This window comes from Paraglaciecola marina (genome assembly GCF_004360155.1).
Taxonomy (GTDB): domain Bacteria; phylum Pseudomonadota; class Gammaproteobacteria; order Enterobacterales; family Alteromonadaceae; genus Paraglaciecola; species Paraglaciecola marina.
Genome location: NZ_SAIS01000001.1, coordinates 692,058 through 745,054 on the forward strand (window position 1 = coordinate 692,058; position 52,997 = coordinate 745,054).

The following is a 52,997-nucleotide window of genomic DNA, read 5'->3' on the forward strand; positions in this document are numbered from 1 at the left end:
TAGATCTTATTCCCATCAATGTTGAAGGTTCGATTCAAGTGCTTGATTAAATGCGATATGAATATTACGTCATCGGGCCCCGGCTCATAGTCTACGTTCCACGTAATTGGCTCTCTGTCATTGCGAGTAAATAATGCCAAGGGAGATACCACTATAAATTGCTTTTGTTGACCTAATTTCTCGAACCTTGTTAAGACTTCTTGGTTATAGGGGTCACTATTGGTGCCGTGAAAATTAAGTACCAATGGGTAAGATGTTTGTGGATTATATTTTGAAGGTGTAAAAAGTCTGTAATAGCGTTCGTCAGCTTCAACCATAAGGCTATGTAGTGGTATTTGGGCCGACTTTGAAAGTGTACAGAAAAGGGTAAAAACAATAAAAAGCGAACTAGATAACTTAGTTATTCCCACTGATTTTTAAATCCATATAATCCTTAACAAACTAGATTATGTAGAATGCAGTGTCATTTTACTAGGTGATATTAAACTGTATTAAATCTTTAACAGCTAAATGTTTATTGGCACTTTCTAAAACTTACTGGGAGAGGCACCTTAAGCGCATTTTTAAGGTGCCTGTAACCCACTCATTAGGTGGTTTAGCCCCCCCAAATCTAATTGTGCTTACAATATACAGGTACTATTTAACTGATTTCAATTCAGAAATTTCTTGGTTTAGTTGATATTTTTTGTCGGTTACTATGGCTTCTAGTACTTCTAATCTACTTTTAACAGCCATTAATTCATTTTTCAAATTTTCTTTCTCAGAGTCATTTAAGCTGGCACTTAATTTAGCCATGTCTTTTTTATGGGTGCTCCAAGTCCCGTAAATAACTATGGGTAACACAAAAGCGAATAAAATAATTAATACAAAAATCATCCCAATATCCATACAACACTCCTAATAAGTATGTTATTTAAAAGTAGAACTAAGAGTACTGCATAGTCTGGGCCATACTTAATAGTTAACTAATAAACAATGGTTTATGAATTAATGCCGTTTTTTAAATATAAAATATATAGGAAAAATGACTAAATTTTAGCAACCTTGCACATAATAAACTTATCTTGCAGTCCAGCCGCCATCGATCACTAATGCTTGAGCTGTGATATTTTTAGCGGCATCTGTAAGTAAAAAAGCGGTTAATGCGCCGAGTTCTTCAATATCAATGAATGACTTTTTAGGCATTGGCGCTAACATAATTTTATCAACCACTTCTTGCTCACTTATGTCATTTTCAATCGCTTGTGCAGCTATTTGGTTTTCAACTAGAGGGGTTTTCACATAAGCTGGGCATAAAGTATTCACAGTGACATCACAATCACCAGTTTCTAAGGCTAAGGTTTTAGAAAAACCTAATAAGCCATGTTTTGCTGCAACATAAGCGGATTTAAAGGGGGAGGCGATAACAGAATGTACCGAGCCTATATTAATAATACGACCATAGTTTTGTTGTCGCATTGCTGGTAATAATGCTTGGCTCAATAATGCTGGTGCAACTAACATTATATCTATCAATTGCTGCCATTTTTGTGGTGGAAAGTCTTCCAATTTACTAACGTGTTGAATTCCAGCATTGTTAATCAATACATCTATTGTGATTGGCGCTAAGGTTTGAGGTAAAGAAGCAACGCTAATTGCATTAGTGACATCTAACTCAAGTGCAGTAGCTTTGATATTTAGCTTATGTAGTTGGGTTGAGGCTAATTCTGCCGCAGCTAAATTAATATCTGCAATAACAATATGATGACCTAAACGGCCTAAGTGCTCTGCTATGCCAAAACCTATACCACTGGCTCCGCCAGTAATCAGAATGTTTTTATTGTTCATCATTATTATTCACTATTTCTATATACTTACTAAGGGAGTTCACTATATTTTTCACTGCCATAATTTGAGAGCCTGCTTTTGTTGCATAGGCACTGCCTGTATATCCCCACCAATCCCAACAACCCTTTGGGTTCAAAGGCATAAACATGGAGTTCTTAGTCTGAGGATAAACAATGACTAGCTGATTCGAGTCAGCCCAATTGTTGAGACCGTTTTCGGTTATATACGTTAGCCCTATGGTTTCTTGATTTTGTTGACACCCATGAAAATTAATATGTACCTGACATATTTCACCTTGTTGGCAGGTTTTAGGAATATAAACATAACCTTCTTTTGCTAACGATTTAGCAGCGCTCCCCCCTAACTGTTGTTGATCAACAGAGATAAGCTCCCCAGTTGCTTGTGAAGTGCGAGGCAGAAGAGGACCATATAGAAAGTTCAGCATTTCCCCTGCAGCATCATAGTTACAATTACCAATAAAAGGTGAAGTTGACTCTTCACATTCTTTACCATTTTCAAGAGTAGGGAAGTTGTGTCCAAAAGGACGGTCATTGATGTACCTAAGCTGTTCTTGCCCTAACCAGTTTTGGTATTGAGTAAATAATGCGTCTGTAACTTCAGAGGCAATGGTTTTATCTTTTTTACCCCTTAATATCCATACTTTGCTGTTACTAACCTCTTCTAAAGGGTCTATCTCTGCATTTTTTGAATACAATTCGGCTTGTATTGTCAGGTTTTTGTCAATGTCAATGGAACGTTTAGTTACGCATTTTTCAAGGGCTTCTTTAATACTATTGTTAGCACAATAATAGGGGCCAGCAGCGATAATTCCTACTTTATCTACCCACTTAGAATGGGCTAGGTGAAATTGATTCGCCATGTATCCACCACTAGATAAACCAGACACTGCAATTTTCTGCGTGTCCAAGGTAAACTGTGCAGCATCTAAGTTTGTGATGACAGAAATTAAACTGCCAAGTATTAATAAGCTTGCTTTTTTCATAGTTAATCTCTCGTCAGGTGTCACTATTGCTCTATAAAGTTTTTTATTTTCTGAGCTTTTTCTGTAATAGCTGATACCCCATTTAAGTGCCCTAAATTACCAGTCAATGTTTCAAGTTCGCTTGCCTTACCTAGCTCTTTTAGGCTCTGGTGCGCATTTACACTAAGGTAAGGCATGAGCAATAAATCATTCGCTGAAGGTAAAAATAATATCTTAGCTTTAATTTCTGAAAGAGATTTATTCAAATCATTATTGTGCCCAGCTATAAATAACTGAGAGGCTCTCGCAAGATAGAGTAGGTGATTGGCGTCAAAGGTTTTTGCTCTTGTGGTGGCTCGGGTTCTTAACCATTGTACGACTCTATGAGAGTCTAAAATCGAAGCCAAAGATTTGGCCTCTAAGGGGCGATGGTTTACAGCTGATGAACCGCCAACCTTATTAATAAACTCTGGTGTCAGTGCATCCTGAGTGATAAACATGAGCGCCGCAATTAAGCCTTCTGTCGGCGGGGTTTGGGCGTAGTAGTTACCATTATTCCAATTTGGGTCGAGTTTTATTGGGATAGTCCATCGCTCAATAAGTGCTGTCGTCCAAGCATCAGTTTGTGCATTACCAATTACAGATATCACTCTGGGAACCCATTTAGGGTAAGTTGCAGCCCAGTCAATAGCCTGCATAGAGCCCATAGATGCACCTATTACAGCATGTAATTTTTCAACCCCTAAACTCTCAAGCACTAATTTTTGTATATTTACAAAGTCCCTGATAGTTACAACCGGAAAAGTAAGGCCGTAGGGTTTACCTGTGTCAGGATCCAGAGACGCGGGACCTGTGGTAATAACATGTTCATTGTAAACCCCTAAATTAGCTAAACTATCCACACTAATAACAAAATATTTGTTGGTATCAATCGCCTTGTTTGGCCCAATTAGGGGATCCCAATAACCAGCTTGGGGGTCGTCTTCTGCGTATTTTCCAGCAGCGTGAGAATTCCCTGAAAAGTAATGGGTTATTAATATAGCGTTATCTTTATTAGCATTTAACTTTCCATAACTCTCCCAACCAACTGCTACTTTTTTAATTTCTTGTTGGCTAAACGTTTTAAAATTTTCGGTCTCAAAACGTTGTTTAACTACAAGCGGCTTAGTTTCGGCAATAACAACAAAGCTAGTAAGGTAAATAAGCAATGAAAGCTTGATAATAAAAAATATGTATTGCATGAAAATTATGTTCCTAAAAACGTTAAACAAAACTGAAAATGGCAATCGCAAGGGTGACGCCGCACAGAGGAACAACAACGGTCAACGCCCCCAATGGCCAATAAGCCCTTTGGTGCGTTTCGTGGCAAATTGCCCTTATCGTTGTAACAACATAACCATTATGAGGCAATGAATCTAATGCTCCTGACGAAATGGCTACAATACGATGTAATTCTTCGGGGTCGACACCTTGGTCAACATAGTGAGGAGCTATGAGAGGTAGGGCAATAACTTGTCCGCCAGATGCAGAGCCTGTTAATCCAGCGATAACACTTATGGCTATAGCCGCTCCTATTAATTCGTTACCGGGAATATGGGTCATAACCTCTACTGCAGATTGAAATGCTGTGGTTGATTTAGCTATGCTGCCAAAGCCTACTACTGCGGCGGTATTCCCTATGGCGATAAGCGCACCTGTGGTGCCTGCCGTTATGGCATGTTGTAAATTATTAAAATAGTTGCGATTGATTAACATAAGGCATAACACACCGCCACCTAAAGCCACAATCAATGCCATTTGCTGCAAGTGTGTATGTAGAATAAATGATAAAACCAAGACCACCAGTAACGGTAATATACCTGTAAATGGGTGTGGGTAATCTCGCGTCTTGATTTTAGGATCATGGTCTCGTACTTCAAAGCATTCGCCATTGGCTACCGCTTTGTTAAGCATGCGCCGTATCCACCAAAAACCAAAGCTAGCCATAAATATAGCCACCACTAAACTTACTTCCCAGCCAGCAAAAGGTGAGGTGCCTAGGTATTTGATAGGGATCCAATTTTGAATTTCTGGTGAGCCAGCAGATGTCATAGTAAATGTGACTGAGCCAAAAGCCAGTGTTGCCGGTATAAATCGCCTAGGCAAATTAGCATCTTTAAATAAACTAACAGCCATAGGGTATACAGAGAAAGCCACCACAAAAACACTCACTCCACCGTAGGTTAAAACAGCACAGGCAAGCACAACTGCTAAAACTGCTTGTTTTCGCCCTAACTTATTAATGATCCAATGAGATAAAGCATCAGCTGCACCGGTATCTTCCATAAACTTCCCGAAGAGTGAACCGAGTAAAAACATGAAGAACCAAGCAGCGATAAAAGCAGAAAACCCCTGCATGTAAGTTTCAATAAAGTTATGTTCACCTATGAAGACAGGTAAACCGCTGGTTATCGTAACCAACAAAGCACAAAGTGGTGCCGCAATAAATAAATTCATTCCACGAATAGTTAAAACTATAAGTAGTAATAATCCACCTATTAGGCCAATTAAACTAAGCATATGTTATGTTTCCTTAAAATTAAGTCTGAGACCGCAGACCAACAGAAAGGATGAGTTGAAGTGTGTGTCAAAGGGTGAGAAAAGCCCATAGTACTATGGTACTAAGGACGAATTGGTTGTTCTGGATTAAGGTAATTAAGACCGCAGCATACAGAGCAATATAAAACTGATATCCGAGGGCACAATGAAAATTATAAATAACACATCCCGTATTACAGGCACTAAACAGCTATTCAATCAATCACTTTGCGCTATGGCTGTAAGCGCCATAATTAGTACAAATGTTTATGCTCAACAGGACAATGTTGGCCTAGAGCGCATCGAGGTAACTGCTAGAAAAACAACTGAAAGTCTACAAGAAGTGCCGATTGCAGTGACGTCGATTGGTGAAATGGAATTGAATGCTTTAGGGATCGCGGTGATTACTGAAATTCAACAATTTTCACCAAATACCACCCTACAAAATAGTCGAGGCACCAACTCTACCTTAACGGCTTTCATTCGTGGAGTGGGGCAGCAAGACCCGTTATGGGGATATGAACCAGGTGTGGGTATCTATGTGGATGATGTATACATTGCTCGCCCTCAGGGTGCCGTTTTAGATTTACTCGATGTTGAACGAGTTGAAGTGCTAAGAGGGCCGCAAGGTTCACTTTATGGCAAAAATACAATTGGCGGAGCCATAAAATACGTCACTAAAGAAATGTCTGGTGACACAGCTTTTAATATGTCGGGGACTATTGGGAGTTACGCTCAACGAGATATTAAGGTTACCGGTCAAATACCTGTTATTGAAGATAAGTTATATGTAGGCCTTGGCTATGCCAATCTAAATAGAGATGGCTTTGGTAAGTACTTGGAGTCAGACTTACCAAATCAAGACTTAGAAAATTACAATAAAGACCTTTGGGCCGCTAGGCTCAATATCGAGTTTCACGCGACTGATGATTTATTTTTCAGAGTAAGGTGGGATAAAACAGAAGATACATCAAATTCTAAAGGGGGTTATCGTTTGTTACCCAGCCGTTTAACTGACGCCCCTGTTCCTAATAGTGTGTTCGATTCTTACACCAGCTTACCAACATACAATAGTGTTGAGCTAGACGGCTATAGTTGGTTAGCCCAGTATGATGTATCAGAAGCACTACAAGTAAAATATATAGGCTCGCACAGAGAGAGCTATTCGGCTACAAACATAGATTTTGATAGTACTGCCTTGGATATTTTTGATGTTCCGGCTGAGTATGACGATAGTAATGATACACATGAAGTTAACCTCAGTTATGGCGTTGATGGGTTGTCTTTTGTCGCGGGTATGTACTTTTATGATGGTGAGTCATGTGGCAATTTTGATGCTATTTTAGGATTTTTAGGTAGGGCTGCATTTGCAACACCTGGTCTTACTAGAGAAGTCTCTGGATGTAATAATAGTGAAAGCCAAGCAATGTATGGGCAAAGTAGTTTTGATGTATCAGATAAACTATCTATGTCAGTTGGTCTTCGTTATACCAAAGAAGAAAAGTCAGCTTATGTAAATAATGGTCTCATTTTTGATAATGTTTACCCTTATTCTAACTGGATCCCAGGATATGTAAGACCTGAGGGTGACATAGTGCCACAAGTTTTAGGGACTGATAGTAACAATGATGGCGTGTTAGATGCCCCCGCAAAAGACGACTGGTCAAGGTTAACCCCCAGTGTTAGTGTTGAATACCAATATGCTAAAAATATTATGTTTTATGCCAGTTATGCGCAGGGTTTTAAATCGGGAACATTCAATCCTAGGGCAACCATAAATGAGCCGTCAGTGGACCCTGAAGTGGTTGATTCATTTGAAGTTGGGATGAAAAGTGACTGGAATGACAACCTAAGAGCTAATATCACTTTGTTTGCGTTAGACCACAAAGACCGTCAATATATTTCTGTACTGCCCGTCAGTTCTCCTGAAGACTTACAGCAAATTTTGGGTAATGTGGGTAGTTCAACAGGTCAAGGGGTAGAAGCTGAGTTTACTTATGCAGCGACTGCAGAGCTAACTTTTGATATTGCCCTAGGTTATATTGATGCTGAATTTAGTGAAGTGATACAAGAAACGGTAGATGGACCTATCGATATTTCTGACGCTTTTGCCATTGCTAACACACCAGAGTACACCGCAAATTTTGCGACAAATTATGTATGGTCTTCTGATATTGGCGATCTGGTATTCAGTGCTAATTACTATTACCGAGATGATTACACCATTACTGAGACCGCAAATAGCTTAATTACTCAAGATGGGTATGGTTTACTGAACATGAGTGTATCTTGGACCAGTGTTGAAGGTGATTGGTATGGAGGTATACATGCTAAAAACCTTACGGATGAAGAATATGTAGTAGGCGGTTATCAATTTGTAACTGAAAATTCAGACGACCCTACAGGTTATACCGCAGGTACCGGCGGCGATAACACCTTAATTGGTTATTATGGCGATCCATTAACGGTTAGCTTAACGTTAGGGTACAGGTTTTAATTTAAGTATTATTAACATGGGCAGCTTCGGCTGCCTTTTTTATTGCTTTTAAACCACTATCTATTTTACTCTTCAGGCTTTATTGCCAGTGCTTTTTAAGGACTCACTCATGCCAGCCCGAGCGATTGTTGCAGATGACCACCCAATATTTCGAAGTGCATTAAAGCATGCCGTATTTGAAAGCTTAGGTGATAATATCCTAGAGGCATCTAATTTTGGTGAAACCGAAGCTTTACTCTCGGTACATGCAGAAATTGAGTTGGTTTTTTTAGATCTTAATATGCCAGGCAATATGGGGTTAACTGGCTTAACTACCTTGCGTAATAACTATCCCGATGTTTTGGTCATTATTGTATCCGCTGATGAGCGCTCAGAAATTATCAAAAAGGCTATTGATTTCGGCTCTAGTGGCTATATCCCAAAGTCAACGCCTTTACCTCTCATTACGTCTGCGGTTACACAAATTTTAGATGGTCAAATTTGGGTACCCGAAGATATGATGAATGATGTTCAAGAGCATGATAATTCAGAATTTAAAGGCTTTGCCAATCGCTTAGCACTGCTCACTCCCCATCAATTTCGAGTATTACAAATGATGGCTGACGGCTTACTAAATAAGCAAATCGCCTACGAGTTGCAAGTCAGTGAATCCACCATAAAACAACATGTCTCTGCTGTTCTTAATAAACTAAACTTTAACAACCGAACCCAAGCCGGAGTAATGTTTAAAAGTGTAATGAATACAGTGGAGTGATAACTGGCCTCTTTTATTATTAACTAATGATTAGATAGTAGGTTTTAAAACTGTTAGTCAGACTGTAGAGCAAACTTTTAGTTGTCAATTAAGAGGGAACTTTATGGGGAAATTGGTTAAAAAACACTATGTGGGTAAAGCCTATTTAACCCATTAGCTAAAACGCACAGACGCAAATGAAGCGTTAACATCAAGAACCTGCATATATGAAATTGAGTCCAAAATGATTAAGCGATATTGGTCATCTATTTTAATTTTTATACATTCTTCTGATTGGTCGTTACGTGCGGTATCTATAGCAACTCCGTATATTTCTGCTCCTGACTTCAGATTTAATTTAAGTTTATAGTTATACATACATGCCACTTCAATGTAGTCATATTGCTCACAAGATATCATCAAGAACAACCTTTCTAATCATTATATTAGTGTTCAATCAAAGGTAGCATATTGGCTAGTTGAACCCATATTTTTGTTTTTAAAAAGTTAAAGAAAAAGACACCTTAATAGATTAAATCAATCAGTAGTGCCTAAAGGTAATACTGGCAATTGTCGTTGTTTTTTAGCTGCAATAATCTCTGTTTATTGTTGCTGTAATTAGTGCTTCAAAATCTATTATGTCACTTTTGGAAAAAGTAATTATCCATTTTGCAGGTTTTTTGATAGCTAATAAGTCTCTAAATTGTCTCGTTAATAATATGTTAACCGTTATAACAATCGAGATACAAAATGAAACACACAATCTTTAATCGTTTATTAGGGCTAAGTATTGCTAGCACTTTGTTAACTCAAAGTACTTATGCCGTTGAATTGCTGAATATAACTGATGGTGATGAGACAACTATCGTTTCCTTAGGTGGCTATGCAAAAATTGATGTTAGGCATGTTAACGGCGATGTAGGTTATCAAGATTATTGGGCTGCGAACTTGCCTGGTGGAGAGGCGATTGAAACGTCTCACACAGGCTTTAATATCAGAGAGTCTCGTATAAATTTTAAAATTACACATGGAGAAGTAACAGGATTTGTAGAATTTGATTTGTACGGTGCTGGGGGGAATGAGGTTATTAGCAACTCTTCCAATCCTAGAGTAAGACATTTTTTTATTAACTACAAAAATTGGATGCTAGGGCAAACCTGGAGTACATTCATGCCATTGCAGGCTCTTCCAGAAGCCTTGGACTTTGGTGGGCCTCACGTTGGTGAAGTGTTTGTTCGTCAAACTCAAGTTCGTTACACCAGTGGTAATTGGCAATTTGCTATCGAAAATCCTGAAACCAATGGCGATGGTGATATTGGTACTCCTTCAAGTGCAGTAGGTTTGTCTGGAACTGAAGCCGATCCTGATGAAGCTATCCCCGATTTTGTGGCTCGATATAATCACTCGGCTGATTGGGGGCAACTATCTTTTGGAGCTTTGGTTCGTAAGATAGATCAAGGTGGGTTAGATGAAACAGGCATTGCGTTAAATCTAGCAGGAAAAATCAATACTTATGGTAAAGATGATTTACGTTTTCAAGTAACTGTGGGTGAGCCTGGGCGATATGCTGCAGCGGCCATGACGTCTGACATAGTTACCAACCCGGACACGGCTGAAACAGAAGTTGAAGGTACTACTGCATTTACTGTAGCTTACCGTCATTTTTGGACAGAGACGTTACGCAGTACAGCGTTTTATGGAGCTGCAGAAACGGAGGTGTTAAAACTTAAACGCTCTCACTGGGGCGTCAACGTTATCGATAGTGTCACCAATAAACTTGATATAGGTGGTGAGTTAGGAAGCTTTGCTGTTGACGACGATGGAATTACAGCAATTGATTCTACTTATTTACAGTTTTCAGCAACATATAAGTTCTAGAAAAAATAAGGCCACCTATCTAAGTGGCTGGCCTGTTTATTTAATCAGTAATTAACCAAGATATTGCTAATGCTTCATTACTGATTAAAGTAGAACAACTGGCTTACATAATCGTTTTTTATGAATACAAAGCCGTTCGCTGCAAAAATATTCACTCAAAACTTACAACCTCTAACAAAAATATTCTTTCTTTGCCTGATAAGCTTCCTTTATGTGTTCAACTAATAGCCTAAGTTTTTTGTCCGGCATTCTAGAGCGGGGATAAACCGCATAAATTCCAAGGCTTTTACCAGCACTACCTTCTAAAAATGAGGTTAGTTTGCCTGCAACCAAGTCGTCATAAATTAGGGCTTTGGGTAAATATGCAATACCAAAATCACATAGAGCGGATTGTCGTAATGAGTCTAGATTATTGGTATGAAACCTGCCATGTACTTGTACAGACAATTCTTGTCCATCTTGATTGAATAACCAGTTGTCGGGGCCTGTTCCTTCATATTTGTAGATCAAACAATTGTGTTGTTGCAAAGCTTTGGGCGTACTTGGTTTGCCATTTAAACGCAAATAGTTTGGGCTGGCACAAATTATCCATTGAGAGTCAATTAAGCGGCGTGCAATAAGAGAGGAGTCTTCAAGACGTGCAGTTCGAATAGCTAAATCGTAGCCATCGCCAATTAAATCTACAAACCTGTTACTTGTTGATACTTCAACTTCAACTCTTGGATATTTTTTACAGAATTCAGCAATGGCTGCACTCAGTACCAGTTGAGCCGACACCGCTGGCATGGTGACTTTAATTTTCCCTCTTATTTCATCTCCATAACTTGTCACTGCATTTTCGGCATCTTGTAAGGCTAGTTGTGCTAAGCGTGCTTTACCGTATAGGGCTTGACCTGCATCGGTTAAGTTTAATTTACGGGTAGTGCGATAAAGTAGTTGTACGTTTAGGCCTTTTTCTAATCGACTAATGCGTTTACTGACAACAGAGTTGGTTAATTCAAGTCTTTCAGCGACTTTTGAAAATGAGCCCTCATCAACCACACGAACAAACAAAAAGATGTCATCAGCCTTAATCATTTTTACCCCGAATCAATAAAACTCTTACTATTATATCAAAAAAGGAAAATAACATTGTCTTTAATGAATATATATCAAAAGTCACCTCAATAGTACAGTTCGCTTACTATTTATTAACCCCTGCTTAACAATTGAAGGGGTATTCAAGGGGGTGTTATTTGCACTGCCCAATTAGGAGAAATTGATGAATGAACTAACCCTTGGGCTACTGGCAATGCTACCAATTATGCTGTCTGCTATTTTATTGCTAGGTCTTCAATGGCCTGCAAAAAAAGCCATGCCAGTGGTACTTGTCACAACCGCATTATTGTCTTTATTTGTTTGGGATATGACAGCCATACGTGTTTCTGCCTCAATACTACAGGGAATGATAGTGACTGTATCAGTGCTTTGGATTGTATTTGGTGCCATATTTTTACTAAATACACTTAAATATACAGGTGCGATTCAGGTTATTCGTCAAGGATTCACCCATGTTTCTCCCGACAGGCGTGTGCAGGCCATTATTATTGCGTGGTGTTTTGGTACTTTTATAGAAGGGGCATCAGGTTTTGGTACACCCGCTGCTATTGCTGCTCCTTTGTTGGTTGCCATTGGTTTTCCTGCATTAGCTGCTGTATTGATGGGGATGATGATTCAAAGTACACCTGTTTCCTTTGGGGCAGTAGGTACGCCGATAGTCATTGGAGTAAACAACGGGTTAGATAGCACGGGTATAAGCGCGCAGTTATTAACACAAGGCTGGGAGTGGGACCAATTTATACATCTAATAACCACACAAGTTGCCATTATTCATGGAATTGTTGGAACGCTTATGCCAGTGCTTATGGCTGTTATGCTAACGCGCTTTTTTGGGAAAAATAAAAGCTGGATTGAAGGTTTGCAAATATTACCTTTTGCGTTATTTGCAGGCTTAAGTTTTACCATTCCTTATGTATTAACTGGGATTTTTCTAGGCCCCGAGTTTCCATCTTTGCTGGGTGGTTTAGTTAGTATGGTGATTGTTGTGAGTGCAGCTAAAAAAGGTTTCTTGATGCCAAAGAAAGCTTGGGATTTTCCCGACAAATCAGAATGGTTAGACGGTTGGGTAGGGCAATTAGAAATTAAACAAGATGATGTGAAACTCACTAGAGACATGCCCGTGTTTATTGCTTGGATTCCTTACTTAGTGGTGGCTGCCTTGTTGGTTTGTTCAAGAGTATTTGTAGAGTTTAAAAATCTATTAGCAGATGCTAGTTATGGGTTCACAGATATCTTAGGTGAAGTTGGGATGAGTGCCGCGTTTAGTCCTCTGTATTTACCAGGCGGTTTGTTAATAATAGGGGCTTTGGTAGCCGTTATTTTACAAGGGGGTTCTGGTAAAAAAATCAAAGTGCTTTCAGACGCTTTTAAAGACTCTAGTAAAACCATAATTGGTGCAGGCTTTGTTTTAGTGTTTACTATCCCTATGGTTAGATTGTTTATTAACTCAGGTGTTAACTTGTCAGACTTACCCAGTATGCCAATGGCTGGGGCACAAATGTTTGCAGACTTATTTGGCGGCGCTTTTCCTATGATAAGCCCTTCTATTGGTGCATTAGGAGCTTTTATTGCTGGATCTAATACCGTATCAAATATGATGTTTAGTCAGTTCCAATTTGAAGCGGCCATGAGTTTAGGTTTGTCTCCTGCTTTAATTGTTGCGGGGCAGGCTGTAGGTGCCGCTGCTGGTAATATGATTGCCATCCATAACGTTGTAGCCGCATCTGCGACTGTTGGTCTTTTAGGTCAAGAAGGGGCGATACTCAGAAAAACAATACTACCCACTTTATATTACATTATAGTCGCAGGTGGACTCGTTATGTTGGCTGTATACGGGTTAAAAATTAGTGGGCCGTTAGGTTAATCGCATTTGCATTAATAGTATTTGGTTAGATTAAAGTTGTACCTAATACAGGAGATCTTTTATGTCACAACATCCAATTGTTGGTCAATTAGTATCCATTTTAACGATTGAAAATGTCGTAGTGGGTAATCGAAGTACCGAATACTATCGGAAAGGTTGGCGGTCAGGGGAAGGCTCGGCACTTGCAGTAGTTTTCCCGCAAACCTTAGTTGAATTTTGGAAGGTGTTACAAGCTTGCGTTAAAGCTGATTGTATTATTGTTATGCAAGCAGCTAAAACTGGCCTAACCGAGGGCTCGACCCCAAGTGGTCATGATTATGATCGTGAGGTGGTGGTAATAAATACTTTGGCCATGGATAAACTGATAATGCTTGGCGCAGGTGAGCAAGTTATTGGTCTGCCTGGCACTACTTTACATACCCTTGAAAAAACACTCAAACCATTAAATAGAGCGCCTCATTCTGTGATTGGCTCATCATCACTTGGGGCCACTATAGTGGGCGGTGTTGCTAATAACTCTGGTGGTGCCCTTGTCAAAAGAGGTCCTGCTTATACAGAGTTGTCATTATTTGCATGGGTAAACGCTAAAGGTGAATTACATTTGGTTAATCACCTCGGTATTGACTTAGGTAAAGAGCCAGAAGAGATTCTGGAGAACCTAGAATCTGGAAATTTTGATGCCAGTAATTTAACCTCCGACAAAAAGGCCTCAGCAACAGATTATGTTGAGCTAATCCGCGATGTAAATGCAGATACGCCTAGTCGCTTTAACGCTGATCCTAAAAGGCTTTTTGAGTCCAGTGGTTGTGCTGGAAAAGTTGCAGTTTTTGCTGTGAGGTTAGACACATTTAGAGTGGCTAAAAAAGAACAAACTTTTTATATTGGCACAAACGACCCGCATACACTTAGTACCATACGAAAAGATATGTTATCTAGCTTCAAAAACTTACCTGAGGTGGGCGAATACCTGCACAGAGATTGTTTCGATATCGCCAACCAATACGGTAAAGATACATTCTTAAGCATATTACACTTGGGAACAGACGCGTTACCTAAAATGTTTGCCATTAAAGGGCGTATTGACGCCGCACTCAACAAGGTGTCATTTTTACCTAAGTTCCTAACAGACAGAGTCATGCAGGGCGTGAGTTATTTATTTCCAGCTCACTTGCCAAAAAGGATGCTGGATTATAATGATAAATACGAACATCACCTTTTACTGAAGATGAGTGATGCAGGTATTACTGAGGCTCAACAATATTTGAGTAATTTTTTTACTAACAACCCGGATGCAGGTGATTATTTTATATGCGATGAAGATGAGTCTTCCAGAGCATTTTTACATCGTTTTGCCGCAGCAGGGGCGGCCATACGTTATCAAACTTTAAAATCTAAAGACGTGGGAGATATTTTGGCTTTAGATATTGCGCTGCGCCGCAACGATATGGATTGGGTTGAAGAGTTTCCTGAGAGTATTTCACAGCATATCGACAAGAGTCTTTATTATGGTCACTTTTTTTGTCATGTATTTCACCAAGATTATGTACTTAAAAAGGGTACAGATGCTAAACAGGTGAAAAAACAAATGTTGGCTTTACTTGATTCAAGAGGCGCTAAATATCCAGCAGAACATAACGTTGGGCACCTGTACGAAGCAGAGAGTGAATTACAGAAGTTTTATAGAAAAATAGACCCTACCAATACCTTTAATCCTGGGATCGGTAAAATGGAAAAAACTAAACGTAATTGTGCCTGCTGTGTTTAACGCTTAATTGAGCTCCCTTGATTTTGTAATCGCTCATAATCTGGTCAGATACCCGCTTGTATGATAAATCTTTTTAATGCTGCGGGTTTGATGGGCTTAGGTAAATATTGTAGTTGTCCCTCAATCGCTAGATTTCGGACAGCTTCAGTGCGATCTGCGCTGCTTAAGACCGCAGGTATTGTTTGTCGCCATTTTTTCCTAATTAACTCGGCGGCCTGGATACCCGTCTCATTGTTATTTAAGTGATAATCTAAAAACAATAAGTTTGGGCAGGTTGGACAGTGTTTTAGGGCTTCTGACGCATTGTTGAATGGAAATACTGAAGCACCCCAGCCAAGAAATAGATGGCGAATAGCCTCAATGGTATCCAAGTCATTTTCAATAATGACTACCACTTTACCACGCATCAACTCTGATGAACTCAATTGCGTGATTTTAGGTGTAGGTGTAATGGTCTGGGTCGCAGACGTTCTAGGTAGGGTGATGTGAAAACAACTCCCTTGCTCCAATTTTGATTCTACTGCTACAGAATAATGAAGCAGGGCACTAAACCTTTCTACTATGGTTAGTCCTAATCCTAACCCCTGATTGTTATTATGTTTGTCTAGTTGATTGAACTCTTCAAAAATTGCACCTTGTTGGCTTTCAGCTATTCCTTTACCTGTATCGTAAACTCTAATATTGAGTTTTTGTTGAAGACGTTTAGCCACTACTAAAATTTTTCCTGAGTCTGTATACCGAACCGCGTTAGAGATAAGGTTTTGTAAAATACGTCTAAGTAATTTTTTATCCGACGTCACCACGCAACTGCAGGGGACATATTTTAGAGTTAACCCTTTGTGAGTAGCTAAAACTGAGAACTCTTGTATTAATGGGTTTAGTACCTCACTGAGTGGAAATCTTTGTAGTTTAGGTACTAGTACCCCCGAGTCTAAGCGTGTCATATCTAATAGGGTTGATAGTAACTCCTCAGCATTGCTTAAAGATTGAACCAAGCTTTGGCTCATTTCTTTTAGATCTTGATTCGGAGCTTTTTCTTTAATTAAAGATGCGAATAAACTAGCAGCATTAAAGGGTTGCATTAGATCATGTCCAGCGGCAGCTAAAAATTTACTTTTACTTTCGTTAGCTTGTTCGGCCTCTTGTCTGGCTTCTTCTAGAGCAATATTGGCTGTTTCTAGTTCAGTGGTGCGCTGGGCGACTCGAGATTCTAGATGTTGTTTTGATTGTTGTAATTGTTGCTGAATACTAATGTAGTCGGTAATGTCGCTATAAGTTGTGACAAACCCACCGCCAGGAAGAGGGCTGCCGTTAACCTCAATCGTTTTACCGTTTTTTTGCTCTCTGACATATTTATAAAGGCTTCCGTCTCGCATAAACTGCATGCGTTTTTTAATTTCAGCATCGATTTGTTGTTTATTGCCAAATAAGCCTCTTTGAGCATTAAAAATTAACAAGTTCTCAATGGATATACCTACAGTGACTAACCTCGGGGGGTAATTAAACATTTGGATATAGCGTTGGTTCCATGCCAAAAGGTTTAAGTTTACGTCTACTACGCAGATCCCTTGCTGAATATGCTCTACCGAAGATTGTAATACTTCATGATTAAAGTGAAATGTTTGGCTGGCCTCTTCAACCAGTTCAACTAACTCGGCAAGAGCGACATCCTTTTTTTCAGCGATAGCAGACAGGAGAATTCTGGCACTAACATTACCTACTTGATTGGCTATTTCATTTTCAAAATTGGCGAGTAATTTTGGACTGGCATAGGCAGATGTTTGTTCTGAAGGTAAATTATTCAATAAATATTGGTGCCTTTCTTTGTCTAATACTTTCTCTGTGATCGCAAGTAATCTAGAAATTTTTGTGGCGTTGTTTAGAGTCGAAAAGCTATGCTTAGCTAAAGTCTTGGTTGGGTGCTTTTTAGTGCTAGGAAAAATAAAACTAAATACGACAAAGCAACATAAGTTAATTAATAAACTTTTTACAAAACCAAAGGCAAGCTGAAAATCGCTAGGTGGGGTATCAAAATAGTAACTTGCAGTGATGCTAGGCCATAGTAACCAGTAAGCCCAACATAATGCGCCCACCATTAAAGCGATCATAGCGGCGTTTTTGTTACGTTCGCGCCAATATAACCCACCAATAATAATAGGAAATGTTTGCGATAATAAGGCGATGGCAATTATGCCACTTTTTACTAGAGGGGCTGTTTTACTGATGTCGAGGTGATATAGATAGGCAATTCCCATTACTAATACCACGGTAATACGACGAGTAAATAACATAGCTTTAGGAGTCAAGTTATGTTGGTGCAATCTCTGTAATTGAATTTTTAGTCTAAGTGGCGTGACTAAATTGTTCGAAATCATAATACCCATAGCTAAGGTGGCAATGATGACCATACTGGTTGCAGCTGACAAGCCGCCAATAAACGCAATTAAGGCAAGGCTAGGATTTTGGTCATATAAGGGCAGGGCTAAAGCATAAGTATCGGTACTGACGGTTGTCTTATCAAAAATAATATGACCGGCGACACCTATGGGTAAAACAAAAATAGTCATTAAACATAGATATAGAGGAAAAAACCAACGGGCGGTTCTGAGTTCTTCAGTGCCATTGTTTTCAACAAAATTGATATGGAACTGCCTAGGTAAGCAAAACATTGAGCATACGCCAAGTAACATATGGCTTAAGTATACCCATATGGCCGAGTCCGCCTGTATGATACTTTGGCTTTTGGGGTGCAACTGAGCTTGTCCAAATAAGTCTAATACTCCATCAAACATGACGTAGCATATGTACCCGCCGACAATGCATAGTGCGCCTAATTTGACAATTGACTCAAAAGCAATGGTAACCATCAAACCAGGATGTTTATCGCTAGCGCTTAAGGACTTAAGGCCAAAAAGAATAGTAAATAGTGCCATAAAGATGGCGACATATGCACCTATGTTGGTACCCCAAGTCACATCATTACCGACTAGTAATGAAACGCTTTGACTAACAGAGTCTAGTTGCAGTGCAATGTATGGAATAACGCCAACTAAACATAGCAAAGTGACAATTGCGGCTAATAAATAAGACTTTTCGAATCGTAGGCTAATAAAGTCAGCAAGAGAGTTAACTTGGTGTTGGTGACACAAGGAACTTATTTTACGTAAGACTGGATGGCAAAATATAAAGACACAAATTGCCCCTAAATAGGTTGGTATGAATGCCCAGCCATATTGGGTTGCTTGGGTTGTTGTCCCAAAAAAGGCCCAAGATGTACAGTGAACGCCCAATGCTAGGCTATAAATAAAAGGATGTTGCTCTTGTCCCTTGTAACGTTTCTCTGCCCAAAAAGCCAAAGCAAACAATACGAGTAAGTAACATATTACTACTATAGAAACTGTCCAAACGTTAATCATGGTTTATTTAAATAGCGCTCTTGAAACTAACTAAGTTTCTGTACTGTACCTTTAGCTTTAATAATATAAAAGTGTGCTTTAATCGCCCTACAGTCTAGATATTTTATTTAAATCAAAAAAACATCAATTACCTGCCTTGAAGCTTGCAAATATAACCCCATTAAAAGTGGCAGTTATAACTTTGCTTAAAGAAAACAGTAAACGGAGCTAAGCATGTCAAATGAACAAACACCTCAACATGGTGAAGAATTAGAATCAGGTGTAGAAGCTGAACAACACGCAGCAGATCAAACATCTGAAGAAGTAGTTGAGTTAACCGAAGACCAACAACGCATTGTTGAATTGGAAGCTGCTGTTGCTGCAGCAGAAGCTAAAGTCGCGGATCAAAAAGATTCAGTCATTCGCGCTATGGCAGAGTCTGACAATGCTCGTAAGCGTGCTCAAGGCGAAATTGACAAAGCTCGTAAATTTGCATTAGAAAAATTTGCCGGTGAGTTATTACCTGTTGCTGACAATTTAGAGCGTGCTTTACAAGTTGCTAATCCAGAAGATGAAGCAATCAAGCCAGTTGTTGATGGCGTTGAGTTAACACTTAAGTCTTTTGTGAGCACCATTGAAAAGTTTGGAATGACAGTGATTGACCCTCAAGGTCAGCCTTTCAATCCAGAACAGCATCAAGCTATGTCGATGCAAGAAAACGCAGAACTGCCACCAAATACAATAATGGCAGTTATGCAAAAAGGTTACGAATTAAATGGTCGTTTGTTAAGACCAGCCATGGTTATGGTAACCCGAGCACCAGAAGGTGGCGTAGATACACAAGCATAATTGGTCTGCAATTTGGGGACTTAACCCCAATTGAGACGAATTGGTGAAAATAATTACGATTTTGTGAAGGTTTTTTTAATTAAGATGTTGAAAAGCACAAGAATAACCCCACAAAGTGTACAAGCTTTTATGAACAATTTTTTGGAGAAAAACTAATGGGTAGAATCATTGGAATAGATTTGGGTACTACCAACTCATGTGTGGCAGTACTAGATGGCGATAAAGCAAAAGTTATTGAAAATGCAGAAGGGGATCGTACTACCCCCTCTATTATTGCATACAGTCAAGACGGCGAAACCTTAGTTGGTCAGCCAGCTAAACGTCAGGCTGTAACTAACCCTCAAAACACTTTATTCGCTATTAAGCGTTTAATCGGTCGTCGCTTTGAAGACAAAGAAGTGCAACGTGATATCGACATCATGCCTTTTAACATCGTTAAAGCTGATAATGGTGATGCATGGGTTGAAGCTAAAGGCGAAAAAATGGCACCGCCGCAGATTTCTGCTGAAGTGTTGAAAAAGATGAAAAAAACCGCCGAAGATTATCTAGGTGAAACAGTAGACGCTGCCGTTATTACTGTACCTGCGTACTTTAACGATTCTCAACGTCAAGCTACTAAAGATGCGGGTCGTATCGCTGGTCTTGAAGTTAAGCGTATTATCAACGAGCCAACTGCCGCTGCACTTGCATACGGTATGGACAAGAAGAAAGGCGACAGTGTTGTTGCAGTATATGACTTAGGTGGTGGTACGTTTGATATCTCTATCATCGAAATCGATGAAGCTGACGGCGAGCACACCTTTGAAGTACTAGCGACTAACGGTGACACTCACTTAGGTGGTGAAGATTTTGATAACCAAGTTATTAATTACCTAGTTGAAGAGTTCAAGAAAGACTCTGGCATGGATTTACGTAAAGATCCATTAGCTATGCAACGTTTAAAAGAAGCCGGTGAAAAAGCTAAGATTGAATTATCTTCTGCACAACAAACAGAAGTTAACTTACCTTACATTACAGCTGATGCATCTGGTCCTAAGCACCTTACTATCAAGCTTACTCGTGCAAAACTAGAGTCACTTGTTGAAGCTATGGTTAAAGCAACCCTAGAGCCACTTAAGCAAGCGTTAGCTGATGCAGATCTTTCTGTAGGTGATATCAACGATATTATCTTGGTTGGTGGTCAAACACGTATGCCACTAGTACAAAAGTATGTGACTGAATTCTTTGGAAAAGAGCCACGTAAAGATGTTAACCCTGATGAAGCGGTTGCCGTAGGTGCTGCAATTCAAGGTGGTGTATTGTCTGGTGATGTTAAAGACGTATTGTTACTAGACGTAACGCCTCTTTCGCTAGGTATCGAAACTATGGGCGGTGTAATGACTGCGCTAATCGAGAAAAACACCACTGTACCTACTAAAAAGTCACAGACTTTCTCTACAGCTGAAGATAACCAGTCAGCGGTAACGATTCATGTACTTCAAGGTGAGCGTAAGCAAGCCCAAGGCAATAAATCTCTAGGTCAATTTAACCTAGAAGGTATTCGCCCAGCACAGCGTGGCGCGCCGCAAATCGAAGTGACTTTTGATATCGATGCTGATGGTATTTTACATGTATCTGCTAAAGACAAAGATACAGGTAAAGAACAGAAGATTACGATCCAAGCTTCTTCAGGTTTAAGTGAGGAAGAAGTAGAGCAAATGGTTCAAGACGCTGAAGCAAACAAAGATGCGGATGCGAAATTTGAAGAGCTTGTCCAAGCTCGTAACCAAGCTGATGGCATGATCCACGGAACACGTAAGCAAGTTGAAGAAGCTGGCGATGCGTTAAGTGAAGAAGATAAAACTCAAATCGAAGCTGCGGTTGTAGCCCTTGAAGAAGCAGTGAAAGAAGGCGACAAAGAAGCCATTGATGCTAAAACTCAAGAGCTAATTCAAGCATCAGCTAAATTGATGGAAGTAGCTCAAGCTAAAGCTGCTGCTGAAGGTGCTGAAGCTGGCCCAGAAGCAACAGATGCGGGTGCAGCTCCACAAGATGAAGATGTAGTTGACGCTGAGTTTGAAGAAGTAAAAGAAGACGACAAAAAGTAATTGTTGTTAGACATACTGACTGCCGAGATACCTCGGCAGCGTAACTCGGCGCAGCAGGTAATACTGCCTGCGCCTTGTTTGTTTTGAGCATTTGAAAAAATAGTAACCATATTGGTTATTTAAAATTCGTAACCATACCCTAGATAATTGGAACTGCACCGTGGCGTAAAATACAGCCTACAAATGTGCAGCTTCAAAGATTAAGGGTATAAAGACCGCAGGATACCGAATCGAGATGTCGAAGCGAGATTATTATGAAGTGTTAGGTGTGAGCAAAAGTGCCACCGAACGCGAAATAAAAAAGGCCTATAAACGCCTAGCCATGAAATATCACCCTGATAGAACTCAAGGCGATAAAGCAATGGAAGAAAAATTTAAAGAAGTGCAAGAAGCACACGAAATGCTTACCGATTCGCAAAAACGTGCGGCCTACGATCAATACGGTCATGCTGGTGTCGATCCAAATCGCGGTGGTGGCGGTGGTCAAGGTGGCGACTTTGGTGATATTTTTGGTGACGTTTTCGGTGATATCTTTGGCGGTGGCAGGGGAGGCGGTGGACGTCAATCTCGCGCTCGTCAAGGGTCTGACTTACGCTATAACCTAGAGCTTTCTCTTGAAGAAGCTGTGAAAGGTAAAAGCGTAGAAATTCGCGTTCCTACATTAGTAGGGTGTGAAGTATGTGATGGCTCTGGTGCTAAAAAAGGGTCAAAGCCAACGACTTGCCCAACTTGTCATGGCCAAGGCCAAGTACAAATGCGTCAAGGCTTTTTTGCTGTTCAGCAGACTTGCCCAACGTGTTCTGGTAAAGGACAGATTATCTCCGATCCATGTAAAGCATGTCATGGTGAAGGTCGAGTTCAGAAAACCAAAACGTTATCTGTTAAGGTTCCAGCTGGTGTGGACACTGGCGACAGAATTCGCTTAACAGGTGAAGGTGAAGCCGGAGAAACCGGTGCCCCTCCAGGTGACTTGTATGTACAAGTGCATGTGCGTGAACACAAAATATTTACCCGTGAAGGTAATAACTTGTACTGTGAAGTCCCATTAAGTTTTACCCGAGCAGCTCTTGGCGGTGAGATAGAAGTACCCACACTTGAAGGTAAGGTGAAACTTAAAGTAACGGCGGAAACACAAACGGGAAAAATGTTCCGTTTGCGTGGAAAAGGTGTGAAATCTGTACGTAGTGGCAGTGTAGGTGACTTAATTTGTAAAGTGGTAATTGAAACGCCGGTTAACTTAAGTTCTCGTCAAAAAGAACTACTTAACGAATTAGAAGAATCTATGGGTACTGGCAAAGATGTGGCTAAGAACCGACCTAAGGAAAGTGGTTTCTTTGATGGTGTTAAAAAGTTTTTTGATGATTTGACCCATTAATTAGCTAAATCCATATAAAAAACCGCTTTTTAAGCGGTTTTTTTGTATCTGTTTTTTGTAGGTTTTAACCTAGCTTAATCTTAGGTCTGGGCCCATTGCCTTAACAGGTTGTGATAAACACCTGTCAATTTCACAATTTCTGGGCTGTCTTGGACTTTTTCTCTAAGCCCCTGAATGGCCATATCCATGTTATACAATATACTGCGCCTTTCATCGCTCGCAATCATACTTTGCAACCAAAAGAATGAGGCGAGACGGCGTCCTTTAGTGACAGGCGTGACTCTATGTAGGCTAGTTGACGGGTAAAGTACCATGTCCCCAGCAGAGAATTTTACGCTCTGTGAGCCGTAAGTGTCTTCTATGATTAACTCTCCGCCTTCATATTCTTCAGGCTCTGAGATAAATAGTGTCATAGATAAATCGGTACGGACTTTTACTGGCGTACCCGGTACCTGCCTAACGGCGTTATCAACATGTGTGCCAAAAGAATGGCCACCTTGATAACAGTTAAACAAAGGCGGAAATATTTTGTTAGGTAAGGCTGCAGACATAAATTGATTGTTGCGGGAAAGTGCCAGTAAAATCATGTCACCTAACTTATGAGCGGCCTCAGAATTTTCAGGTAACTGTAAATTATTTTTAGCCTGTGAACTTTGATAGCCTGCTGTGACATTGCCATCGGTCCAATCAGCATCTAGCATAATACTTTTTATTTCTTTTACTTGTTCTTTAGTTAATACCGATGGAATTTTTACTAACAAGTTTATGTACTCCCCTTGTTTATTAAAAATAACAAAACCGGATATTCATCCGGTTTTGTATGTAACTTTTATCATTTTTTGCATATTAACTTTATGCTGGGTACATCCCTATAACCCAATTAATATGCCATATCCTTAACTAAACTTAAAATGAATAACTTGCATTAAGACCGAAGTAACGACCTTCGCCAGGAACGAAATGACCGCCACCAAGTTGGTCGATATAGTCTTCGTCAGCCAGGTTAGTACCGTTAATTTGCAAGTTCAATTTATCATTGACCTGATACGAAACCATTATATCAAACAATACATAGTCATCAGCCACTTCACGGCCAGATAGGCTAGAGCTATTGTAACGTTCGTCCATGTACTGAGCGCCTGCGCCAAATTGAATATCGTCAGTTAACTGATAACTAGCCCATAAACTAAATGAATGTTCTGGAGTACGTGGTAACTCTAAACCTATTTGTTCTACATCTTCACCCGTTGCAGAAACAACCTCACTGTTTTGGAAAGTATAAGCAGCAGATACTTGTAGTTCGTCTGTTACTTGTCCAACTACTCCTAGTTCTAAACCGTCAACTCTTTGCTCACCATTTAGTGCATCACCGTCAAAATCAGGATCATCAGAAATCGCATTGGTTTTTTCACTGCGGAAAATCGCCGCATTAGCAAACACTAAACCGTCAAATAGTTCCCACTTCGTACCCAATTCATAACTTACAATCTTTTCAGGATCAAGGTCTGCAGCATTACTACGGGTAGATACTGTTAGGCCTTCAGCAGATGGTGTAAATGAATTACCTGCACCAAAATATACTGAGCCATTTGGAGCGGGTTTGTAAACCAAACCAACATTCCAACTAAGTTCTTTTTCTTCAGCTTCAAGTTTAACCGTAGGATCATCACCATCTTGGTCATAGAAATATTCAGTTTTGAAGATGTCATAACGTAATCCAGCGGTTAATTCCCACTGTGGATCAAAGGTAATTGTATCGAAAATATAAATAGCCGTGGTGTCGCCAGTAGCTTCACTGTTTTTGCCAGTACGAACATATTCACCTGTATAGGCAACGTAGTTGTCTGGATTATATAAATCGATTAGCTCTGGTGTTGTGTCTAGGTTATCAGTGCCGTTGTCATCATAGTTCCAGCGAGCAAACTTTTCGCGGCTAATTTCGACACCTGTCACTATCTCGTGACTGGTTTTACCAACTTGGTAGCTACCTAATAAATCTAATTGCAGTACCGAAAGTGAGTTTTTAGTATCACGGGTTTTTTCATCACTTAAACGTACATCTGTAGTGGTTGAGTTATCGATAAAGCGTGGCGCAGTCACCACATTTAATCGCTCAACTGAACCCGTTCTAAACTGTGCTCTTAAACTTGTATCTTTGGTTAGGTCATTTTCATACTTAGCCGTAAGAGATTGGGCAGTGATATCTTCGAAGTCACGGTATACATTACCGTAAAAGTTATCAAAATCTACTGGTGGTGCAGTACCAACATAATCAGCTAATTCAGCTACTGGAGTAGAGCCATTAGACACCCAAGGAATACCATAATCTGGCATGTTGTCTTGCTTTTGATATTCAGCATTAACGGTTAAACGAGATTTAGTATCTAAGTTAGTAACCAAAGAACCAGCAATCGCTTGCTTTGAGTTGAATACCTCGTCACGGCCTGCTTTATCAGCATCATCAGCTAATACGTTAACCCTAATAGCAGTGTCGTCACCTATCATGATATTTGTATCTAGCTGTGCACGGTAATCACTTTCAGTACCCAATCGTAAACTTAGGTCAGTAAAGTCTTCTAGCTTAGCTGTTTTACTTTGTAGGTTAATGATACCGCCTGCAGAACCTCGACCATACATAGCTGAACTAGGGCCTTTAACCACTTCAATTGCTTCAACATTGTAGGTATCACGGTAATATCCAGACACGTCTCTTACACCGTCAACTAATATGCCATTGGTAGCACTAAAGCCACGAATATTCATACTGTCACCAGGAGGCGCACCACCTTCACCCGCTGCTAAAGAAATCCCCGGCACACCCCGTAATGCATCCTGTAAGCTATCAACATTGCGATCTTTCATCATTGATTGGGGAATAACCGTAATGGTTTTAGCTGTTTCTAATAAAGGCTGACTAAATTTGCTTGAAGTAGACTCATCAACTTTATAGTTATCCTCTGTTTGTGCCGTTGCTTTTGCTGTCGGTAATTGCTGGGCTTCTTGTGCAACTGCAGTACCTAGAGGGAAAACCGTAGCGATAGCAAGGGTAATTGCACTGCGCTTCAAGCCAATATTAGCAGGAGTGCTAGTAGGGTTTCTCATCAAAAAATTCTCCATTTGTTATGTGTTAATTGCGTTTCTCGGGGCGCAGGTTAACATTTGGAAATCTAAATGCAAGTAGTTATCATTTGTAATTGTGTTTTTTGTGTGGATAATAACGACTTATTGAAAAGGGGCAATTGACACCAAGCTTCTAAGCTCACCGTTAGTGATTAGTAAGAGAGATAAATGTTGAAATATGTAACAAGGCTAATTGACATAACAGTTAATACATTAAACCTACAGAATGGGTGTAGCTCCGTTAAAAATTCAATAATACCAAGAAAATTTAAGGACTTAGCCTTACGCTCTTTGGTGTTAGGCAGTCTTTTATGTAGCACAATTATTATGCTACCGGCACTCGCTACAGACTTAACTCAAATTGATAGGCTAACGAGACAGTGGTTAGAAACTCAGCGCCAAACTAGTCATCTATTAGTTGATTGGCAAGCCAGTAAGCCAATTCTAAATCAAAGGCTGACCTTACTTAGTGCAGAAAAAAAGCAGTTAGAGGACATTCTTAAGCACAGCAAAAACAGCCAAGAAGATGTCATTAAGCGTCGTACTGAACTATTAGAAAAACAATCAAATCTTGAGCAACAACAAGGCGCTTTATCTAATAAATTAACTTTGCTACTTAACCAAGTAGAGCACCTTAGTGAATTATTGCCGCCGCCGTTAAAGAATGTTTGGACACAACAACAAGATGAATCTACTGACGATAACCAAACCTCTAAAAGTTTGCAGGCTGTTTTGAGTAAGTTGAATAGTCTTATGGATTTCCAAAAACGTATTTCTGTTCACGAAGGGCCAATCTCTGTATCTACAACTGATGAAGTGATGGTTAAGCAGCTTTATCTTGGGGTGAGTGCTGCTTGGTTTGTTAGCGCCGATGGAAAGCTTAAAGGGCGAGGGCTGGTTCAAGATAATCAATGGGTTTGGACAGAAGATGAGTCTATGAATGCTAAAGAAATCAAAAAAGCCATAGATATATTCGAGAAACGTAAACAGGCCGATTTTGTAGAGTTACCAGTCAACTTAGTAGCCTCAAAAGCATCAGTAGGTGGTTTACAATGATTCGCATAATAAAGGCACGAAAGATTACAAAGGTCAGTGTATTTGCCTTAGCGGTATCTATGGTAATAAATGTTTCTGTAAATGCGCAGGAGCAACTGGCAGAGAATTTACTAAGTAAAATAAATACTGCCCAAAAAGAACTAACCAAGACCGAACAAAACATTTCAAAGCAGCGCCAAACATTGTCAAGTCAGTTATCTAAGTTAGAAACTGAGGTATTGGCGTTACGTGAGAAAACCGCTGCTGTAAGACGTTTGTCCGACGAAAAAACCTTAAGTTTGTCGCAACTGGAAGAGCGTTTAAAAAGTTGGAACCAACAACAAGCTTATCAGCAAGGATTATTGCGCCGATTCTTACAGCAGCAAGGCGATAGTAGCGAGCAATCAATTATCGACCGAAGTTCTTTGGTAGATAAACTCGATAAAGTCTTAATCAGTAGTCAGCAATTCGAGCAAAACTTTGCACCTAGCTGGCAACAGTCAAAAGTAATTTTACCCAGTGGGGATATTACTGAGTTAGCAACTTTATCTATGGGACCCATCTCATGGTACTGGAACGAAACCAGTGGTTATGCAGGCATTGCCAGCGAGCATCATGGCCAATCTGATTTGTTAAAAAGTGACCTGCAGTTTAATGGGGCCGCTAACACAAAAATTGGTGATTTATACAAGCAGACTGCAGGTTCAATTGTATTTGACCCAACAATGAATCGCGCTATGGCACGGCAACAACAATCCGAAAGCTTTTTTGAGCATGTCCTAAAAGGCGGTAAATGGGCTATTCCTATTGTATTTTTTGCAGTATTTGCATTAATCATTGCCCTAATTAAAGTTATACAACTAGGCCGTTTATCTAAGGTAATTCGCTTTACACCATCAATTTTGGGTAATGCTTTAGCTAAAAACACAGATGCCGCACAGTCTCAAATCATCAGCAAAGTGAAGGGTATGCAAAAACGCTTATTAGATATTGCGGTAATAGCCAAATCTACAAATGAGCGTGACGATCAACTCTTTATGCAGTTACAAGATGACAAAACCCGTTTAGAACGTTGGATTGGCGCTATCGGTATGACCGCTGCGGTGTCTCCTTTATTAGGTTTGCTTGGTACTGTTAGCGGTATGATAGAAACCTTTAAAATGATGACCTTGTTTGGGTCGGGAGATCCTGAGGTCGTATCTGGAGGTATTGCACAAGCGTTAGTCACTACCGAGCTTGGTTTAGTGGTAGCTATTCCTGCACTGATATTAAATGCTTTGTTGTCACGCAAAGCTAAGTCTTACTACAACGAGTTAGAAAGCTTCGCCATTTTAATCAGTAAGTCTGATGAACAGGCTGATACCAACGAAAAAACAAAACTGGTTAATGAACCTAAAGTCGCAACCCAATCTAAAGAAAAAACCGCTAAACAACCCCCTAGTGTTACTCAAGTATCTCTAGAAGAGTCGAGTGCCACATAATGCTTGAGCAAATATATGGTAACTGGGTTTGTTGGGGCATTTTGGGTTTAGCGCTGATTTGTTATTACCAAATATCTATGAGTTACATTCTATCTTTTAGCGCCTCTGATCGCAGCGCTATTGATGCTGAAAACATTCAAATTCAACAAAGATCTACTGGTGTTTTGATTGGTGCACTGCCATTACTTGGGTTGTTAGGCACCATTATCGGATTACTGGATTGCTTTATTGGTATCGCCAGTCAAGGGGCCAGTAGCGAGCTAGTCAGTGCCGGTATAGCTGATGCACTTCTTACTACCCAACTAGGGTTAGTGTGTGCCATTCCAGCATGGTTACTGCAGGCTTATGTGCGTTCAGTGCATGCTGCTTTAGTACCTAACGAAATATCGAGATAACAACAATGCCAACTAGATTACAAAGACGTTTGGAGCAACAACCTGAACAAGGTATAGATATGTCTCCGCTATTAGACGTGGTGTTCATTTTGCTCATATTTTTTATTGTCACCACAGTATTTGTAAAAGAGACAGGTGTTGAGGTAGATAAGCCTCAAGCGATCTCTATTCAAAAGATGGAACAAACCGCAATCTTATTGGCAATCACTAATAATGGCGAAGTGTTTTATGACGGCAGTAACGTAGGTGTGGCAGGTGTTCGCGGCATAGTAGAGCAATTGCAGCGCCGGGAGCCTAGACCAGTGGTTATTCAAGCCGATAAAACCGTACCCACAGAGTTGCTATTAGAAGTAATTGATGGCGCTAAGCTTGCTGGCGCAAAAACTGTAAATTTGGCAGCACTTAAAGGATGATTTCAGGCATTCAATCAAATGGCAATAGTGGCAAGGCTACTGCGTTATTTCTGATTAATAATTTTCGATTTTTTTCAAAAGCCCAAGCTATAGCGAGTATTGCCAGTATCATTATTTTGGTACTGGCGTTATTAACCTTATGGATTGGTCATGGCTTAAGTGAAATGCCCGAAGACACAGTAGTCGTTCGAGAAATAACCATTGCAACGCCTCCGCCCCCCCCGCCGCCACCTGTAGTACAGCAACGAGCTGTACAAGCACCAGTCACCGTGCAGGTTGAAGGAGCGGGTGCAAGTATTCAAATGGTTAAAGTTGTGCAAGATATCACTATTGATAAACCCGACATGCCAGATTTCACGCCACAAGAAACCCAGTGGCAATCGTTAGAGGTTGATTGGGATGCGTTTGACTTGAGTGATTTAGATGGATTACCAACGTTACTTACTACACTAAAAGTGACATTGCCAAAAAGCCTCACTAGAAAGGGTATTAAAAAAGTAAAAGTAGAATTTGAGTTGGTAATTGACGAACAAGGTAAAGCAACATTAGTCAAAATCGTTACTAATCCCTATCCACAGCTAGAAAGTGAAATTAAAAATCTAGTGCGTCGCATTAGATTCACTCCTCCACAAAAAGACGGACAGCCAGCTAGGGCAAGATTTGCATTGCCTGTAGATATTGGCTCATGAGAAATTTACCAATGTATAAGACTTATAATTTGATGATTAAAAACCTCACTGTATGCGCAGTTCTATGGACAAGTTTATCCTCATCTGTATTTGCTACCACAGATTTCACCGCTGATATTACCGTAAACCTTGCCGCCCCAAAGTGGGAGTTTCTGTTAAAAAATATAGCCACAGGTGAAACACAGGCGCAATTGGCTTCATCAGAAAGTAGTTTTGCTAAAGAGTTGCAACCTTTATTAGCCGCGCAAGATCACAAAGCAATTGAACAAGCCTTTAGCCAAAGAGATATTGAACAAGACAGTGCCGCGTTAAGACAGTTGCGGGGCCAAGTCTTGATTAGTTTAAAGCAATACTCTGAAGCTGAAGTTGCCCTTAAATCTGCCATAGAGTTAATGCCCGATTTAGCATTGGCACACCGCAGTTTAAGCATGGTTTATATGGTTAACAAAGATTACCAAAAAGCCCAAACTCACCTAAAGAAAAGTATTGAACTTGGTGTGGCAGACGCCCAAGTCTATGGTCAATTAGCCTTTGTTAATTTGCAATTAAAACAAGGTGCTAGCGCTATAGCGGGTTACCAATATGCGTTATTTTTAGACCCAGATAACTTACAGTGGAAGCAAGGGTTACTGTACGCATTGATTAACGCACAAGCGTTTAGCCAAGCCCAAGCCTTACTTGAAGGCATGCTTATGACGGCTCCAGACGATGCCGACTTATGGTTACAAAGGAGCCAACTTGCACTTAGGCAAGGCCATGCATTACAAGCCTTAAGTAGTTTAGAAAGTGCGGTACTGTTAAACGAGAATGCAGCGAATGCTAACGAGACAGAGAACATAGTTACTCTGGCTCAATTACATATTCAAAGTGGTAGTGCGCAGCGTGCTGTTGAATTATTAGATAGTAACATAGCGTTATTTTTATCTAAAAAGTCGGGCCAACTAGGTTTTGAAGTTCAGCCAATCGACCAAATTTGTCAATGGTTGGTTTTTAATGAACGCTGGCAACCGTTAGAACAACTACTGACTGCATTAGCACCATATCGTAAGCATACCTCTAGTTATTTTACGTCTCGTTTTGATGTATACAGTAGCAAATTAGCACTGCATAAAGGAGACACAAAGAGGGCTGAAAAAAGCCTAATGAGCAGTGTCAAAGCGGATCCAGCAAATGGCGAAGCTTTATTAACCATAGCAAAATTGATGCATAACAAAAAACGTTCAGTGCAAGCCGTACAATATTACGTAAGAGCTCAAGCCCTAACTGATTTTAGAGAGCGTGCTTTATTGGGACAAGCTCAGTTAGAAATAGACCGCCAACAATACTCCGATGCTCTTAGGCTATTACGCCAAGTCATTCAGCTAAATCCTGCAAGACAAGATGTGTTAGCTAATATTCAATCGTTAACTAACCTAGTTAGACACCAAAGTTAGGGTAAGCAAGTAATGAGTAGGGGGGTGTGATGGTGTTTACTATGGGGTCAATAAGACAATGGCATTGGATCAGCGCCTCTTTGTGTATGGCGGGTATGTTTTTGTTTTCCATAACGGGCATTACTCTGAATCATGCAGCAGATATTTCTAGTAAACCACAACATATAAGTATTGAGGGGGAAGTACCCAATACTTTATTGCAGAAATGGGTAGGTTCAGAAACACCTCCAAGTCATTTGTCGTTGGCACTTTACCAATGGCTAGCGCAGGTTCATGACATAGCAATCCCCAAAAGTGCCACTGGAGAATGGGATGAGGTTGAATTTTATCTGCCCCTTGCCAGGCCAGGTGGTGATGCGTGGCTAGCCATAAATACTGAGACCGGGGAGTTTATATATGAAGATACAGATAGAGGTTGGATTGCATTTTTTAATGATTTGCATAAAGGCCGTGATACTGGCATTGCATGGGTATGGTTTATCGATGTATTTGCCGCAGGCTGCATAATTTTTAGCTTTACTGGATTGGTTTTATTGTGGCGCCAGAGTTCTGGTCGTCAATCTACTGGTCCATTAGCGGCGTTAGGTGTGCTAATTCCGTTAGTTCTTATTTTATTATTTGTACATTAACAAGCGTTTTTAAGAGAGAGATACATGCAAAAGCAGAAGAAACGATTTATTTCCAGTGTATTGGCAGGTGCCATCATAACTGCCTGTGCAGTAACTCAAGTATACGCTAAGGCTGACGCCTTGGCATTGACTGTGGAAATCCCACAACTTGATACAGCTGAATACCATAAGCCTTATGTGGCAGTGTGGCTTGAAGACTCAGCCCGAAAATCCACCCAAGTCGCCTTGTGGTATCAGATTGATAAAAAAAATAATGAAGGCCTAGAGTGGCTTAAAGACTTACGTCAATGGTGGCGTCGCGGTGGCCGCAGCCTTGATTTACCTTATGATGGCTTTACATCAGCCACTAAAGGCCCTGGTACTCATGAAGTGAGTATTGACCTGTCTAAGGCAGACTTTAAAGACTTAGCACCAGGTAATTACAAATTAAGAATTGAAGCGGTAAGAGAAGTAGGTGGCCGTGAAAACGTGGTTATTCCGATTACCTTACCACTCGAAACCTCATCACTGCCTATATCTAAAACCGGTAAAACCGAATTAGGCAAGATTCGCTTAAGCGTGCAATAACAAAACTTACTAAATAAACCACTGCTTATTATTTTTTTAGTGGCAGTCATAGATTATTTTTGGAGAAACAATATGAAATCTAAATTATTACTTAAACTCATTGCTGCGGGTGTCATCGCAAGTTCAATGACTATGCAAGCCCAAGCTCACAAAGCATGGATTCTACCTAGCTCAACAGTGTTGTCTGGTGATGAACCATACGTGACATTTGATGCTGCTGTTTCAAATAGCATCTTCTCTATTGATCACGCCGCTTTAAATATTGAAGGTGTGGAAGTGGTTGATCCAAAAGGAAACGCTGTTGAGTTAGAAAACACCTCAAAAGGTAAATACCGTAGTACTTTCGATATTCAACTAAAAGAACAAGGTACATATAAAGTAGAAACCGCTAGCGGCGGTTTACGTGCGAGATGGGAAGACGAAGATGGCAAACGCCATAGATGGCCAAGACGTGGTCAAAACGCCACAGACGCTGATTTTGCCAAAGCAGTACCTAAAGATGCTAAAAAACTACAAGTCAGCCAAAGCTACCGCCGTGTTGAAACGTTTGTAACTTTAGGTGCGCCTACTGAGTCAGTTTTCAAACCTACTAACCAAGGTTTAGAAATGGTACCTGTAACTCATCCTAATGATTTGTTCTCTGGTGAAGAAGCAACCTTTACGTTACTGATTGACGGCAAACCAGCTAAAGGTGCAAGTGTTGAAATTATTCAAGGTGGTTCTCGCTACCGTGATCAGCAAAATGAAATCAAAGTAACCACAAATGATAAAGGGGAGTTTAATGTTACATGGCCAGACGCAGGTCGCTACTTTGTAGAAGCATCTTACGAAGACGCTCAAGCAAAAGCCCCAGCAACTAAGCGTACAGGAACCTATGTTGCTGTATTCGAAGTGTTACCAATGTAATTTTATTCGCTAAAAAATGTGTCTATGGGTAGGTGTGTAATCGGTGAGTGAATTTAACCGGATTAGTTTAGCAGTCGTTTTAGTGAGCCTGTGGTGCTTGTGGTGCTTGTGGTTGATTGTTCGCCATAACAGAAACAAGCCCAAGGTGGATCTACAGGCCAATATTTTAGTGGCCTATGCTAGCCAAAGTGGCACAGCGGCTACTTTGGCTACTAAAAAGGCAGCAGAACTCGCTTCCCTCGGTAAGGTTAATCTATTGCCGTTAGACAGTGTTTGTAAACAAACACTGTCTAATACCCAAAAGGCACATTTCATTGTTAGTACTTATGGTCAAGGTGAACCACCTGATAACGGCCATAAGTTTTATAATGAACTTTACACAAAAGATGCAGTTACTGATCTTTCCCATATGCGTTATTCAGTCACTGCTTTAGGGGACAGTAGCTATGAGCATTTCTGTGCTTTTGGCCATAACCTTAATAAACAATTGACGAAATTGGGGGCACAGTCAGAAGCCGCGATAACCGAAATAGACAGCCAAACCCATGGCAACTTTGATACCCATGACTCACCAATGGCAACCGTCACTAATTGGAAGCTAACCCAGCGAGAGTGTTTAAACCCTAATAGTGTTAGCGCTCCACTTTACTTACTGGCTTTTTCAGTAAAGCCTTCCGAATCATCAGATATACCACAATGGCGCGCAGGTGATGTAATTTCAATCCAACCTAAGCATCACCTAGAAACTGTGCTAGCTTGGTTGCAAACACATCAGTTCGATGCTGAACAAACCATAACTACAGGTGAGTCAAGAGTAAGCCTTAAAGAATTCTTATTAGAGTATGCTTTGCCAGAACAATTGCAGGTGCCAGCCAGTGAACCACTAAACTGGCTCGATTCACTTAAGTTATTGCCAAAACGTGAATACTCTGTGGCATCGGCTGAGCATGAAAAGCAATTAAAGCTAATTGTAAGGTTACAACATCAGGCTAACGGTCAGGCTGGAATTGGTTCGGGCTGGTTAACCCAGTTCAGCGAACTAAACGATATTACCCAAGGGCATATTCGTAGTAACAACCGTTGTCATATTGATGATGTAACCCGTCCGCTGTTATTGGTAGCCGCCGGAAGTGGCCTAGCAGGTTTACGAGCGCAACTTGCAGAGCGAGCCAGCAACCCAAACGCGGGTAAAGTGTGCATGTTTTATGGTGAGCGAAACCCAGAACACGACCAAATGCTTAAAGACGAATTGCAGCAGTGGCAACAACAAGGTGTAATTACCGATTTACATTATGCATATTCTCAGCACCCAAAAACTCCAGCTTATGTGCAAGATGTGATGGATTTTAACGCAGATAAAATAAGAGTAATTGTTCACCAAGGGGCAGACATATATGTTTGTGGTAACAAAGCAGGAATGGGAGACGGCGTACATCAGGTTTTGAATAAACATCTAGGCCAAGAAAATGTATCAGCTTTGCTGAGTACTGGCCGTTATCGTAGAGATTTATATTGAGTGCAGCTGCTCCTTAACAAATAAATATTGAGTAGTTTGTAGGATACATACAACCACCTAATTTCGGCCCTGTTTTAATTCTCTTAATTATACCGCTCTTAATGTTGAGTAATTTATTTTACTAAGATCAGAAAAACCTATAGATATCTGCGAACTAGTTCACCGTTTGCAAACCCGTAATTTATAACTATTTTCTATTTTTTAGTGATAAATATCGTTAAATGATAAAAATATAGTTTAAAAACTTGTTATTTAGGTGTTTTTAGAGTCATATAAAATTATTCGTGTCTAAAATACCGCCAATATAACCTTGACTTTATTTAACGAACCCAGAGTGACAGCTCATGCAAAACATCACAGATAACTACCCAAGTTTACACAACTTTAGGCAAGCCGTACGTCAACACGTTGTGACAGAAGAAGAGCAAAGTGTAGAAAACTTGCTCCAACACAACCCACTAAGTGCAGACGCCCAAAGTCGAGTAGAACAGAGTGCCTTAAAGTTTGTTGAAGAATGCCGTGCTAACCCAGATAAACAAGGCTTGTTTGATGTGTTTTTGCAGGAATATAGTTTATCTAGCCAAGAGGGCGTAGTACTGATGTGCCTTGCAGAAGCATTACTGCGGGTTCCTGATAGCTTTACTGTGGATAAATTAATAGCAGAAAAAATTCACATGGGTGAATGGGATAATCATATTGGACATTCATCAGAGTTTTTGGTGAATGCTGCCAGTACAGGTTTGGCCCTCACACGCAAAATCTTAAATAAAAGTCACGATAAGTCTGGTGAATCTAGTAACTGGCTTCGTAAATTTATGGCTCGTGTTGGCGAGCCTGTAGTTCGCCGTGCAACGCTAGAAGCGATGAAGTTTATGGGGCAACAATATGTCTTAGGTAGAGATATAGATGAGGCCGCGAAAAGAGGCCATAAAGGTAATCCTAAAGGCACACGCTTTTCTTTTGATATGTTGGGTGAAGGGGCACGAACCTACGAAGACGGTGAAAAATATTTTCAGTCTTACTTACATGCCATTGAGAGTATTGGTAAAAAGAATAAAGAAACAGATATTTATGCTGCGGATGGGATATCCGTAAAATTAAGTGCATTACACCCTAGGTATGAATTTAGTCATCAGGAGTTAGTACTCGAAGAATTATTACCGAGTGTTTTACAGCTTGCAATACGGGCTAAAGAGTTAGGCATAGGCTTGACTATAGATGCTGAAGAAGCTGCTCGCTTAGACATTGAATTAGATATCTTTCAAGCCTTAGCGTTTGCCCCAGAATTAAAGGGCTGGGACGGTCTAGGTTTTGTGCTACAAGCCTATCAAAAACGTGCCCTTTATGTAGTAGATTGGTTGGTTGAACTTGCTAAATTATCAAACAAAAAACTAATGGTCAGACTCGTTAAGGGGGCGTATTGGGACGCTGAAATAAAACACGCCCAAGAAATGGGGTTTGATGAATTCCCTGTGTTTACCCGTAAAGTGAATACCGATTTAAGTTACCAAGTCTGTGCCGGTAAGTTATTAGCCAATAAAGAAAATATTTACCCGCAATTTGCGACACACAATGCCTATACCATGACGTTGATTATGCAGTTGGCTGGCACCAAGGGCATGGGGACCTTTGAGTTTCAACGTTTACATGGCATGGGTGAACTACTCTATTCTCAAGTGAGCAAGTCAACGGGCATTGAGCTGCCGCTGCGTGTATATGCCCCTGTTGGAGTACATAAAGACTTACTGCCTTATTTGGTGCGGCGATTATTAGAAAATGGAGCAAACGGCTCGTTTGTTAATCAGTTCTTAGACGGTAAAGTACCTGCTCAAAACTTAGTACAAGGAGTTGAAGAAGTTATTGAGAATATGCCTGGTAATAGAAATACCCAGATTCCTGTTTCTAAAGATTTGTTTGTTGACCATGGTGAGCAAAGGGACAACTCGACAGGTCTTGATTTAGACGACCCATTGGTATTCTCTGAGTTACAAAAACATGTGGATACGGTTTTAGAGCAGTCTTGGACCGCTGGCCCTATAGTTAATGGAATAAAAAGAACAGACCCTAGCTACGAGATATACTCACCAGCAAATGCCTCTTTAAAAGTAGGGCAGTGCACTGACGCCACCCCAGACGATGTATCCAATGCATTACAAAGTGCAGCTAAAGCCCAAGTAGCGTGGCAGCAGCTAAGTGTTGATGCAAGAGCTGACACCTTAGAGAAAACCGCTGATTTATTAGAGCGATACACCCATACATTAACCTCATTAATTAGCTATGAAGCCGGCCGAACCTTAGGTGATGGTATATCTGAAGTCCGCGAAGCAGTAGACTTTTGCCGATACTACGCATTACAAGCAAGGATATTAAAATCTGAGTTTGGTAGCAATACTGGCTTAGACGAAGGCAAAGGCGTATTTGTATGTATTAGCCCTTGGAACTTCCCACTGGCAATCTTTGTGGGCCAAGTGGTGGCAGCATTAGTTACAGGTAATAGTGTAATAGCCAAGCCAGCAGAACAAACTCCATTAGTGGCAACCTATGCCATAGAGTTAATGCACCAAGCAGGTGTGCCCGTTGAAGCTTTACAGCTTTTAACTGGCACAGGCGCTGATATCGGACCGCAACTTTTAACTAGCCCATTAGTGGCAGGCGTAGCTTTTACAGGCTCTACCGAAACGGCAAAACGTATTCAAGGTGACTTAGTTAAACGAGGCACCAGCATGCCGCCGTTTATTGCAGAAACCGGTGGCCAAAATGTCATGATAGTTGACTCAACGGCCTTGCCTGAACAAGTAGTCGACAGTGTTATTCAATCCGCCTTTTTAAGTGCTGGGCAACGTTGTTCCGCTTTGCGAGTGTTGTATTTACAAGAAGACATTGCAGACAAGATGTTAAGTATGTTGCAAGGTGCCATTGATACCTTAAAAGTCGGCTACCCTTGGAAGCTCAGCAGTGACCTAGGCCCGGTTATCGACAGCAAAGCCCAGCAAACCCTGCAAGCTCACACCGTAAAAATGCTAAAGGAAGCTAGCTTAATCACCAAAGGCTCGTTAACAGAAGAGTGTGAAAACGGCGCATTTATCGAACCTCAAGTGTATGAAATACAGCATATTAATCAGCTTGAGCGAGAGGTGTTTGGGCCGATACTCCATGTTATTCGTTATAAAGCTGCCAATATCAAACAAGTGATCAAAGACGTAAATGATACAGGTTACGGCTTAACCCTTGGTGTGCATAGCCGTATTAAGCAGTTTGCTGATGAGGTATTCGAGCAAACTAAAGTGGGTAACACTTATATCAACCGTAATATTGTGGGTGCTGTGGTGGGCGTAAACCCATTTGGTGGCCATGGTTTATCAGGCACTGGGTTTAAAGCTGGTGGGCCCCATTACCTACTACGCTTTAGCGAGTTATGGCAAAGTGTTGAGATTGGCGATAAGCAATTATTACCAGAGGGTGCCTCACTAGCGCTACCTGAAACTTGCGAAACATTTATAATTAAGGCCAAAGGCTTACAGCATGCATGGGATCAAACACCAGTAGCAAACAGATGCGATGTGCTGAAAAAAGCCTTAGATGTGTTAGAAGCAAATCACCAACTTGATAAGGCCAATTTTGCCCTAAGTCAAAATAGACTAAACCAAGCCAATAACTTGTTTAGTGAAATAACCGAGTTACCAGGCCCAACCGGTGAAACCAATGAGCTTAGCCTTCACGCTAGAGGCGTGGCCTTGGTGATTGCAAATACCGAGTCCTTAACTAATGGCCATACAATACTACAATTTATCAGTGCATTGGCTGCGGGAAATGCTGTGGTTGTTATTGGTAGTGATAATGCTAGTCAGCAACTTGTCTCCAGCATAGCGGGGGTGTTTCAAAATCATATTCCTACTGGGTTAGTGCATATTGCCAATGATTTTGAAGACCTAGGCAAGTGGTTGCTTCATGACAAAATTGCGCTAGTTGCGTGCCATGATACTAACGGTCTTTGGGCTGTGTTGACACAAAGAGCAGGGGCCATTGTACCTGTGGTAAATCATATCCAAAGTCAGTTTGCGTTATTGCCCTATGCCATAGAGAAAACCAAAACTAACAATATTGTGGCAACAGGTGGTAACGCCATGTTGCTGAACTTAAAAGAAAGTTAACATGAAAAAATACTCAACTGAGCTTGATCGCATCGACCATAAAATACTTGATATGTTACAAAGTAACTGCCGTATATCAAATGTGGAACTTGCTAATCAAGTAAACCTAAGCCCGACGCCTTGTTTAGAAAGAGTGAAGCGCTTAGAAAAAAACGGCTACATAGATAAATATGTAGCCCATCTAAACGCTAAAAAGTTGAACGCCAAACTAACAGCCTATATGCAAGTGTCGGTAGAAAACTCCAGCACCCAAGCATTAAATCAGTTTAACCAGCAAGTTAGGAAGTTAGACGAAGTAATAGAATGCTCATTGGTAGCAGGGGGCTTTGACTATCTGCTTAAAATACGAGTTCAAGATATGGACGCTTACCGGAAATTTTTAGGGGGAAAATTTGCTGATATCAAAGGCGTAACTCAGACCTTTACTTATGTCGTAATGGAAGAGATAAAATCCACCCACATCGTACCTGTTGAGACTAAATAGCTGGTTAAGATTTTACGAGGTAAAGGTTAACGTTACAGCCTAGATAAAGGGCTCATTACTGAGTTGCCGCCATGTTGTAATATATGCGTATATATTTGAGTGGTACGCAAGTCGGCATGGCCTAATTGGTCTTGTACCGTACGTATGTCTGCCCTTGATTGGAGTAGGTGGGTGGCAAAGCTATGGCGTAAAACGTGGGGTGTAACGGTTTTATGTATGTTAGCTTTTTTGGCGGCATTTCGTACTGTTATGCACAACTTATTTAGGACACTTTTATTAAGGAACTTTGCTCATATTCTACTGTCGACAGATCACCATTAGCCGTATGAAGCCTATCTAAGTTGTAATAGCGCATATACGTTGTCACATCATTTCTCATATGCTCACGAGTTGGCTGTGGCACTTTCAATAGTCAATCATGTTTTAAGCTACCAAAGAACCGTTCAACAACGGCATTATCCCAACACGTACCCACATCCCCTATGCTTGCTCTCACTCCATAGCCAGCTAGCAACTTGCGATAGTGTTTACTGGTATATTGAGAGCCTCTATCGCTGTGAAACATCAAGCCTTTTGGCGGCTGCCGCAAGTACTAAGCTTTCATCATTTCCTTACTGTTTTATGCCTTGAGTAGGATTCGTTTTTATGAGGTTGTTTGTCACTGTAGATAAGTTGATTGGGAGATATCCTAGCAAAACACTCATTGAATTTTTTGCCAATTAAGATTAATTTAACTAGTGAAGTTTATAAATATATATTTTAAAATCAAAGTATTACGGGGCTTTTAGTTACTTGATAAGTCGTAGAGGTTATGACCGTTTTGTTCTAGTCTTTTATTGGTTAGTAATAGATTCATGTCATAGATTAGCGTTAAGGTTAATATTTAAAATGATACAAAAAAACAATAACCATGCGCTAGAGCAGGAGATTTTTTCGTCGTGACCATCCATTCCACAGGCATACTTGATAGCTTGCCCCATTTGCCAGAAAAAAAGCTCGACGAGTCAGGTAACCTTGCGGCTGCTGACTTTACCTCTCCAATGCCCTTTATTGTGCGCGGTATGGTTCGTGACTGGCCTGTAGTTAAGGCTGCGCAACAATCTTCGGATGCGCTGCGCTCATATTTGCTTGGCTACTATAGTCAGAAGCCTGTGATGGTATCGAGCGGACCACCTGAAATTGGTGGGCGGGTCTTTTACAAAGACGATATGTCCTTAAATATTAAGATGCTAAAGTCTGATTTACGAGAAGTATTCTCTAAAATTGCAGAGTCTGAAGACGATCTAGAGCAACTGTGTCTTTACGTGGCTGCCGCAAATGTAGATACCTATTTCCCAGGTTTGCTTAAAGATAACCCAATCAATCTTGGCGGACATAAAGCTAATGGTTGGGCATGGATGGGCACACGGACTCAAATCGCACCGCACAATGATTCTACTTATAACCTTGCCTGTGTGGTGGGCGGTCGTAGACGATTCGTTGTGTTTCCACCAGACCAATTTCGAAACTTATATTTAGGCCCAATTGACAATACACCCGCAGGGCGAACCATATCTATGGTGGATGCTAGAAACCCTGATTTCGAGAAATTCCCCCGTTTTAAACAAGCTTTAGAGGTTGCTCAAGTAGCTGATCTTGAACCGGGAGATGCCATCTATATGCCGCCGCTTTGGTGGCATCATGTGGATGGCTTAGAGCCATTCAATATGTTGTTGAATTTTTGGTGGCGGGTTTCGCCGAAACACATTGGTTTACCAGCTCCAGCCCTTGACCATGCCATTCTTTCAATTCGTGACTTATCCCAAAGCGAAAAGAAGTACTGGCGTGATATGTTCGATTACTACGTGTTTGACGCGAATGAAGACAGCATTGCGCACATACCTAAAGATAAGCGTGGCCTTTTAGGCCCTATTACTCCGCAAATAGTGCAAACTATACGCGCTAAGTTAAAAGGCTATTTTCAGCGGTAGTAACCTTAATGATAAATGGGTTGATTCATTAAGATTATTGAGCACTACTGTTACGTAAAACAGGCTAGTTAACACTCACAGGGTAAGAAAGTATTCTGTTACTATCTCATAAAGTTCTAGCCTGTGTTCTGCCATTTCTTCTAATGTCAGGCCTTCAAGAGAGTGAGGGTGCCTAAGCTAAGCTGCAATTTCGTGTACATAATAGTCAGGGATACGGTCTACTTCACGGTGTGTAGGTTTGTAAAATGGCACAGCCACTCGAATGCCTTCTGGGATGTTTAAGCGGCTTTTTCTTGCATATTTTTAATAATGGCTTCAATTGAGCGACCAGTGTCAAATACATCGTCGACGATAAGTAGTTTGTCAGAATGCTGAACCTTTTTAATTAAATAATTAAGGTCGTGTACTTTTACTTCAGATGATTTTATATCGATACAGCACCTACATAATAGGATGTCATTGATTACTTTAATTACATGACTATAGAGAGAAGTATGATTTCACTTCTTCTATAAAATCGCTCCATATTGGGTTTGGTTTCCAGACAGACTCCATTTCTGCTCGTGCTTTATTTTCATCGACATTTAATTGGGTGATTTTATACAAATAAGTGAATACCGCACCTCGCCAATTGAGTTTGCAATGAGTAAGAGTGACATTGTCATTGTCTAAATTAAGATTCATTGCGGTAATGTATTCTAGAAAGTTATTGATAGTAGGGTTCTGCCATTCTACTTGGATATTTAAATAATTTAGATCTAACTCATCAAGTAGCGCAATCTCTTCATGTCTGTTACCAGGTATTAGATCAATAACGTGGCTGACTCCAAGTTTTTTAAAAGCCTTGAACTCTTTATCGGAAGGTAAGCCTGAACTTATCATGTTCATTAAGTTGACCTTAATGTTAGTCACATCTTTAAGTGATTCTGGAATGGTGATTGAATTATTTGTGCTATTAGTAGCCAATAAACCGGTGCTAAATAGGCTGAGCCAGGTTAAAACGAGAAATTTCATTTACATTTTTCCTTTCCAATAAATGCGATTTTAAGAATATAACTAAAGTTAGTTATGGTTTTTTATATCCTCGATATCAGCGTTTAGCAATATTTAATATTAATACTTAATAAAACGAAATTGTGTAACGAAAAGGAATATGTAGGGCAGGTTCATTGAAAAATATAAATTACTTTAGCTTCTTGGTGATGTTTTGAGGGGCACTTAACCAATTTTGACATTTTTCTAAACATTAAAATTTCCGGCGAAATCTCTTTATCTTTTATATCTATCGACGCTTCACGAAGTGAAACCAGGGGTTATTATCAGGCTATAGCTATTAATCAGCCAATCACTCAATATCGTGGGTGTTTCGGGATTAAGGTTTAATGTAGAGTTTTCATTTTTCACTATTTTCGTGATATTTAGCTTGATATATCTGCACTTGATCACGACCATTTTGTTTTGCGAAGTAAAGCGCTTGATCGGCATGGCTGAGCATCTTATCGTATTCGTGTATTTCCTTGTTATCAGTTAAACCTATACTTATTGTAATACTAAGATCATCCGCGAGATGAGATAAGTTCTGTTTTTTAATTGTTAATCTAACAAGCTCACAAAAATCATAGGATTTATCTACATCATGATTTATTAGTAATGTGAATTCCTCACCACCCCACCGCGCGAGTTTTATTTGTTGTGAACTTTTTTGAGCTAAGTCTAAAAGAGTATCAGCGACTTTTTTAATAACTTTGTCGCCAGTAAGGTGTGAATAGTCATCGTTAACGCTTTTAAAATGATCAATATCCAATATAGCTATGGTTAACGGCTTACTGTTTTTGTTAGCCTCTTTTAAGTCATCATTACACCATTCATCAAAAGCTCGTCGGTTACATAAACCTGTCAATTGGTCATGTTTGGCTTGGTAAGAGAATAACTCAGATTGATTTTGCAGTTCCAGTGTTTGCTGGGCAACGAGTTCTTTCAACTTTATTTGACTGCGTTGAATCGCGATCATTCTGTAACGATAAATTATGTATAAAGATAGGAGTAAGAGGATAACGATAATTAACTTGAACCAAGTTGTTTGCCAATAATAAGGTGTGATAATAAAGTTAATGGTTGCTAAGTTGTCTTGCCATTTTCCATTCGGATATTTTGCTCGCATATGAAAAGTATAATTACCTGGGGCTAAGCTAGTAAATTCAGTAAATGTATTTTTATGTTTATTTTTCCATTTTTTATCGAACCCAACTAACTTTGTTTGATAAGAAATATGTTTAGGCATCAAATATCCTAAACCTGCATAGTGGATGGTAACTTGAGATGTTCCTGCAGGTAATATTACCGAGGGCATTATAGGGTAATATTTTCCGTCTACTTCGAGTTGTTCTATTACGACAGGAATAGTTGTTTGTGACATTGTTTTTAATCTTGATTCATCGACGTAACTCACACCTTTGGCCGTAGCAACCCAAACATTGCCATCATTATGAAGTGTTGCAGAAGGTGTTGAACCACTATTGATTTGAAAATTTAGTAGACTAAAGCCCTGAGAAAAAAAATTATAATCAACATATTTGGTTCTTTTTTGAAGCACATCATTTATTGCGCTTTTGTTTACATTAATGACACCATTATTACTGGTTAGCCAAAAAGTGTTGTTTTTGTCTTCAACTATTTGGAATATTTTGTCTACTGGTAAGCCATCTTCTTTAGTGACTGCACTTACTGCATTTGTGACTACATCAATATTAACTAATCCTCTATCTGTTGCCATCCAAAGGTTATTATTTTCTACATGAAAGCCAAACGCATATTCAGCATCAAATTGATCATCCAAACTAAAAGCTTGAATGTCTCCTTGACTGAATGAGGCAATGCCTTCACCTGTACCTATCCATACTTTACCCAATTGATCCTCAGCAAGGGCCATAATAAAATTTGCTGGTAAGCCGCTTTCTTTATTAAATACTTCAATTTTATTATTAGGTGAGGCTTTAACTAATCCGTAACTAGTACCAATCCAAATATTTTTAGATGAATCAACCAGAATACTTCTAACTTCGTTACTAGGTAAACCATCCTTAGTTGTCAATAATTCCTCAAGGCCATTCTCAGTAGTAATGAATAGGCCGCTATGATAGGTACCAACAAGCACTTGTTTGTCAGGTGCTTCTGCCAAACTCAATATAGATAACTTTTTACCTATAGAAGTCTCGTTAATAGCGCTGATTTCATTATTATCTAATTTATTTAATCCTTTGCTACTACCTACCCATAAACTTCCGTCTGAATGAGATAATATACTGCGTATATAGTTACCAGATAAACCGTGCTTTGTTGTTACCGTAACAAAAGGAACTTCTCTTAAGCGAAATAAACCACTGTTTGTGCCAATCCAAATACTGCGTTCTTTATCTTGAAAAAGTGTAGATATCTTATTTTTAGGTAAATCCGTTTGATTACTTAATTGCTCTAGCTTGTTATGACTGAGTCGAAATAGTCCTCTATTATCTGTGCCTATCCAAAGGTTATGAGCAGAGTCTTCTAACAAACTGTTAACCCTATCGTTAACAAGTTCTGTATGCAAAGATTTAAAATTCCCATCGATAAATTTATAAACGCCTTGTTGAGTCGCAACGACTAAGTGTTTGTCGTGTGTCAATATAAGGTCTTGCACTGATTTATTGGGTAAACCATATTTTTGATCAAAGTGGCGAACTAATGTTTTGTCTGTTACTGAAAATAAGCCTTTGTTAGTAGCAACCCAGATAGTACCTTTGTTATCTTGTAATATTTTATAGGCACGTATATCGTTAATAATAACTGTATCTTGGTGTGTTTTCATATCGCGATATACTAAACCTTGACCTTCTAGTGCTAACCATAGATTTTGATTATTGTCGTAAATAGCGTGGTTAATCATAGTTTCTGCTGGTTGGCCTGATGACCATTGATTTTTGTAACGCTCTGATATGCCTCCTCGTGCCCCTGCGACTAATAACTTACCCGACGGAGTCGCAGTCAAGCTTTTGACCGCTGAATCAGGAAGGCCAGCGCTTGACCCTCTGGAAAATATTGTAAATTCTCTACCATTAAAGCGAGCTAATCCGCCCCAAGTTGCTATCCACAAGTAACCGTCAGATGTTTGTGAGATTGCATTAATACCATTGTGTGGTAGGCCATCGCCTGTATTCCATGTTTCGGTAAAATAACTGGATAAAGGCAATGTTTCTTCAGCTGCTGACAAATTAGCTGAATGAAATGAGATCGCGTGTAGTATCAATGTAAAAATGTTAATATCGATAAGTGAATACTTCAAAAAAAGGCTCATTATTATGAATTTTATAACTGATAGTTTAGCAATGTTCCTGTGGTTGAGGCATTTATTTAAGGTATGTCACTCTTTTGAAAGATATATTTTATGCGTGGCACTCAACCTTGAGTTTATTATATTTCACGGAAGCTGATGCATCCGTATAATTACCATTTTAAACAATGGAGCGACTAATATACTTTGCACATCGTTGAATATAGCATTGGTGAAGCTCACTACTAAAACTCTAAACGGCTCAGATAAATGTTAGGTTAAGGAGTAGGCAAGTGCTCTTTTACTATGTCGTAAAGTTCTGGTCTGTGTTCTGCCATTTCTTCTACTGTTAGGCCTTCAAGAGAGTGGGGGTATTTAAGCCAAGCTGCGGTTTCGTGTACGTAATAGTCAGGAATGCGATCTACTTCACGGCGTGTTGGTTTGTAAAAGGGTACAGCTACGCGAATGTCTTCTGGCATGTTTAAGCGGGTTTTTTCTTGTAGGTTCTTGATTATGGCTTCAATTGAACGGCCGGTGTCAAATACATCGTCGACGATAAGTAGCTTGTCAGAATGTTGAACCTTTTTAATTAAATAATTAAGGTCGTGTACTTTTACTTCACGTGATTGTTTATCTATGCCTGCTGCATAAGATGAGGTTCTAATGGCAATGTTATCTGTATCAATGCCGTGATAACTTAAGAATTCTTGAACTGCAATACCAATAGGGGCGCCGCCACGCCAAACCGCAATAATAAAAGTAGGGCGGTATCCGCTGTCAAAAACTAGCTTAGCAAGCTTGAACGAGTCAGCTAGCAGCTGCTCACCAGTTAAATAGGTTTTTTCCATTACAACCTCATAATGAGTCGAATTATTGACAATATTGCCCGTATAATAAAGCTATCTGCCTGAACAAGAAAGTTGATATGAATATGAAAAAAATATTTCTCGATGAGAATACCTTAATTGAAGATTCCTTCCGCCTTGGGGTACAAATATTTGAGCGGGGTTATCGCCCAACTTTTATTGTTGGGCTATGGCGAGGAGGTAGTGCAGTGGGTATCTATGTTCAGGAGTGTTTGCAGACGTTAGGTGTTAAGACTGACCACATTTCAATTCGTACATCCTATAGAGGTTTGCCAAGTTATGAATCTATGCTGGCAGAGCCAGAAAACATTCGTATTCACGGTACTCAATATTTAATCGAAAACTTAAACGAAGAAGACTCTTTGTTGATTGTTGACGACGTGTTTAGTTCTGGTCACAGTATCGATGCCACTATTCAGCGTCTAAAACGACAGTTAAAACGAAATTTTCCAAAAGACGTGAAAATAGCGACTTTGTTTAGCCGCCCAAGTTACCAGCGTACCAGTATTAAACCTGATTATTGCCTACATGAAACAGAAGACTGGCTGGTGTTTCCCTATGAGCTCAAAGGTTTAACCAGCGAAGAAATTCAGCAGCATAAACCTTATGTAGCTGAATTGGTCTAAAGGCTTCTGTTTAATGCACTCTCCAGGTTTGCTCCTATCGAATTGAATTTATAAAAAGGCTATTGAATTATATGGCAAATCAACCAATTACTGACGTTTCTACAAGTGTTTACACTCTTGAGGATTTGGCTAAATTAACAGATTACTCCTTGATGGATAATCTTAATTGCGATCCTGAGGCCACCGAAACGGGTGATGATTATGAACCCAGGCAGGTGTTTTCTGGGCACTATGTACCTGTTAAACCAACGGCTTTGCCTAATCCTAGATATGTGGTTCACAGTAACCGTTTTTTTACTGAGTTAGGGTTTGATGACAGCTTAGTGGAAACAGAAGCCTTTGCTCGGTTATTTTCTGGTGATATCTCTGATGTACCAGCACCTATGCGAAAAGTGGGTTGGGCTACAGGTTATGCCTTGTCTATCTACGGTACTGAATATATTCAGCAATGTCCTTTTAGAACCGGTAACGGGTACGGTGATGGCCGAGCAATGTCTGTGCTTGAAGCTGTTATCAACGGCAACCGCTGGGAAATGCAGTTAAAAGGGGGCGGACCTACACCTTATTGCCGTGGTGGTGATGGCAGGGCAGTGCTGCGCTCAAGTATTAGAGAGTTTTTAGCCCAAGAGCATATGCATGCTTTAGGTGTACCCACTTCTCGCTCATTATGTTTATTTGTATCTGAGTCTGAGCAGGTTTTGCGTCCTTGGTACTCTGAAGGTTCATACGCCACAAACCCTGATAGAAATGTAGCTAACCCGGTTGCTATTTCAACCCGAGTCGCGCCTTCGTTTTTGCGGGTGGGTCAATTAGAACTATTCGCTCGTCGCGCTCGCTACAACACACATGCTGATGCCTTAAAAGAGTTAGAGATGATAGTGCACCATTTGATTGAGCGCGAATATTCAAAAGAGGTCAATCAAGCGCTTCCACTTACAGAGCAAATTTTGCAATTAGCAGCGGCATTTTGTGAGCGGCTAACCACCTTAGTTAGCCACTGGATGCGAGTTGGGTATTGCCAAGGTAACTTTAATAGTGATAACTGCGCATGTGGTGGTTATACCCTTGATTATGGTCCTTTTGGGTTTACCGAATGTTTTGAACCTTATTTCCAACCTTGGACGGGAGGTGGGCAACACTTTTCGTTTTTCAATCAAGGGGCTGCAGCTAAAACTAATTTCGATATGTTTTGCAAATCACTACAGCCGTTACTTACTTCTGACCTTTTAGCACTAGAGTCCTTAGAGCAAATAGAGCAAGAATTCGATGCTGTTATGGAACGTAAAATGAAAGCTATGTGGGCCTCTAAACTTGGGCTTAAGTCTTTTGATGATGAGCTGTTAAATCAACTGCTAGATCTTATGAGGCAAACCTTTGTTGATTACACCACTTTCTTCCGTGAACTTTCGAGTATTCCAGAAAATATAGCAGCGCTAAGTAAAAGCTTTTACGGCCCATTGACCAAGCCCTTGTCTGAAAAATGGACTGCATGGTTACAAAAATGGCATGGCTTGCTGAATATTGATGGAGATGATAAACAGGCATCAGATATAGCCAGTAGTATGCAACAAGTTAACCCTAAGTATAGCTGGCGTGAGTGGTTGGTGGTTCCTGCCTATCAGCTAGCTAGTCAGGGGGATTTCTCACTTGTTCATGAGTTGCAAGAAGTACTCACTCAGCCATATGAAGAACAAACCACAGAGGTTGAAACTAAATACAATCGTTTAAAACCTCAGGCGTATTTTGATGCGGGTGGGGTGTCTCACTACAGCTGTTCCTCTTAATTTTAGAAGTGGGTGTTGTAACCATTAGGTTAACCCACTGCCGTTTGTTAACTTTTTAGTGCACGTTTACCCTCACTTTAAACAAGGCTAGGTAATCTTATAATATTCCTTTTATTTTTAGGGAAAGGTGGTAGCTTGGGATGTATAGATTAAAGGTATTTAAATCTTATGTAATAGATATATTGTTGTTAATTAAAGATAATATAATGGAATGTTGCAAAGGTTTCTCATCTCGCCCCCCCTATTAATTAATAGGGCTATCGCTATTGGGTTTAAGTATTTTGGGGTGTAATAGTACCCGGGATCTGCACCCTTCCGATAGTTATGCGCCCCAATTAAATGTAAGTTTATCTAAAAGTATCAGTGATAGAGTTTCAGTTTCTGCTCATGTAAATGTTGCTTAAGGCGACGATAAAGAGCTTTTCAGACATGGCAATGCTATTCAAATAGACGAACAAAGGTATGTTGGGACCGAAGAAAGCCCTTTAGCGCTAAATTACAAGTTTGATGTCGCAGTAAGTGCTTTGTTATTAGATATCCATCTCGCCAAAACCGCGCGTTAACAATTAACCTTATCCCCAGGTTTGAGCTATGTAACTTATGATCTAGATATCGATGTTAATAACACTGACCAATTTTTCACTGACGCGCACAGCATGGGGTATCGTTTTTAATTCAGTCAAAAACTCTATTCTGCTCTAAGTTAGCCTTACTGTGATTCTTTAGTTGAAGTTAAAGGCATGATTGACGACTTGTTAATCCGTTAGAAAAAAGGTCATGGATTAACATTCCTAATGCAAAATGAAAATGCCCATAAACTTAAGCTCTTTAAAGTTCCATGGGCATTTAGTTATTTTTTAGTACTGGTTTTAACAACTGCTTTAGTTGAGCAAGCCTTTTAATTTGTCGCTAGCTTTTTCAAGTAACTTGTCTTTCGCTTTGTCTTTCAAAACATTTTTGGCTTCTTTTTTGGCTTCAGCTATAGCGTTGTCTAACATAGTATTGACAATGGCTAGGCCTACTTGGTCGGCAGGTATACCATCTGGTTTGCCTATAGAGCCTGCATTAAACGTAGGCAAAGTTAGTTCGTAGGCTTTAGTGTCTAATTCAAGATCACCGGTATCTAGGTTTTCGAAATTAAGCTTTAATTGTAAGTCGCTAACCGTGACATTTTCAACAATCACAAGAGGAGAGGGGGTGTCACTTGCAACTGGCTCTGGCTCACTGGAGCTTGCAGGCAGATTCTTTTGAATATTGTTTTTCAGAACGATCAAATTACCCTGGCCATTGGCATCTATTTCGTAAAGCATCTCTGGCGCTGTAATACTAACAGTTTGCACTGTATAAGGTTCGCTAGTAATTGTGCCTAAATCTAGTGTGATGGCATCTATACTAAAGGCGTCTTCGTCGCTAAACCCTTCTGGGTTTTTAATATCTAAGTCATTAATCGTTAACCGGCCTTCAGATAGAGCAAGTTCAACATTAAAAACTGATACTTGTGTACCTAAGTATTTACCACCTTGATGTTCAATTTGGGTTTTTATAATCCCACCTGCACCGTTGATAACGTACCAAACTCCCGCAACGACTATACCTAGTATTAGTGCGATTATTATGAGTGCTTTTTTCATTTTAGATCCTTTTAATGTATTTAAGTTAAACATGCCTTAACGACATATTTATGATGAATATTAACAAGGATGAAGCCTGCATTCACCTATAAAAGTCTCTATGTTCAATTACCAAGCAAGATCAAATTGACTTCAATAGCGCTCTGTCACCAATGATTTGTGGTTGGATTATACTTTGCATTTTGGTTTCGATAGCCTTTTTAAGCAGAGCTGAAAATTCAATGTGTAGCCAAACTATCAAAAATTTAGGACCCCATGCTCTGCATCGCTCGTGTGGCAATTATATGCTGATGCATTAAACAGTAAATTTCAAATTCAGGTTGTAAATTTTACCGTACACTGAATTATTGACAAAGTAATTCGTAAATATCACCCATTTGGGTGAATAATTTTTTAAAAATTTCAACTTACACTACTAATGGTTTTGTGTTGGTTAAATACACAAATTAGGAAAGTGCATATTGTTTAACTCTTTTATATGGGCATTTAGCCAATCAATAAAAGAAACCAGGCTATAAATGAGAGAGCTTAGTAACTAGCGTCACTTGATTTGTATCCGTTTAAATATCGTTTAAATAAAAAGGAACTGTAACAATGAAGTTTATTAATAAAAACCTTATATTTTTTACCATTATGATTCTGTTTTCAGAATTATCATCAGCATCGCTAGTTACCACTAGGATTGAAGGTCAATTTTTATTAGGTACTGTCATTTCTCTAAATGGTCAAGACATCACTTACGAAAACTTAGAAGCCTCCGGTGACGCTTTTGGGTTAGGCTCTTCAGATATCGAGTTTGCGGTGGGGATATGTGATCCAAATTTTCCGCCTCCTGATGGATGTGGTGGTGCGACTTCTGTTGAAAGAGGAGGGGAGTCGAATAAACTTTCTTTTGATGGTTTAGGTCTCAGAGAAGGCGGTATCCCTACTGACTCATTTCTAGTTGGCGAGTTTACTTTCGCAAACAATGATATTACTTGGGACTCATTTGTTATCCAAAGTCTTTTCTTGGAGGTTAGTGCAATTGAATGCGATTTGTTTGGAGAAAACTGTGATGAGTCTACAAGGCACAGTGGCACAACCGAGTTAACCTTTGCATTCACTGCTAACGATCCTAACGATTTATCTGCTAGCGCAGATAGTGTCTGCCTAAAGACTGAGTTAGGTCTAGGAGATGATTTATGCGCTTGGGTACCAGAGTTTTCCTCAGAGTCTTTCGAAATCTATGGGCGATTTGGTTCATTGATAGTGGAAGATATAGTTCCTAGCTCCGCAGATGGGTTTGTCACAATTGGTACCGACTCATCACAAAATATTAAGTATTCAGCGACAGCTATACCTGAGCCATCTGGTATAGCATTAATAGGGTTAAGCTGCGCATGTTTGTTTCAATTATCTAGAAAGAAAACCCAAATTACTAATGAGAAACCTTAACAACCTATGCCACCACAGAGCTTGTTAAATAGAGAATTAATAAGCTCCGTAAATATGTACAAACAACATTTTCATGGTCTGTATTTTATTTAAAGCCGTCGTAAAAAGAATAAGGAAAGACAAATGGAACTAAGCGATAAGGTTTCGAGATTTCTAGATGTAGGCGTCAAGGTTTTAGCTTTGATTTTGATACTAAGTAGCTGTGGCGGTGACTCTGGTAGTTCGGAGGATTCGAGTGGTTCGGGAGGAACAGCGACAGGAGGCTCTACTCAAACGCCTACAACATACACAATTACATCATCTGTGGCTGGTGAGGGGACTATTAATCCGTCTGCTCAGACTGTTGATGCTCAAACTACATTTTTTACCTTAACTTCTGATGCAGGTTATGCCATTGACTCTGTAATAGGTTGTTCAGGCACATTAGAGGGGAACATTTTTCAAACAGACCAATTTAATACTCAAGATTGTTCTATTGATGTGACTTTTACACCTAACGATCAAGAACCTAGCTCAGACAGTATTGGTGCGCAAAGAACACTTGTTGCACTAATTAACTTTCCTGATAATAAAGATGAGACCATGTCTTTAGAGGATATTAAAAACTTAATTCGAGACAATGATAACTCGTTAA

39 protein-coding genes and 3 pseudogenes (1 of these 42 only partly in view) are annotated in these 52,997 nt (G+C 40.0%); 25 read left to right on the forward strand and 17 right to left on the reverse strand.

Annotated features, from left to right (window positions below):
- The 6 genes from EOK74_RS09145 to EOK74_RS09170 all read right to left on the reverse strand — a co-directional run.
- Positions 1–410, reverse strand: partial view of a CE1 family esterase gene (locus EOK74_RS09145; RefSeq protein WP_133469659.1) — the 5' end (the start) only. Its footprint begins 517 nt before the window's first position; only the first 410 of its 927 coding nucleotides appear in the window; the start codon lies at positions 408–410; its stop codon lies beyond the left edge, outside the window.
- 226 nt (positions 411–636) lie between these two features.
- Positions 637–888 carry a hypothetical protein gene (locus EOK74_RS09150; protein ID WP_133469660.1) on the reverse strand — a complete coding sequence of 84 codons (252 nt, stop codon included), beginning with the start codon at positions 886–888 and terminating at the stop codon, positions 637–639.
- A gap of 171 nt (positions 889–1,059) precedes the next feature.
- Positions 1,060–1,827 carry a 3-hydroxybutyrate dehydrogenase gene (locus tag EOK74_RS09155; protein WP_133469739.1) on the reverse strand — a complete coding sequence of 256 codons (768 nt, stop codon included), beginning with the start codon at positions 1,825–1,827 and terminating at the stop codon, positions 1,060–1,062.
- Positions 1,817–2,830, reverse strand: coding sequence for an extracellular catalytic domain type 2 short-chain-length polyhydroxyalkanoate depolymerase (locus EOK74_RS09160; protein WP_133469661.1), 1,014 nt, complete (start codon positions 2,828–2,830; stop codon positions 1,817–1,819). Before EOK74_RS09160 ends, EOK74_RS09155 begins: the two co-directional genes overlap by 11 nt.
- A 23-nt stretch (positions 2,831–2,853) precedes the next feature.
- Positions 2,854–4,050, reverse strand: a complete 1,197-nt coding sequence (locus tag EOK74_RS09165) for an E22 family MetX-like putative esterase (RefSeq protein ID WP_133469662.1) — start codon at positions 4,048–4,050, stop codon at positions 2,854–2,856.
- 22 nt (positions 4,051–4,072) lie between these two features.
- Positions 4,073–5,368: a GntP family permease gene (locus EOK74_RS09170; RefSeq protein ID WP_133469663.1), complete on the reverse strand. Its 1,296-nt coding sequence runs from the start codon at positions 5,366–5,368 to the stop codon at positions 4,073–4,075.
- Positions 5,369–5,552: 184 nt separating this feature from the next.
- On the opposite strand from EOK74_RS09170, the gene EOK74_RS09175 reads away from it, so the two are divergent.
- Together EOK74_RS09175 and EOK74_RS09180 are read left to right on the forward strand one after the other, a co-directional pair.
- Positions 5,553–7,883: a TonB-dependent receptor gene (locus EOK74_RS09175; RefSeq protein ID WP_133469664.1), complete on the forward strand. Its 2,331-nt coding sequence runs from the start codon at positions 5,553–5,555 to the stop codon at positions 7,881–7,883.
- A 109-nt stretch (positions 7,884–7,992) separates the two neighbouring features.
- A complete protein-coding gene (locus EOK74_RS09180) occupies positions 7,993–8,637 on the forward strand; it encodes a LuxR C-terminal-related transcriptional regulator (protein ID WP_133469665.1) in 645 nt (214 codons plus the stop codon).
- 153 nt (positions 8,638–8,790) lie between these two features.
- On the opposite strand, the gene EOK74_RS09185 is transcribed toward EOK74_RS09180, so the two are convergent.
- Positions 8,791–9,036 carry a Rho-binding antiterminator gene (locus EOK74_RS09185; RefSeq protein ID WP_133469740.1) on the reverse strand — a complete coding sequence of 82 codons (246 nt, stop codon included), beginning with the start codon at positions 9,034–9,036 and terminating at the stop codon, positions 8,791–8,793.
- Positions 9,037–9,366: 330 nt separating this feature from the next.
- Between EOK74_RS09185 and EOK74_RS09190 the strand changes: the two genes are divergently transcribed.
- Positions 9,367–10,494, forward strand: a complete 1,128-nt coding sequence (locus EOK74_RS09190; protein WP_133469666.1) for a DcaP family trimeric outer membrane transporter — start codon at positions 9,367–9,369, stop codon at positions 10,492–10,494.
- A 171-nt stretch (positions 10,495–10,665) separates the two neighbouring features.
- Here EOK74_RS09190 and EOK74_RS09195 read toward each other — a convergent pair whose 3' ends face one another.
- Positions 10,666–11,571: a LysR family transcriptional regulator gene (locus EOK74_RS09195; protein WP_133469667.1), complete on the reverse strand. Its 906-nt coding sequence runs from the start codon at positions 11,569–11,571 to the stop codon at positions 10,666–10,668.
- 184 nt (positions 11,572–11,755) lie between these two features.
- Between EOK74_RS09195 and EOK74_RS09200 the strand changes: the two genes are divergently transcribed.
- Entirely contained in the window at positions 11,756–13,456 is a 1,701-nt protein-coding gene (locus EOK74_RS09200; RefSeq protein WP_133469668.1) for an L-lactate permease, read from the forward strand.
- Between the two features lie 61 nt (positions 13,457–13,517).
- A complete protein-coding gene (gene dld, locus EOK74_RS09205) occupies positions 13,518–15,221 on the forward strand; it encodes a D-lactate dehydrogenase (RefSeq protein WP_133469669.1) in 1,704 nt (567 codons plus the stop codon).
- A 44-nt stretch (positions 15,222–15,265) separates the two neighbouring features.
- Here dld and EOK74_RS09210 read toward each other — a convergent pair whose 3' ends face one another.
- The gene (locus EOK74_RS09210) at positions 15,266–18,637 is read right to left on the reverse strand and encodes a hybrid sensor histidine kinase/response regulator (RefSeq protein ID WP_133469670.1); all 3,372 of its coding nucleotides are present in this window, start codon (positions 18,635–18,637) and stop codon (positions 15,266–15,268) included.
- Positions 18,638–18,850: 213 nt separating this feature from the next.
- Between EOK74_RS09210 and grpE the strand changes: the two genes are divergently transcribed.
- The 3 genes from grpE (at position 18,851) to dnaJ (ending at position 22,927) form a co-directional block, all read left to right on the forward strand.
- On the forward strand, positions 18,851–19,465 hold the full coding sequence (gene grpE / locus EOK74_RS09215) for a nucleotide exchange factor GrpE (protein ID WP_133469671.1): 615 nt from the start codon (positions 18,851–18,853) through the stop codon (positions 19,463–19,465).
- 155 nt (positions 19,466–19,620) lie between these two features.
- Positions 19,621–21,552 (forward strand): molecular chaperone DnaK, encoded by a 1,932-nt coding sequence (dnaK, locus tag EOK74_RS09220; RefSeq protein ID WP_133469672.1) that lies wholly within the window; start codon positions 19,621–19,623, stop codon positions 21,550–21,552.
- 235 nt (positions 21,553–21,787) lie between these two features.
- The gene (gene dnaJ / locus EOK74_RS09225; RefSeq protein WP_133469673.1) at positions 21,788–22,927 is read left to right on the forward strand and encodes a molecular chaperone DnaJ; all 1,140 of its coding nucleotides are present in this window, start codon (positions 21,788–21,790) and stop codon (positions 22,925–22,927) included.
- 80 nt (positions 22,928–23,007) lie between these two features.
- Here dnaJ and EOK74_RS09230 read toward each other — a convergent pair whose 3' ends face one another.
- Positions 23,008–23,688 (reverse strand): Fe2+-dependent dioxygenase, encoded by a 681-nt coding sequence (locus EOK74_RS09230; RefSeq protein ID WP_133469674.1) that lies wholly within the window; start codon positions 23,686–23,688, stop codon positions 23,008–23,010.
- Between the two features lie 145 nt (positions 23,689–23,833).
- Positions 23,834–26,029, reverse strand: coding sequence for a TonB-dependent receptor (locus EOK74_RS09235; protein WP_133469675.1), 2,196 nt, complete (start codon positions 26,027–26,029; stop codon positions 23,834–23,836).
- A gap of 186 nt (positions 26,030–26,215) precedes the next feature.
- On the opposite strand from EOK74_RS09235, the gene EOK74_RS09240 reads away from it, so the two are divergent.
- The 12 genes from EOK74_RS09240 (at position 26,216) to EOK74_RS09295 (ending at position 39,746) form a co-directional block, all read left to right on the forward strand.
- On the forward strand, positions 26,216–27,103 hold the full coding sequence (locus EOK74_RS09240; protein ID WP_133469676.1) for a DUF3450 family protein: 888 nt from the start codon (positions 26,216–26,218) through the stop codon (positions 27,101–27,103).
- Positions 27,100–28,563, forward strand: a complete 1,464-nt coding sequence (locus EOK74_RS21325; RefSeq protein WP_133469677.1) for a MotA/TolQ/ExbB proton channel family protein — start codon at positions 27,100–27,102, stop codon at positions 28,561–28,563. Before EOK74_RS09240 ends, EOK74_RS21325 begins: the two co-directional genes overlap by 4 nt.
- Positions 28,563–28,958, forward strand: a complete 396-nt coding sequence (locus EOK74_RS09250) for a MotA/TolQ/ExbB proton channel family protein (protein WP_133469678.1) — start codon at positions 28,563–28,565, stop codon at positions 28,956–28,958. Before EOK74_RS21325 ends, EOK74_RS09250 begins: the two co-directional genes overlap by 1 nt.
- Positions 28,959–28,963: 5 nt before the next feature.
- Complete coding sequence (locus EOK74_RS09255) at positions 28,964–29,371, forward strand: ExbD/TolR family protein (protein WP_133469679.1); 408 nt, start codon at positions 28,964–28,966, stop codon at positions 29,369–29,371.
- Entirely contained in the window at positions 29,368–30,060 is a 693-nt protein-coding gene (locus tag EOK74_RS09260) for an energy transducer TonB (protein ID WP_133469680.1), read from the forward strand. The genes EOK74_RS09255 and EOK74_RS09260 overlap by 4 nt, the downstream gene beginning before the upstream one ends.
- 11 nt (positions 30,061–30,071) lie before the next feature.
- Positions 30,072–31,493, forward strand: coding sequence for a tetratricopeptide repeat protein (locus EOK74_RS09265; protein ID WP_166638738.1), 1,422 nt, complete (start codon positions 30,072–30,074; stop codon positions 31,491–31,493).
- Between the two features lie 41 nt (positions 31,494–31,534).
- Positions 31,535–32,122: a PepSY-associated TM helix domain-containing protein gene (locus EOK74_RS09270; protein ID WP_239024061.1), complete on the forward strand. Its 588-nt coding sequence runs from the start codon at positions 31,535–31,537 to the stop codon at positions 32,120–32,122.
- A gap of 24 nt (positions 32,123–32,146) precedes the next feature.
- Positions 32,147–32,689, forward strand: coding sequence for a DUF2271 domain-containing protein (locus EOK74_RS09275; RefSeq protein ID WP_133469683.1), 543 nt, complete (start codon positions 32,147–32,149; stop codon positions 32,687–32,689).
- A gap of 72 nt (positions 32,690–32,761) precedes the next feature.
- On the forward strand, positions 32,762–33,595 hold the full coding sequence (locus EOK74_RS09280) for a DUF4198 domain-containing protein (RefSeq protein ID WP_133469684.1): 834 nt from the start codon (positions 32,762–32,764) through the stop codon (positions 33,593–33,595).
- A 43-nt stretch (positions 33,596–33,638) separates the two neighbouring features.
- Entirely contained in the window at positions 33,639–35,111 is a 1,473-nt protein-coding gene (locus EOK74_RS09285; protein ID WP_133469685.1) for an NADPH cytochrome P450 oxidoreductase family protein, read from the forward strand.
- Positions 35,112–35,455: 344 nt separating this feature from the next.
- Entirely contained in the window at positions 35,456–39,262 is a 3,807-nt protein-coding gene (gene putA, locus EOK74_RS09290; RefSeq protein ID WP_133469686.1) for a bifunctional proline dehydrogenase/L-glutamate gamma-semialdehyde dehydrogenase PutA, read from the forward strand.
- Between the two features lies 1 nt (position 39,263).
- Positions 39,264–39,746, forward strand: coding sequence for an Lrp/AsnC ligand binding domain-containing protein (locus EOK74_RS09295; RefSeq protein ID WP_133469687.1), 483 nt, complete (start codon positions 39,264–39,266; stop codon positions 39,744–39,746).
- A 32-nt stretch (positions 39,747–39,778) separates the two neighbouring features.
- On the opposite strand, the pseudogene EOK74_RS09300 reads toward EOK74_RS09295, so the two are convergent.
- Positions 39,779–39,991, reverse strand: a pseudogene (locus EOK74_RS09300) (tyrosine-type recombinase/integrase); the annotation flags it as partial.
- Between the two features lie 17 nt (positions 39,992–40,008).
- Positions 40,009–40,335 (reverse strand): annotated as a pseudogene (locus EOK74_RS09305) (integrase core domain-containing protein); the annotation flags it as partial.
- Positions 40,336–40,684: 349 nt separating this feature from the next.
- Between EOK74_RS09305 and EOK74_RS09310 the strand changes: the two are divergent.
- Positions 40,685–41,716: a cupin-like domain-containing protein gene (locus EOK74_RS09310; protein WP_133469688.1), complete on the forward strand. Its 1,032-nt coding sequence runs from the start codon at positions 40,685–40,687 to the stop codon at positions 41,714–41,716.
- A 480-nt stretch (positions 41,717–42,196) separates the two neighbouring features.
- On the opposite strand, the gene EOK74_RS09315 is transcribed toward EOK74_RS09310, so the two are convergent.
- The 3 genes from EOK74_RS09315 to EOK74_RS09325 all read right to left on the reverse strand — a co-directional run bounded on the left by EOK74_RS09315 (position 42,197) and on the right by EOK74_RS09325 (position 46,870).
- Positions 42,197–42,730 carry a protein-tyrosine phosphatase family protein gene (locus tag EOK74_RS09315; RefSeq protein WP_133469689.1) on the reverse strand — a complete coding sequence of 178 codons (534 nt, stop codon included), beginning with the start codon at positions 42,728–42,730 and terminating at the stop codon, positions 42,197–42,199.
- Between the two features lie 379 nt (positions 42,731–43,109).
- Positions 43,110–46,034, reverse strand: a complete 2,925-nt coding sequence (locus EOK74_RS09320) for a ligand-binding sensor domain-containing protein (RefSeq protein ID WP_166638739.1) — start codon at positions 46,032–46,034, stop codon at positions 43,110–43,112.
- Between the two features lie 266 nt (positions 46,035–46,300).
- A complete protein-coding gene (locus tag EOK74_RS09325) occupies positions 46,301–46,870 on the reverse strand; it encodes a phosphoribosyltransferase (protein ID WP_133469691.1) in 570 nt (189 codons plus the stop codon).
- A gap of 77 nt (positions 46,871–46,947) precedes the next feature.
- Here EOK74_RS09325 and EOK74_RS09330 point away from each other — a divergent pair, with 77 nt between their 5' ends.
- Both EOK74_RS09330 and EOK74_RS09335 read left to right on the forward strand, forming a co-directional pair.
- Entirely contained in the window at positions 46,948–47,514 is a 567-nt protein-coding gene (locus EOK74_RS09330; protein ID WP_338047273.1) for a phosphoribosyltransferase, read from the forward strand.
- Between the two features lie 71 nt (positions 47,515–47,585).
- The gene (locus EOK74_RS09335) at positions 47,586–49,298 is read left to right on the forward strand and encodes a protein adenylyltransferase SelO (RefSeq protein ID WP_133469692.1); all 1,713 of its coding nucleotides are present in this window, start codon (positions 47,586–47,588) and stop codon (positions 49,296–49,298) included.
- Between the two features lie 881 nt (positions 49,299–50,179).
- Here EOK74_RS09335 and EOK74_RS09340 read toward each other — a convergent pair.
- Positions 50,180–50,929, reverse strand: a complete 750-nt coding sequence (locus EOK74_RS09340; RefSeq protein WP_133469693.1) for an AsmA family protein — start codon at positions 50,927–50,929, stop codon at positions 50,180–50,182.
- A 594-nt stretch (positions 50,930–51,523) separates the two neighbouring features.
- Between EOK74_RS09340 and EOK74_RS09345 the strand changes: the two genes are divergently transcribed.
- Both EOK74_RS09345 and EOK74_RS09350 read left to right on the forward strand, forming a co-directional pair.
- Complete coding sequence (locus EOK74_RS09345; RefSeq protein ID WP_133469694.1) at positions 51,524–52,363, forward strand: hypothetical protein; 840 nt, start codon at positions 51,524–51,526, stop codon at positions 52,361–52,363.
- 123 nt (positions 52,364–52,486) lie between these two features.
- Positions 52,487–52,997 (forward strand): annotated as a pseudogene (locus tag EOK74_RS09350) (hypothetical protein); the annotation flags it as partial.

Coding starts and splice junctions, on each gene's coding strand:
- EOK74_RS09270 (WP_239024061.1), top strand. CDS start 31,535: ATGGGGTCAATAAGACAATGGCATTGGATCAGCGCCTCTTTGTGTATG.
- EOK74_RS09185 (WP_133469740.1), bottom strand. CDS start 9,036: ATGATATCTTGTGAGCAATATGACTACATTGAAGTGGCATGTATGTAT.
- grpE (WP_133469671.1), top strand. CDS start 18,851: ATGTCAAATGAACAAACACCTCAACATGGTGAAGAATTAGAATCAGGT.
- EOK74_RS09325 (WP_133469691.1), bottom strand. CDS start 46,870: ATGGAAAAAACCTATTTAACTGGTGAGCAGCTGCTAGCTGACTCGTTC.
- EOK74_RS09330 (WP_338047273.1), top strand. CDS start 46,948: ATGAATATGAAAAAAATATTTCTCGATGAGAATACCTTAATTGAAGAT.
- dnaK (WP_133469672.1), top strand. CDS start 19,621: ATGGGTAGAATCATTGGAATAGATTTGGGTACTACCAACTCATGTGTG.
- EOK74_RS09170 (WP_133469663.1), bottom strand. CDS start 5,368: ATGCTTAGTTTAATTGGCCTAATAGGTGGATTATTACTACTTATAGTT.
- EOK74_RS09180 (WP_133469665.1), top strand. CDS start 7,993: ATGCCAGCCCGAGCGATTGTTGCAGATGACCACCCAATATTTCGAAGT.
- EOK74_RS09195 (WP_133469667.1), bottom strand. CDS start 11,571: ATGATTAAGGCTGATGACATCTTTTTGTTTGTTCGTGTGGTTGATGAG.
- EOK74_RS09275 (WP_133469683.1), top strand. CDS start 32,147: ATGCAAAAGCAGAAGAAACGATTTATTTCCAGTGTATTGGCAGGTGCC.
- dnaJ (WP_133469673.1), top strand. CDS start 21,788: ATGTCGAAGCGAGATTATTATGAAGTGTTAGGTGTGAGCAAAAGTGCC.
- EOK74_RS09345 (WP_133469694.1), top strand. CDS start 51,524: ATGAAGTTTATTAATAAAAACCTTATATTTTTTACCATTATGATTCTG.
- EOK74_RS09265 (WP_166638738.1), top strand. CDS start 30,072: ATGTATAAGACTTATAATTTGATGATTAAAAACCTCACTGTATGCGCA.
- EOK74_RS09150 (WP_133469660.1), bottom strand. CDS start 888: ATGGATATTGGGATGATTTTTGTATTAATTATTTTATTCGCTTTTGTG.
- EOK74_RS09295 (WP_133469687.1), top strand. CDS start 39,264: ATGAAAAAATACTCAACTGAGCTTGATCGCATCGACCATAAAATACTT.
- dld (WP_133469669.1), top strand. CDS start 13,518: ATGTCACAACATCCAATTGTTGGTCAATTAGTATCCATTTTAACGATT.
- EOK74_RS09190 (WP_133469666.1), top strand. CDS start 9,367: ATGAAACACACAATCTTTAATCGTTTATTAGGGCTAAGTATTGCTAGC.
- EOK74_RS09160 (WP_133469661.1), bottom strand. CDS start 2,830: ATGAAAAAAGCAAGCTTATTAATACTTGGCAGTTTAATTTCTGTCATC.
- EOK74_RS09315 (WP_133469689.1), bottom strand. CDS start 42,730: ATGAAATTTCTCGTTTTAACCTGGCTCAGCCTATTTAGCACCGGTTTA.
- EOK74_RS09155 (WP_133469739.1), bottom strand. CDS start 1,827: ATGAACAATAAAAACATTCTGATTACTGGCGGAGCCAGTGGTATAGGT.
- EOK74_RS09335 (WP_133469692.1), top strand. CDS start 47,586: ATGGCAAATCAACCAATTACTGACGTTTCTACAAGTGTTTACACTCTT.
- EOK74_RS09260 (WP_133469680.1), top strand. CDS start 29,368: ATGATTTCAGGCATTCAATCAAATGGCAATAGTGGCAAGGCTACTGCG.
- EOK74_RS09165 (WP_133469662.1), bottom strand. CDS start 4,050: ATGCAATACATATTTTTTATTATCAAGCTTTCATTGCTTATTTACCTT.
- EOK74_RS09175 (WP_133469664.1), top strand. CDS start 5,553: ATGAAAATTATAAATAACACATCCCGTATTACAGGCACTAAACAGCTA.
- EOK74_RS09340 (WP_133469693.1), bottom strand. CDS start 50,929: ATGAAAAAAGCACTCATAATAATCGCACTAATACTAGGTATAGTCGTT.
- EOK74_RS09280 (WP_133469684.1), top strand. CDS start 32,762: ATGAAATCTAAATTATTACTTAAACTCATTGCTGCGGGTGTCATCGCA.
- EOK74_RS09255 (WP_133469679.1), top strand. CDS start 28,964: ATGCCAACTAGATTACAAAGACGTTTGGAGCAACAACCTGAACAAGGT.
- EOK74_RS09240 (WP_133469676.1), top strand. CDS start 26,216: ATGTTGAAATATGTAACAAGGCTAATTGACATAACAGTTAATACATTA.
- EOK74_RS21325 (WP_133469677.1), top strand. CDS start 27,100: ATGATTCGCATAATAAAGGCACGAAAGATTACAAAGGTCAGTGTATTT.
- EOK74_RS09235 (WP_133469675.1), bottom strand. CDS start 26,029: ATGAGAAACCCTACTAGCACTCCTGCTAATATTGGCTTGAAGCGCAGT.
- putA (WP_133469686.1), top strand. CDS start 35,456: ATGCAAAACATCACAGATAACTACCCAAGTTTACACAACTTTAGGCAA.
- EOK74_RS09250 (WP_133469678.1), top strand. CDS start 28,563: ATGCTTGAGCAAATATATGGTAACTGGGTTTGTTGGGGCATTTTGGGT.
- EOK74_RS09210 (WP_133469670.1), bottom strand. CDS start 18,637: ATGATTAACGTTTGGACAGTTTCTATAGTAGTAATATGTTACTTACTC.
- EOK74_RS09200 (WP_133469668.1), top strand. CDS start 11,756: ATGAATGAACTAACCCTTGGGCTACTGGCAATGCTACCAATTATGCTG.